Annotated in this window: 45 protein-coding genes (1 of these 45 running past the window's edge); 26 read left to right on the top strand and 19 right to left on the bottom strand. The window is 69.1% G+C overall.

The window, feature by feature from the left end; all coding sequences use genetic code 11:
• The 9 genes in view from ACFC3F_RS07985 to ACFC3F_RS07945 are tightly spaced (at most 49 nt apart) and all read left to right on the top strand, a layout consistent with a single transcriptional unit that may run on beyond the window.
• Positions 1-1,560: the final stretch of an Ig-like domain-containing protein gene (locus ACFC3F_RS07985; RefSeq protein ID WP_376128301.1), read on the top strand. The gene continues 4,515 nt to the left of window position 1, outside the view; 1,560 of the gene's 6,075 nt are visible here — the last part of the coding sequence; its start codon lies off the left edge, out of view; the stop codon is at positions 1,558-1,560.
• A gap of 49 nt (positions 1,561-1,609) precedes the next feature.
• Complete coding sequence (locus ACFC3F_RS07980) at positions 1,610-2,581, top strand: AAA family ATPase (protein ID WP_376128299.1); 972 nt, start codon at positions 1,610-1,612, stop codon at positions 2,579-2,581.
• On the top strand, positions 2,581-3,828 hold the full coding sequence (locus tag ACFC3F_RS07975; RefSeq protein WP_376128314.1) for a DUF58 domain-containing protein: 1,248 nt from the start codon (positions 2,581-2,583) through the stop codon (positions 3,826-3,828). The genes ACFC3F_RS07980 and ACFC3F_RS07975 overlap by 1 nt, the downstream gene beginning before the upstream one ends.
• Positions 3,825-6,194 (top strand): transglutaminase family protein, encoded by a 2,370-nt coding sequence (locus ACFC3F_RS07970; protein ID WP_376128297.1) that lies wholly within the window; start codon positions 3,825-3,827, stop codon positions 6,192-6,194. Before ACFC3F_RS07975 ends, ACFC3F_RS07970 begins: the two co-directional genes overlap by 4 nt.
• The gene (locus tag ACFC3F_RS07965) at positions 6,191-7,513 is read left to right on the top strand and encodes an RDD family protein (RefSeq protein ID WP_376128295.1); all 1,323 of its coding nucleotides are present in this window, start codon (positions 6,191-6,193) and stop codon (positions 7,511-7,513) included. Before ACFC3F_RS07970 ends, ACFC3F_RS07965 begins: the two co-directional genes overlap by 4 nt.
• The gene (locus tag ACFC3F_RS07960) at positions 7,510-8,322 is read left to right on the top strand and encodes a PP2C family protein-serine/threonine phosphatase (RefSeq protein ID WP_376128293.1); all 813 of its coding nucleotides are present in this window, start codon (positions 7,510-7,512) and stop codon (positions 8,320-8,322) included. Before ACFC3F_RS07965 ends, ACFC3F_RS07960 begins: the two co-directional genes overlap by 4 nt.
• Positions 8,319-9,743 (top strand): FHA domain-containing protein, encoded by a 1,425-nt coding sequence (locus ACFC3F_RS07955; RefSeq protein ID WP_376128291.1) that lies wholly within the window; start codon positions 8,319-8,321, stop codon positions 9,741-9,743. Before ACFC3F_RS07960 ends, ACFC3F_RS07955 begins: the two co-directional genes overlap by 4 nt.
• A complete protein-coding gene (locus ACFC3F_RS07950; RefSeq protein ID WP_376128290.1) occupies positions 9,740-11,371 on the top strand; it encodes a serine/threonine-protein kinase in 1,632 nt (543 codons plus the stop codon). The genes ACFC3F_RS07955 and ACFC3F_RS07950 overlap by 4 nt, the downstream gene beginning before the upstream one ends.
• Positions 11,368-12,090, top strand: a complete 723-nt coding sequence (locus ACFC3F_RS07945; protein WP_376128288.1) for a hypothetical protein — start codon at positions 11,368-11,370, stop codon at positions 12,088-12,090. The genes ACFC3F_RS07950 and ACFC3F_RS07945 overlap by 4 nt, the downstream gene beginning before the upstream one ends.
• 5 nt (positions 12,091-12,095) lie before the next feature.
• On the opposite strand, the gene ACFC3F_RS07940 is transcribed toward ACFC3F_RS07945, so the two are convergent.
• The gene (locus ACFC3F_RS07940; RefSeq protein ID WP_376128286.1) at positions 12,096-12,578 is read right to left on the bottom strand and encodes a recombinase family protein; all 483 of its coding nucleotides are present in this window, start codon (positions 12,576-12,578) and stop codon (positions 12,096-12,098) included.
• A gap of 46 nt (positions 12,579-12,624) precedes the next feature.
• On the bottom strand, positions 12,625-14,352 hold the full coding sequence (locus ACFC3F_RS07935; protein ID WP_376128284.1) for a cation:proton antiporter: 1,728 nt from the start codon (positions 14,350-14,352) through the stop codon (positions 12,625-12,627).
• Between the two features lie 33 nt (positions 14,353-14,385).
• On the opposite strand from ACFC3F_RS07935, the gene pip reads away from it, so the two are divergent.
• Positions 14,386-15,354 carry a prolyl aminopeptidase gene (gene pip / locus ACFC3F_RS07930; RefSeq protein WP_376128282.1) on the top strand — a complete coding sequence of 323 codons (969 nt, stop codon included), beginning with the start codon at positions 14,386-14,388 and terminating at the stop codon, positions 15,352-15,354.
• 36 nt (positions 15,355-15,390) lie between these two features.
• Here pip and ACFC3F_RS07925 read toward each other — a convergent pair whose 3' ends face one another.
• The 4 genes from ACFC3F_RS07925 to kynA all read right to left on the bottom strand — a co-directional run bounded on the left by ACFC3F_RS07925 (position 15,391) and on the right by kynA (position 20,258).
• Positions 15,391-17,208, bottom strand: a complete 1,818-nt coding sequence (locus tag ACFC3F_RS07925; RefSeq protein WP_376128280.1) for an aldehyde dehydrogenase family protein — start codon at positions 17,206-17,208, stop codon at positions 15,391-15,393.
• A 68-nt stretch (positions 17,209-17,276) separates the two neighbouring features.
• Positions 17,277-18,512 (bottom strand): kynureninase, encoded by a 1,236-nt coding sequence (locus ACFC3F_RS07920; protein WP_376128278.1) that lies wholly within the window; start codon positions 18,510-18,512, stop codon positions 17,277-17,279.
• Positions 18,499-19,476 (bottom strand): hypothetical protein, encoded by a 978-nt coding sequence (locus tag ACFC3F_RS07915; protein ID WP_376128276.1) that lies wholly within the window; start codon positions 19,474-19,476, stop codon positions 18,499-18,501. Before ACFC3F_RS07915 ends, ACFC3F_RS07920 begins: the two co-directional genes overlap by 14 nt.
• Complete coding sequence (kynA, locus tag ACFC3F_RS07910) at positions 19,473-20,258, bottom strand: tryptophan 2,3-dioxygenase (protein ID WP_376128312.1); 786 nt, start codon at positions 20,256-20,258, stop codon at positions 19,473-19,475. The genes ACFC3F_RS07915 and kynA overlap by 4 nt, the downstream gene beginning before the upstream one ends.
• A gap of 143 nt (positions 20,259-20,401) precedes the next feature.
• Between kynA and ACFC3F_RS07905 the strand changes: the two genes are divergently transcribed.
• Positions 20,402-20,659 (top strand): glutaredoxin family protein, encoded by a 258-nt coding sequence (locus tag ACFC3F_RS07905; RefSeq protein WP_376128274.1) that lies wholly within the window; start codon positions 20,402-20,404, stop codon positions 20,657-20,659.
• Between the two features lie 108 nt (positions 20,660-20,767).
• Here the strand turns inward: ACFC3F_RS07905 and ACFC3F_RS07900 are convergent, their stop codons facing one another.
• Positions 20,768-22,078 (bottom strand): UDP-glucose dehydrogenase family protein, encoded by a 1,311-nt coding sequence (locus ACFC3F_RS07900; RefSeq protein ID WP_376128272.1) that lies wholly within the window; start codon positions 22,076-22,078, stop codon positions 20,768-20,770.
• 91 nt (positions 22,079-22,169) lie between these two features.
• Between ACFC3F_RS07900 and ACFC3F_RS07895 the strand changes: the two genes are divergently transcribed.
• The 5 genes from ACFC3F_RS07895 to ACFC3F_RS07875 all read left to right on the top strand — a co-directional run bounded on the left by ACFC3F_RS07895 (position 22,170) and on the right by ACFC3F_RS07875 (position 27,714).
• Complete coding sequence (locus ACFC3F_RS07895; protein ID WP_376128310.1) at positions 22,170-23,309, top strand: glycosyltransferase; 1,140 nt, start codon at positions 22,170-22,172, stop codon at positions 23,307-23,309.
• Positions 23,306-24,424, top strand: a complete 1,119-nt coding sequence (locus ACFC3F_RS07890) for a glycosyltransferase (protein WP_376128270.1) — start codon at positions 23,306-23,308, stop codon at positions 24,422-24,424. Before ACFC3F_RS07895 ends, ACFC3F_RS07890 begins: the two co-directional genes overlap by 4 nt.
• Before the next feature lie 58 nt (positions 24,425-24,482).
• The gene (locus ACFC3F_RS07885; RefSeq protein ID WP_376128269.1) at positions 24,483-25,229 is read left to right on the top strand and encodes a phosphatase PAP2 family protein; all 747 of its coding nucleotides are present in this window, start codon (positions 24,483-24,485) and stop codon (positions 25,227-25,229) included.
• A 137-nt stretch (positions 25,230-25,366) separates the two neighbouring features.
• The gene (locus ACFC3F_RS07880) at positions 25,367-27,103 is read left to right on the top strand and encodes a polysaccharide biosynthesis tyrosine autokinase (RefSeq protein ID WP_376128267.1); all 1,737 of its coding nucleotides are present in this window, start codon (positions 25,367-25,369) and stop codon (positions 27,101-27,103) included.
• A complete protein-coding gene (locus ACFC3F_RS07875) occupies positions 27,100-27,714 on the top strand; it encodes a low molecular weight phosphatase family protein (protein WP_376128265.1) in 615 nt (204 codons plus the stop codon). The genes ACFC3F_RS07880 and ACFC3F_RS07875 overlap by 4 nt, the downstream gene beginning before the upstream one ends.
• A 6-nt stretch (positions 27,715-27,720) precedes the next feature.
• Here the strand turns inward: ACFC3F_RS07875 and ACFC3F_RS07870 are convergent, their stop codons facing one another.
• A complete protein-coding gene (locus ACFC3F_RS07870) occupies positions 27,721-28,875 on the bottom strand; it encodes a glycosyltransferase family 4 protein (RefSeq protein WP_376128263.1) in 1,155 nt (384 codons plus the stop codon).
• Positions 28,872-30,161, bottom strand: coding sequence for an O-antigen ligase family protein (locus tag ACFC3F_RS07865; RefSeq protein WP_376128261.1), 1,290 nt, complete (start codon positions 30,159-30,161; stop codon positions 28,872-28,874). The genes ACFC3F_RS07870 and ACFC3F_RS07865 overlap by 4 nt, the downstream gene beginning before the upstream one ends.
• Before the next feature lie 119 nt (positions 30,162-30,280).
• Between ACFC3F_RS07865 and ACFC3F_RS07860 the strand changes: the two genes are divergently transcribed.
• From ACFC3F_RS07860 to ACFC3F_RS07845, 4 genes are all read left to right on the top strand, one after another.
• Positions 30,281-31,540 carry a glycosyltransferase gene (locus ACFC3F_RS07860; RefSeq protein WP_376128259.1) on the top strand — a complete coding sequence of 420 codons (1,260 nt, stop codon included), beginning with the start codon at positions 30,281-30,283 and terminating at the stop codon, positions 31,538-31,540.
• 194 nt (positions 31,541-31,734) lie between these two features.
• Complete coding sequence (locus ACFC3F_RS07855) at positions 31,735-35,778, top strand: LamG-like jellyroll fold domain-containing protein (RefSeq protein WP_376128258.1); 4,044 nt, start codon at positions 31,735-31,737, stop codon at positions 35,776-35,778.
• 71 nt (positions 35,779-35,849) lie between these two features.
• Entirely contained in the window at positions 35,850-36,794 is a 945-nt protein-coding gene (locus tag ACFC3F_RS07850) for a glycosyltransferase (RefSeq protein WP_376128256.1), read from the top strand.
• A gap of 560 nt (positions 36,795-37,354) precedes the next feature.
• On the top strand, positions 37,355-38,221 hold the full coding sequence (locus ACFC3F_RS07845) for a hypothetical protein (protein ID WP_376128255.1): 867 nt from the start codon (positions 37,355-37,357) through the stop codon (positions 38,219-38,221).
• A 3-nt stretch (positions 38,222-38,224) separates the two neighbouring features.
• On the opposite strand, the gene ACFC3F_RS07840 is transcribed toward ACFC3F_RS07845, so the two are convergent.
• Positions 38,225-39,256: a hypothetical protein gene (locus ACFC3F_RS07840; RefSeq protein ID WP_376128254.1), complete on the bottom strand. Its 1,032-nt coding sequence runs from the start codon at positions 39,254-39,256 to the stop codon at positions 38,225-38,227.
• A gap of 61 nt (positions 39,257-39,317) precedes the next feature.
• Positions 39,318-39,887 (bottom strand): hypothetical protein, encoded by a 570-nt coding sequence (locus ACFC3F_RS07835; RefSeq protein WP_376128252.1) that lies wholly within the window; start codon positions 39,885-39,887, stop codon positions 39,318-39,320.
• Between the two features lie 169 nt (positions 39,888-40,056).
• Here ACFC3F_RS07835 and ACFC3F_RS07830 point away from each other — a divergent pair, with 169 nt between their 5' ends.
• Positions 40,057-42,309 carry a hypothetical protein gene (locus tag ACFC3F_RS07830; RefSeq protein WP_376128250.1) on the top strand — a complete coding sequence of 751 codons (2,253 nt, stop codon included), beginning with the start codon at positions 40,057-40,059 and terminating at the stop codon, positions 42,307-42,309.
• A 19-nt stretch (positions 42,310-42,328) separates the two neighbouring features.
• Here the strand turns inward: ACFC3F_RS07830 and ACFC3F_RS07825 are convergent, their stop codons facing one another.
• The 6 genes from ACFC3F_RS07825 to ACFC3F_RS07800 all read right to left on the bottom strand — a co-directional run bounded on the left by ACFC3F_RS07825 (position 42,329) and on the right by ACFC3F_RS07800 (position 48,187).
• Complete coding sequence (locus ACFC3F_RS07825) at positions 42,329-43,234, bottom strand: glycosyltransferase (protein WP_376128249.1); 906 nt, start codon at positions 43,232-43,234, stop codon at positions 42,329-42,331.
• Between the two features lie 13 nt (positions 43,235-43,247).
• Positions 43,248-44,210 (bottom strand): glycosyltransferase family 2 protein, encoded by a 963-nt coding sequence (locus ACFC3F_RS07820; RefSeq protein ID WP_376128248.1) that lies wholly within the window; start codon positions 44,208-44,210, stop codon positions 43,248-43,250.
• A 22-nt stretch (positions 44,211-44,232) separates the two neighbouring features.
• Positions 44,233-45,066, bottom strand: coding sequence for a hypothetical protein (locus ACFC3F_RS07815; protein ID WP_376128246.1), 834 nt, complete (start codon positions 45,064-45,066; stop codon positions 44,233-44,235).
• 1 nt (position 45,067) lies between these two features.
• Positions 45,068-45,898, bottom strand: a complete 831-nt coding sequence (locus tag ACFC3F_RS07810; RefSeq protein WP_376128245.1) for an ABC transporter permease — start codon at positions 45,896-45,898, stop codon at positions 45,068-45,070.
• 1 nt (position 45,899) lies between these two features.
• On the bottom strand, positions 45,900-47,114 hold the full coding sequence (locus ACFC3F_RS07805) for an ABC transporter ATP-binding protein (protein ID WP_376128243.1): 1,215 nt from the start codon (positions 47,112-47,114) through the stop codon (positions 45,900-45,902).
• 65 nt (positions 47,115-47,179) lie between these two features.
• Positions 47,180-48,187 (bottom strand): glycosyltransferase family 4 protein, encoded by a 1,008-nt coding sequence (locus tag ACFC3F_RS07800; RefSeq protein WP_376128241.1) that lies wholly within the window; start codon positions 48,185-48,187, stop codon positions 47,180-47,182.
• Between the two features lie 111 nt (positions 48,188-48,298).
• Between ACFC3F_RS07800 and ACFC3F_RS07795 the strand changes: the two genes are divergently transcribed.
• From ACFC3F_RS07795 to ACFC3F_RS07785, 3 genes are read left to right on the top strand one after another with little or no spacing between them, the layout of a single operon-like run.
• Positions 48,299-49,447: a glycosyltransferase family 4 protein gene (locus ACFC3F_RS07795; RefSeq protein WP_376128239.1), complete on the top strand. Its 1,149-nt coding sequence runs from the start codon at positions 48,299-48,301 to the stop codon at positions 49,445-49,447.
• Positions 49,448-49,456: 9 nt separating this feature from the next.
• Positions 49,457-50,365: a glycosyltransferase family 2 protein gene (locus ACFC3F_RS07790; protein WP_376128237.1), complete on the top strand. Its 909-nt coding sequence runs from the start codon at positions 49,457-49,459 to the stop codon at positions 50,363-50,365.
• Between the two features lie 36 nt (positions 50,366-50,401).
• Positions 50,402-52,357 (top strand): glycosyltransferase, encoded by a 1,956-nt coding sequence (locus ACFC3F_RS07785; protein WP_376128236.1) that lies wholly within the window; start codon positions 50,402-50,404, stop codon positions 52,355-52,357.
• Here the strand turns inward: ACFC3F_RS07785 and ACFC3F_RS07780 are convergent.
• Positions 52,348-53,484, bottom strand: coding sequence for a glycosyltransferase family 4 protein (locus tag ACFC3F_RS07780; protein ID WP_376128308.1), 1,137 nt, complete (start codon positions 53,482-53,484; stop codon positions 52,348-52,350). The two genes, ACFC3F_RS07785 and ACFC3F_RS07780, sit on opposite strands and share 10 nt — an antisense overlap.
• 92 nt (positions 53,485-53,576) lie before the next feature.
• Here ACFC3F_RS07780 and ACFC3F_RS07775 point away from each other — a divergent pair, with 92 nt between their 5' ends.
• Both ACFC3F_RS07775 and ACFC3F_RS07770 read left to right on the top strand, forming a co-directional pair.
• Positions 53,577-54,599 (top strand): glycosyltransferase family 4 protein, encoded by a 1,023-nt coding sequence (locus ACFC3F_RS07775; protein ID WP_376128234.1) that lies wholly within the window; start codon positions 53,577-53,579, stop codon positions 54,597-54,599.
• Positions 54,596-55,714, top strand: a complete 1,119-nt coding sequence (locus ACFC3F_RS07770; RefSeq protein WP_376128232.1) for a glycosyltransferase — start codon at positions 54,596-54,598, stop codon at positions 55,712-55,714. The genes ACFC3F_RS07775 and ACFC3F_RS07770 overlap by 4 nt, the downstream gene beginning before the upstream one ends.
• A gap of 62 nt (positions 55,715-55,776) precedes the next feature.
• Here the strand turns inward: ACFC3F_RS07770 and ACFC3F_RS07765 are convergent, their stop codons facing one another.
• Entirely contained in the window at positions 55,777-57,324 is a 1,548-nt protein-coding gene (locus ACFC3F_RS07765) for a sugar transferase (protein WP_376128230.1), read from the bottom strand.
• Between the last annotated feature and the right edge of the window lie 347 nt (positions 57,325-57,671).

Here is a 57,671-nt window from a genome sequence, read left to right as displayed (position 1 = left end):
AACTACACCAAGGCGTGCGCCGCCACGACGTGCACCCTGGACGGCTTGACGAACAACGTCGAATACAACTTCACGGTCGTCGCGACCAACCGCGTGGGCGATTCGGACCCGTCGGCACCGTCAGAGACGGCCCGCCCCGACGCGCGGCCCGACACCCCGCAGCCCCCGACGCTGGTCTTCGGGGATCGGAGCCTGCAGGTGGCCTGGGTCACGCCGACGACCCCGGGATCCCCCGTCGAGTCGTTCACGCTCGAGATCTCGCCGGCCCCGCCGTCGGGCATCACGCAGAAGACGGGCGTGACCGGCACGTCGCTGACGTGGGACGGTCTCGAGAACGGCACGAACTATCAGGTGCGCGTGCGGGCGCACAACCGTGCGCCCGACCCGTCGAGCTGGAGTGTCTACTCGGCACCCATGGTGCCGGCGGCACCCCCGGCGGCTGCCGGAGCACCGACGACGGCGCGCCTGGCGCCGGTCGGCACCCAGGCGCAGATGCAGGTCGCCTGGCAGCCTCCCGCCAACAACGGCGACACGATCGACCAGTACCGCGTCAACGTCCTCCGTGGGGGTTCGGTCGTCAACACGGTCACGAACATCCCCGGCAGCGTGACGGCGCAGGCGATCGTCGTGGCGGCATCCGAGACCGACTACACCTTCACGGTCGAGGCGCACAACAAGGCCGGCTGGGGTGCGGCCAGCGCCGCGTCGGCGCCGCGCCGCGGGTTCACGCAGCTCGGTGCGCCGACGAACGTGCAGGCGACGACTCCCGCCGCGAACAGCCGCATCGTTGTGACGTACGGCGCCGCACCGGGCAACGGCGCGCGCGCCGGCGAGATCGCCTACGAGTACAACGTCGGAGGCGGCTGGCGCAGCGATTGGGACGGCCGCACGATCACGGCGGGGATCTCGAACAACTCCGCCTACACCGTGCAGGTGCGCGGCTACACGACGATCGACGGCGTCAGATACGACGGCCCGGCGGCGTCCTCCGCGAGCGCCGCACGCCCGTACGGCCCGGTCAACACTCCGGGCGCGGGGGCGACGGCCAGCGGCACGACGATCACCTACTCGTGGTCTGCTCCGGCAGACAACGGCCGCACGATCCAGGTCATGCAGATCAAGATCAACGGCGAAGCCTGGAAGAACGTCGGCCGCTCCGGAAGCGAATCGCGCGACCACGGTCACAGTTACACGGGCACGATCCAGGTACGGGCCTACGACACAGAGGGTCAGGTCTCGGCCGTCGCATCGAAGTCGGCGACGACCTCCGCGCCGCCGCAGGCGTCTGCGCAGACGTACAAGGGCATCCGGACCAACAGTCCGACCTGCACGTCTCAGTACTGCCACCAGATCGGCGTGACGGTGAAGAACTTCCCGGCCGGGAACTACGACATCGTCTGCAACCACACCAACGGCGGCACGGCGTTCGCGCGCTACCCCAACGTGTACCTCCCCGCGAACGGTTCGAAGGAGTTCACGTGCCACTTCGGTGGACTGTCCGGAACCCAGGCGTGGATCACGATCGTGGGCTGGGGCGACGCCGCACGCGCGAACTGGTGACCCCGATCGCTCCATACGCCCGCATCTTCGAGAGAAAGACACGACACACATGACTATGACCCCCGAACAGGCGGCCTGGTTCCAGGGCACCTTCGCCCGCCTCGTCGACAACGTCGACCGCGCCCTCATGGGCAAGCGCGAGGTCGTCGGACTCGTGCTGGCGGCGATGCTCGCCGAAGGGCACGTGCTGCTCGAGGACGCACCGGGAACGGGCAAGACGAGTCTCGCGAAGGCCCTCGCGGCGACGGTGCAGGGCACCAGCAGCCGCATCCAGTTCACGCCCGACCTCCTGCCCTCCGACGTCACGGGGGTGACGATCTACGACCAGGCGACCCGTCGGTTCGAGTTCCACAAGGGCCCCGTGTTCGCCTCGATCGTGCTCGCCGACGAGATCAACCGTGCGTCGCCCAAGACGCAGTCGGCGCTGCTGGAGGTCATGGAGGAGTCGCGGGTCACCGTCGACGGCGTCGCGCACGAAGTGGGGCGCCCGTTCCTCGTCATCGCGACGCAGAACCCGATCGAGCAGGCGGGCACGTACAAGCTGCCCGAAGCTCAGCTGGACCGCTTCCTCGTCAAGACCTCGATCGGCTACCCCGACCTCGAGATCGCCGAGCAGATCCTCGCCGGGTCCGCCGACCGCAACCCGTCGGCGCACCTGCCGGCGATCATCACGACGAGCGCCGTCGCCGACATGGCCGACCTCGCCGCGACGGTGCACGTCGAGCCGGCCGTGCTGCGCTACACGGCGCAGCTCGCCGAGGCGACGCGTGAGGATGCCGCGACGCGCCTGGGCGTCTCGGTGCGCGGCTCGATCTCGATGATCCGCGTCGCGAAGGTGTGGGCGGCCGCGCAAGGACGTCACTTCGTGACGCCCGACGACATCAAGCGACTCGCCGCACCGACGTGGACGCACCGTCTCGTGATGGACCCCGAGGCGGAGTTCTCGGGCACGACGCCCGAGACCGTCATCGCCCGTGTGCTCGAGACCGTCGACGCTCCGCAGGCGAGGTCGGCAGCTTGATGACGACGGACGCGCTCCGCCCGGCGGCTGCCGTGGGGCAGCGCCGTGAGCACGCGCAGGGCGTCGCCCTGCTCGTGTGGGCGCGTGTCCGCAGCATCCTGTCGGTGTTCCGCCCGCTCGCGTGGGTGCTCATCGCGGCGGCTGTCGTGCTCTGGATCGCGGGCCAGACGCTCGGCTGGTGGGAGCTGACGATCACGGCTGTCGTGCTCGCGACCGTCGTCGCGCTGTGCGCCCTGTTCCTCATCGGTCGCACGACCTACGACGCTTCGCTCGATCTGAACCGCACGCGCGTCGTCGTCGGCGAACGCGCCGTCGGGGCGCTGACGCTCGCCAACACCGGCACGCGCGCGATCCTGCCCTCGCGCGTCGTGCTTCCCGTCGGGGCCGGTCGCGGCGTGTTCGCCGTGCGCCGCCTGGCGGCGGGAGAGTCCGCCGAAGAGCTCTTCGCGATTCCGACGCAGCGCCGGGGCGTGCTCGCGGTCGGGCCGGTGAGCGTCGTGCGCGGTGACCCGCTCGGCGTCTTCGAGCGCGTGCACCGTCGCGACGAGCCGGTCGATCTCTTCGTGCACCCCCGCACCGTGGCGTTCTCGGGCCAGTCGCTCGGGTTCCTGCGCGACCTGGAGGGGCTCCCCGCGACCGACCTCTCGCGCGACGATGTGTCGTTCCACGCTCTGCGCGAATACCAGCCCGGCGACGATCTGCGACACGTGCACTGGAAGTCGACGGCGCGCATCGGCGACATGATGGTGCGCCAGTACGAGGAGACGCGCCGGTCGCACTTCGTCATCGCCCTGTCGCGCAGCGCGGCGGATTATCGCGATTCGGACGAGTTCGAGCTCGGCATCTCGATCGCCGGGTCGATCGGCCTGCGCGCGCTGCGCGACTCGCAGCGCGTCGAGATGCGCGTGCAGGGCCGTGAGCTGCCGGCATCCAACGGCAAGCGGTTCCTCGACTCGCTCTCGATCATCGACCATTCCCGGCCCCGCGAAGGCGGCATCGTCGAGCTCGCCGGAACGGTGGCCGCGACGCTGCCGCTCGCGAGCGTCGTCGTGCTCATCTGCGGCAGCAACGTCGACGCCGCGGCGCTGCGCCGCGCGTGCGCGCGCCTGCCGTTCGGCGCGCGGGTGCTCGCGCTCGTCGCCGAGCCGGGCGCCACCCCGTCGCTGCGCCGCATCGGCGACGCCGACGTGCTCACGGTCGGCGCCCTGGACAAGCTCCCCGGCGCGCTGCGGAAGGTGCTCGCATGACCACTCCGACCACGACGCCGCAGCGTCTGCCGCTGCGGCGATGGGTCCTCGACCTCGTCGCCGTCGCACTGCTGCTCGCCGTGCCCATCGCCGGCTTCTGGCCGACGTTCGCGGCGCCGTCCTATCTGGTCGCCGCGGTCGGCGCGGCCCTGCTCGGCATGACCATCGCGTCGCTGGGCGCCCTGTGGCGCTGGGGAGCGCTGCTGATCGCCGGCGCGACGGTCGTCGTCTACTTCGTCTTCGGCGGTGCGCTCGCGCTGCCGCACACGACCGTCGCCGGGGTCGTGCCGACCCTCGACACGCTCGGGGGCCTCGCCCTGGGCGCCGTGACGTCGTGGAAGGGACTGCTCACGACGGTCGCCCCCGTCGCGGCGAGCGACGGCCACCTCGTCGTTCCGTTCCTGCTCACCCTCGTCGCCGCGGTCCTCACGACGAGCCTCGCGCTGCGCGTCGCCCGTGCCGCGTGGGCGCTGATCCCCGTCGCGGCGTTCCTCGTCGTGCAGATCGCGATCGGCACGTCCGAGCCCGCCGCGCCCATCGTGCAGGGCATCGTGTTCGCCATCGTCGCGGTCGCGTGGCTGTCGCTGCGCGCCGCGTGGGCGCACAGCGGCGCGGCGATCTCGCTCGGCGGAGACGGCGAAGGGTCGTCGCGCACTGCCGCGACCCGTCGCATCCTGCTCGGCGGCGGGGTCGTCGCCGTCGCCGCCGTCATCGGCGTCGCGACGAGCGCTCTGGCGGCCCCCGAGGCTCCGCGCTACGTGCTGCGCGACGTCGTCATCCCGCCGTTCGACATCCGCGAGTACCCGAGCCCCCTGCAGGGGTTCCGCGCCCTCGTGCGCGACCAGGCGGACGATCCGCTCTTCCGGGTGTCGGGACTGCCCGAGGGCGCGCGCGTGCGCATCGCGACGATGGACGCCTACAGCGGCACGGTCTACAACGTGTCCGACGAGGGCGCCGGATCGTCGAGCGCCTTCCGCCCCGTGCGCGGCAAGATGTCGCCGGATGCCGCGGGCACGCCCGTCACGCTGCGCTTCGACATGGGCGAATGGGACAACGTGTGGATGCCGGGCGCCGGAGAGATCGCCGAGGTGCAGTTCGACGGTCCGCGCGCCGACGACCTGCGTCGCAGCGCCCACTACAACGAATCGACCCGGACCGGCGTCGTCACGGGACGACTCACGACCGGTGACGGCTACACGATCGACACGACTCTTCCCGCCCAGCCCAGCGACGAGCGGCTGTCGGGCGAAGCCTTCGCTCCGGTCAAGCTGCCCAAGCAGGAAGGCGTCCCGCAGGATCTCGCCGACATCGCCGCGAAGGCGGTCGCTGAAGCGAACACGCCGATCGAGCAGGCGCGCGCACTGGAGAGCTTCCTGGCCGACGGCGGCTTCTTCAGCCACGGGCTCGAGGGCGAAGTCCTCTCGCGAGCCGGCCACGGCGCCGAACGGATCCTGACCCTCGTCGATGCCGACCAGATGATCGGCGACGACGAGCAGTACGCGACCGCGATGGCCCTTCTCGCGCGCGAGATCGGGATCCCCGCTCGCGTCGTGATGGGCTTCTATCCCGAAGAGGATGCCGCGGGTCAGGCCGTCTTCACCGCGACGGGCGACACACTGCACGCGTGGGTCGAGATCGCCTTCGAAGACTCCGGCTGGGTGCGGTTCGACCCGACTCCGCCCGAGGACCAGGTGCCGAACGACCAGACCACGAAGCCGCGCGCCGATCCGAAGCCGCAGGTGCTGCAGCCGCCGCCCCCCGAGCAGGAGCCCGTCGACCTGCCGATCGCGATCCCCGACGACCGCGAGAGCGAAGACGAGGAGAAGAACGACCTCGGCCTGCTCGGCGCGATCCTGGCGATCGGCGGCGGTGTGCTCGGCGTGCTCGCCCTCCTGGCGGCGCCGTTCATCGTGATCGGTGTCTTCAAGGCGGCCAGGCGTCGTCGGCGCCGAGCCGCGGAGCGGCCGTCCGACCGGATCAGCGGAGGGTGGGATGAGCTCGTCGACCGCGCGGTCGACTACGGCACGCCCGTGAACTCCGGCGGCACGCGCCAGGAAGACGCGGTGACGGTCGCCGACGCGTTCGCCGAATCGCGCGTCGCGACGCTGGCGACCCGCGCCGATCTCGAGGTGTTCGGGCCGACCGATCCCACGCCGGCCGACATCGATGAGTTCTGGCGTCAGGTCGACGACATCGTCGGCGGGATGGCGGCGCACCGCTCGCTCTGGCAGCGGATGCGCGCCAGACTGAACCTGCGCTCGCTGCTGGCGGGCACACGGTTCGCGCTCCCCCCTCGCACAATCCGTGCCCGTCCGGACGGCGACGATCGACGAGCCGACACCTCCCCACCCCCGGAGTCCGAATGAGTCACCCCAGCTACGCCCCGCCGGTCGCACCCGCGCCGCGCGGCCCCGCCCTCGCATCGATCGGGCGTCGCGTGGCCGCGTACGCGATCGACGGCGCGATCGGCGCCGCCATCATGGTCGTGCTGGCCGTCGTGGGCGTCGCGATCGCGCTACCGCTGTCCGACGGAAGTCCCCAGAGCGTCCTGTTGGTGCTCGCACTCGTCTACGGCGTCATCGGACTCGCGAGCCTCGCGTGGGCTCTCGTCTACACGGCGCTGCAGGGCGGTCAGGGCTCGCCGGGGCAACGTCTGATGCGCGTGCAGGTGCGGGATGCCACCACCGGCGCCCCCCTCGGCTTCGGCCGCGCGCTGCTGCGCAACATCATCTGGGGGCTGGCAGGGTCCATCGTCGTCGGCTACTTCACGCCCCTCTTCGACCCGGTGCGGCGTCAGGGCTGGCACGACAAGGTCGTGAACGCCGTCGTCGTCGACGCCGTCGCCCGAGCCGACCGGTCTGACGGTCGCACGCCGTCGCGACCCGGGGCCACGCCGGCGCCCGCTCCGGGCGCCGCGGGCGCACCGATGCCCGCTCCGGGCCCCGCGGCGCCCGCCGTGCCGCCGCCACCGCCGCTGCCGCCGCGCGAGTTCACACCGCCGCCGGCGCCGGCGTACCCGTCGGCTGCTCCGAAGCCCGTCGCGCCCGCGTTCCGTTCGGCCGCGTCGGGCGACGGCATGATCTCGCTCGTGCCCGGAATCACGATCGACCCGACCGGTGGCGCGGCATCCCCGGCGCCCGCGGCACCGGCACCCGTGGCTCCGGCGCCCGTGGCTCCCGCGCCTGCGGCTCCGGCGCCCGTGACACCGCCGCCCGCAACGGCTCCGACTCCCGCCGCTGCCCCCGCTTCGGCGACGCCCCCCGTGCCGCCGCCCGCCTACCTCGCGCCGCCGCGCGTCTCGACGCCGGGGCCGGTTTCGGAAGAGATCGACATCGACGAAACGCGCGCCGCGACCCCGGCCCGCACGGTCGCCGTGCTCGTGTGGGACGACGGCACCCGCACCGCCGTGTACACACGCACGCTCTTCGGGCGCAATCCGGGCCGCGAAGAGGGGGCGGTCGTGGCGTCCGTCCGCGACGAGACGCTGTCGCTGTCGAAGACCCACTTCGAGATCGGATCGAATGCGGCGGGTCCGTACGTCGCCGATCGCCACTCGACCAACGGCACGACGCTCGTGCGCGACGGCGGGCGCCAGGTGCTCGCACCGGGCGTGCAGACGGCGCTGCGCCCCGGCGACGTGCTCGAGTTCGGTGATCGCCGCGCCACCGTCGGGGGCGACGCGTGAGTGTGCCCATCGTCGAGGTCGTCGCCGGTGCGGCGACGGATCCGGGCCTGCGCCGTCCGATCAACGAGGACTCGCACCTCGCGGCATCCCCGCTCTTCCTCGTCGCCGACGGCATGGGCGGACACCAGGCGGGCGAAGTCGCATCGGCCGCCGTCATCGCCGAGTTCTCGACTCTCGCGGGACGCGGAAGCCTGTCGATGCGCGAAGTGCGCACGGCACTGGACACCGCGCGGCGCCGCGTCGACGAACTTCCGGAAGCGGCCGCGGGCGCCGGCACGACGCTCACGGGAGTCGTCATCGCCGACGTCGACGGCGTCGGGTGCTGGCTCACGCTCAATCTGGGGGATTCGCGCACCTATCTGCTCAGCGACGGCGAGTTCGACCAGATCAGCGTCGACCACTCGGTCGTGCAGGAGCTCATCGACAGCGGACAGCTCGATGCCGCCACGGCGGCCGTCGACGCTCGCCGCAACGTCATCACGCGCGCGATCGGCGGCGGCAGCTCGGCAGAGGCCGACTACTGGGTCATCCCGGCACAGGTCGGCGACCGGGTGCTCGTGTGCTCCGACGGGCTGTCGGGGGAATTGAGCAGCGAGCGCATCGACACCGTCCTGCGGGCGGAATCGGATCCGCAGGCGGCAGCGACCCGCCTCGTGCACGAGGCGATGCTGCAGGGCGGTCGCGACAACATCACCGCGATCGTCGTCGACGCCGTCGCGGTGCACCGCGGTGTCGCCGCCGACGACGGCGATGACGACGTCGACGAGGACACCCGACCCCGTGTCGGGACAGGAGGGGGTCGGCGATGATCGTCGGACGATACGCGCCAGGACCGTGGCAGGCGGTGGTGACGGGCCGCGGGCTCGTCGTGCTGGGCGCCGACGTTCCCATCACGCTGCTCGAGAGCGTCTGGCGTCAGGCCGACGCGGGCCGCGGGCTCCCCGCCGTGATCGAGGCCCTGACGGGTGCGTTCGGCACATCGCTCGCGGCGATCCCGCCGTTCGCCGTCGTGCTCGCCGAAGAGGACAGCGTGCGTGCCGTCGTGCGGGGGGCGTTCGAGCTCACCGTCGAGACGGCGACCGGCGTCGAAGAGCTCTCGGGTGCGACGGTCACGACATGGACCGAGCGCACGATCCCCGGTGCGGTCCGCGCGAACATCGTGACGGCCGAGCACGATGCGCCCGTCGAGTACCCGATCCGCGACGGCATCGTGCTGGTGTCGGCCGTCACGGTCACCTTCGATGGGGCGGATGCTGCGCCGGTGGCCCCGCCCGAGCTCCACGCCGCGCGTGGCGCCACGCCCGAGCCCCAGGCCGCGCGTGTTGCCACGCCTCCCGCAGCCGGGTTTGGGGCGGGTTCGGGCACGGACACGCCGGAGGGCGCGGCGAGTCGCGACGCGAATCCGCCCCAAACCCCGGACGCGGGTGGGGTTGAACCCGGGGTCGAACCGGAACCCCAGGCCCAGGCCCAGCCCGAGCCCGCGGCCGGGGCCCAGGCCCAGGGCCAGCCCCAGGCCCAGCCCGCGGCCGCGGCCGGGGCCGAGGCCGGGGCGCTGGCGACTCCCGCGGCAGTGGAGGCGCCGGGGATCATCGACTCCGCCGCCGTCACGATGGCCGGAGCCGACACGCTCCTTCCCGCCGACTCGACCTTCGCGCGCGCGGCCGTCACGGGCGACAGCGCCTCCGCCGAAACCTCTGCCGACCCGGCCGAGGGCGACAGCGTCTGGGCGGCGACGGTCGTGCGCCCGACCGACGCGACCGGACCCGCCCCGGCACCCGCCGCGGGTGATCACGACGGTGAGACCATCTCGCTCGCGCAGGCGCGTGCACTGCGCGGCGCGGCGGATTCCGACTCGATGCCGCCGCCGCTCGCGCCACCGCGGCGCACCGCGCCCGGTCGCATCCGTCTGTCCACGGGGCAGGAGCTGCTGCTCGATCGCACCGTCGTGATCGGCCGCCGGCCGCGATCGACGCGCGTCGTCGGCACCGATCTGCCGCACCTCGTCGCGGTCGCGAGCCCGGAACAGGACATCTCGCGCAGCCACCTCGAACTGCGGGTCGAGGGCGACAGCATCGTGGCGACCGACCTGAACACGACCAACGGCACGATCCTGCACCGGGCCGGGGCCGACCCCGTGCGGCTGCACCCGGGCGAGGCGACCGTCGTCGTCAGCGGCGACCTGCTCGATCTCGGCGACGGGATCACCGTCACGGTCGAGGAGACCGCATGAGCGCGAAGCGCGCGCCCATGGCGCCGCCGGATCTGCCGGGATTCACGTATGTCGACGTGCTCGGATCCGGCGGCTTCGCCGATGTCTACCTCTACGAGCAGCAGCTGCCCCGCCGCCGCGTCGCGGTGAAGGTGCTGCTGCTGGATCGCATCTCGAGCGGCTCGGTGGCGGAGTTCACCGCCGAGGCGAATGTCATGGCGATGCTCTCGACGCATCCCGCGATCGTCACGATCTATCAGGCCGGGGTCGCCGACGACGGCCGCCCCTATCTCGTGATGGAGTACTGCCCCAAGCCCAACCTGCAGGTGCGGTACCGGCGCGAGCCGTTCTCGATCGCCGAATCGCTGCGGGTCGGCGTCCAGGTCGCGGCCGCCGTCGAGACCGCGCACCGCGCCGGGGTGCTGCACCGCGACATCAAACCCGCCAACATCCTCGTGACCGAGTACAACCGACCGGCGCTCACCGACTTCGGCATCGCGTCGACGACGGCCGCCGCGGCGGAGTCCGCGGGCCTGTCGATCCCGTGGTCGCCGCCGGAGTCGTTCGCCGATGCGCCGCAGTCGACGCCGCGCTCGGACGTCTACGCGCTCGGCGCGACGGTGTACACCCTGCTGGCGGGGCGGTCGCCCTTCGAACAGCCCGATCAGCGCAACACGGCCGCAGACCTCATCCAGCGGATCGAGACCGAGCCCCTCCCCGCGCTCATGAGGACGGATTCCCCCGCGTCGCTGCAGTGGGTGCTCGAACGCGCGATGGCCAAGAACCCGGCCGACCGCTACGAGTCCGCCCTCGGGTTCGCGCGCGCCCTGCAGAAGGTGCAGATCGAGCTGTCGCACGCCGTGACGGCGATCGACATCCTCGATGACGCGCTGCCCGAAGAGGACGTCGTCGAAGACGATGACGACGGCCTGACCCGTGTGCGCGGCGTCGTCAGCATCAACCCCGAGACCTCGCCCGCGGCGGGGCTCACCCGACCCTCGGCCGCGACCGCACCGGCACAGCCGCGGCATGATCCGGCCGTCGCGGCCTTCGCACCCGGCGTCGACGAGACGATGCTGCGCGCGCCGTCGGCCCCCGCCGAGCCCGCGACGGACGTGACCGCGACGATGCGCCGGCCGGTCGCCCAGCCCGCTCCGCCCGCCGAGCCGCCCGCGTCACCGCCGCTCGCCCCGCCTCCGCCCGCAGCATCCGAACCGCCGCGCGCGGCCCGGTCGCGCCGTGCCGTCCTCGGCTGGTCGATCGGCGGCGGTGTCCTGATCGTGCTCGCCGCCATCATCGTGGGGGTGTCGCTGCCGGGAATCCTCTCGGGGAACACGCCGACCCCGCCGCCGCCCGAGACCTCCGCCGACCCGCAGGACCCCGTCTCGGTCGTCGTGCCCGCACCCGCCGACGTCACGGCCGTCGCGAACGCCGACGACGTGACCTTCACCTGGACGAACCCCGACCCGAAGGACGGCGACCACTATCTGTGGTCGGTCGTGAGCATCGGCGCAGAGGCCTCGACCGAGAGCACGACCGAGACGAGCGTCACGGTGCCCGCCGATCCGTCGGGTCGCACGTGCATCGAACTGTTCACGGTGCGCGACAACGGTCGTTCGTCGCAGGCTGTCACCGAGTGCACGCCGTGAGCGCGCCCGCCCCGCTCACCGTCGAGTTCGCCGGCGAGGTCTTCCCCGTCTCGCCCGACGCCGAGTTCACGGTCGGCCGCGAGGGCGACCTCGCGATCGACGACAACCTGTTCCTGCACCGCAACTTCCTGACCATCTCGCGCGTCGAGGGACTGTGGCTGCTCTCGAACGTCGGCAGCCGGCTGTCGGCGACGGTGACCGACTCCGGCGGACGCGTGCAGGCCTGGCTCGCCCCCGGAGCGCGACTGCCTCTCGTCTTCGCGAAGACGTCGATCATCTTCAGCGCCGGACCCACGACCTACGAACTGACCGTCACCTCGAGCGAGCCGGCGTTCCGCGAGACGGTGCGCATCGACGACGACGAGGGCGACGGACTCAGCACGATCGGCGACGTGCCGCTGACGCTCAGCCAGCGGCTCATGATCCTCGCCCTCGCCGAGCCCGTCCTGCGCCGCGAGGGCACCGGCATGAGCGAGCTGCCGACCTCGGCGCAGGCGGCGGAGCGGCTGGGCTGGACGCTCACCCGCTTCAACCGCAAGCTCGACAACGTGTGCGACAAGCTCGACCGCATCGGCGTGCCGGGGATGCGCGGAGGCGTGCGGTCGTACGCGACGAACCGCCGGGTGCGACTCGTGGAGCACGCGATGGCGGCGCGGCTGGTCACCCGCGAGGATCTGGCGCTGCTCGACGAGGCGCGCGACGCCGACGACGAGAGCTGACCGGGTCAGCGTCCCGTGTCGTAGAGGTGCCGGCCGCCGAGGCCCAGCACCTTGACCATGATGCCGCGCCGACGCAGCTCGGCGACCGTGCGGGTCTCTTCGTCGATGCTGCGGCCGAGGGCGTGCACGTTCGCGACGACGAGCACGTCGCCCGACTCGAGGCGGCCGACGAGGCGGTGCAGACGCTCCTCCCACGTCTCCATCGTCTCGGGCGCGGGGTGGCGGAAACCCTCGATCGGCACGCCGAATCGCGTGAGCTCGTTTCGCTGCTCGACGACCGACGGCATGTCGTCGCGGGCGACGACGAGACCGACGAGGCGGGATCCCGACGGTCGGGCCTGCCACCAGTCGCGCTCGGCGCGCAGCTCGCTGAAGCACTTGGGGCACTCCGCCGCCGCGTGCGGCAGGGTGACCGGGCTCGTGTCCGGACCCGGCGTCGGCTCGGCCCGGGTCGTGATCGCGGCATCCGCATCGATGATGTCGCTCATGGTGCTCCCTTGGTCCCGTCCATTGTCGCCCACTTCCGGCGCGGGGTCACTCGTCGAGGCGCAACCGCACGCTCAGCTCGTCGGCGTCGAGCTCGGCGAGCGCGTGGCGCAGCGCAGGCGTGCTGAACTCGCCGCCCGAGGACAGCTCGATGAGCCTGCGCCGCATCGCCTCGATCATCGTCAGGCGCACATCGAGCAGGTCGCCGCTCATCGTCGACATGTCCTCGTCGGGCGGCTCAGTCAGCCGCGCGCGCATGCGCTCGAGCATCCCGGCGGGAAAGGCGCTGCCGTCGCGTCGTGTCAGGGCGTCGTGCGAGAGGGCGGCCGCCGCGGCGCTGCGCAGCTCGTCGTCGAGTCGCCGCCGATCGTGCGCTGAGGCGCCGTCGCCGGACGCGGGCTCGAGGCGCAGCAGCCGCACGAGCCACGGCAGCGTGAAGCCCTGCAGCATGAGGCTGCCGACCGCGACGAGGAAGGCGACGAAGATGAGCAGGGGGCGCTCGGGGGTGTCCCGGGGGAGCGTCTGCGCCGCGGCGAGCGTCACGACGCCGCGCATGCCGGCCCACACGATGATCGTGCCGTGCTTCCAGCCCAGCGGCGCCGCCTGATAGTAGGCGAGGTCGGCGAAGGCCCGCGTGATGCGCCGGCGGGCCGCGACGAGGCGCCGCGCGTGATGCGGTGGCGCGTCGGGGTGACGCGCCGCTTCGTGCTCGGCGACGGCGTGGTCGATGCGATCGCTCAGCCGCTGCAGCTTCTCCTTCCGCTTGCCGCGGGCCCGCCGGCTCTGCAGCCAGACGAGCACCGACACGTAGACGCCGCGCACGACGAGCACGATGCCCAGCGCCGTGAGGGCCAGGAGCGGTCCGTGCCCGACACCGTGGTCGCTGCGGATGTTGTGGGCGAGGATGTCCTTGAGCTCGAGCCCCATCACGAGGAAGACGGCGCCCTCGAGCATGAGTTCGACCGTGCGCCAGTTGAGGTCGTCCGATCGGCGCTGCTCGGGCGTGAACCACCGCACCGAGCCCTGTCCCGTCACGATGCCGGCGACGACCGCGGCGACGAGACCCGACCCGCCCAGGTGTTCGGTGGGCAGGTAGGCCGCGAACGGCACGACGAAGCCGATCGCGGTGTTGGCGGCGGAGTGGCGCACGAGCGCGCGCAGACGCAGGTTGAGGTAGCCGATGAGCCCGCCGACGATGAGGGCGACGATGACGCCCCACACGAACGCGCCGATGAAGCCGCCGGCCGGAACTCCGGCCAGCGCGACGCCCGCGATGGCGGTGCGCAGCAGCACGAGCGATGTCGCGTCGTTGAGCAGGCTCTCGCCCTCGAGCAGCGTCACGACGCGGCGCGAGAGTCCGAGACGCTTGACGATCGACGTCGCGACGGCGTCGGTCGGGCTGAGGATCGCCCCCAGTGCCAGGGCGAGCAGGAAGGGCAGCCCGGGAATGACGGCGACGAAGAAGAAGGCGAGCGCGATGGAGCTGACGATGACCAGCAGCACCGACAGGCCGGCGATGTGGCCGAGGTCGCGCCGGAACTCGATCGCCGGCAGCGAGACGGCGGCCGAATAGAGCAGCGGCGGCAGCACCCCGACGAGGATGATCTCGGGGTCGACGGCGACCGGGGGCACGAACGGCAGCAGACTCACCCCCAGCCCGACGAGCACGAGGATGAGGGGGCCGGCGATGTTGAGCTTGGGGGCGACCGCCGTGGCGCCGGCGATCACGACGACGCCGATGATGATGAGGACGAGGGGGCTCATCAGCTCTGCCATGCCGAGAGCCTACGGCGCGGTACGGTCGAGATCATGACGCTCGACGAGATCCTCTACCCGCCGATCGAGCCGTACGAGACGGGTGAGCTCATCGCGGGCGAGGGCAACCGGCTCTACTGGGAGCAGTCCGGCAACCCCGACGGCAAGCCCGTCGTGTTCCTGCACGGCGGACCCGGCGGGGGCACCGCACCGTGGCATCGCCGGTTCTTCGACCCCGAGCGCTACCGCATCGTGCTGTTCGACCAGCGCGGATGCGGCCGCTCGACGCCGCACGCGAGCGCGCCCGAGGCCGACCTGCGGCACAACACGACGTGGCACCTCGTCGCCGACATGGAGCTGCTGCGCCGCAATCTCGGCATCGAGCGCTGGCAGGTCTTCGGGGGATCGTGGGGCAGCGCCCTCGCGCTCGCCTACGCCCAGACCCACCCCACCGCGGTGTCCGAGCTCGTGCTGCGCGGGATCTTCACGCTGCGTCGTCACGAGCTGGAGTGGTTCTACGAGGGCGGCGCCGCGGCGCTCTTCCCCGACGAGTGGGAGAGGTTCCTGGCCCCGATCCCGGTTCTGCAGCGCGCGCGGCTCATCGAGGCATACCATCGGCGCTTGACCGATCCCGATCCGGCCGTGCATCGTCCGGCAGGGGTCGCGTGGTCCCGGTGGGAGGCCGCCTCGCTCACGCTCCGTCCTGATCACGAGCTCATCGAGACCATGACCGAGCCGGACTCGGCCGTCGCGTTCGCGCGCATCGAGAACCACTACTTCCTCCACGGCGGCTGGTTCGAAGAGGGTCAGCTGATCGCCGACGCGGGCCGGCTGCGCGGCATCCCGGGGGTCATCGTGCAGGGCCGTCACGACGTGTGCACGCCCGCGATGACGGCGTGGGATCTGCATCGCGCGTGGCCGGAGGCGGAGCTGGTGATGATCACGGATGCTGCGCACTCGGCGTCGGAGCCGGGGATCGCGGCCGCTCTCCTCGAGGCGACGGACCGCTTCGCGGCGGAGTGAGCGTCGTCGCGCCGGCGCGTGTCCGGGCGGTCGGCGTCAGGCGCCGAACGCGCGCACGAGGGTCGCGACGAGCCCCGATCGGCGGCCGTCCATGCGGAAGCGGGTCAGCCCTTCGCTCACGACATCGCCCGTGCGCGACGTGACGAACCAGGGCGGCTTGGGCAGCACCGAGAAGCTGCGCCCGCGGGAGCGGATGAGCCCGCGCGGATCGAGCGAACGCGGGAACGGACGGAACGGGCCGCGCACGACCGAGCGCTCGACGCGATCGAGCAGCAGCGCGTTGTGCACGATGCCGATGCCGCTCTCGACGTTTTCGCGCGTCGCCCCGGGGAACCCGCCCCACGTGAGGGTCGGGGTGAGAAAGCCCAGCGCCGTCCACGCGTTGACGGCGATCGAGCCGTAGCGCAGGTCGGCGATCGCGCGCTCGAGACCGGCGCCGAGCGCCGCCTCGGTGACGGGGTCGACCAGGAGGTTCGCGCCGAGCGTGCCGACGAGGCGATCGTTCGCGTGGGCGACGGCCGCGTCGACGAAGCGCTGACCCGTGCCGGGCAGAGCGATGACCCCGAGCACGGGAGCGAAGTACTCCGTCGTCTCGAGCGCTGTCGCATCGTCGTCGGGGCCGATCTCGACGAGCAGGCGCGTGCCGTCGGCGCACGCCTGGGCGCGCGGGTAGTCGGCGACGGCGTCGGCGAGCTTCTCGTCGCCGCGCGGGTACCAGACGGGCCGCGCCGGCGCTGCCGCGTACGCGCGGCGCAGCGCCGCGGTGAACGCGTCGCGCTGGGGCCAGTCGGCGCTCAGGATGACGACCTGTCCCGCGATGCAGTTGTGCCCGCTGTTCTGCAGCCGCATCGTCGTGATGTGCTCGGCGTGAAAGCGCAGATCCGCGTCCGACCATTCGCCGGGCACGACGATGATGGGCGAGACCCCGCCGAGCTCCGCGGTGATCGGCTTCTCCAGCCCCCCACCCCCCGACTGCGCCCCGGTCCCTGAGCTTGCCGCGGTCCCTGAGCTTGTCGAAGGGTCGCCCCCTGACTCCGCCCCGGTCCCTGAGCTCGTCGCGGTCCCTGAGCTTGTCGAAGGGTCGCCCCCCACGATCGCGTCGAACGTCGCGGCGGCGCCCGTGATGTGCACGTGCGCGATCTGCGGATGCCGCGTGAGATACGCTCCGACATCGCCCCCGCCGCGGACGATCCGCAGGAATCCGGGCTCGATGAGCGGCGCGAGCGCCCGTTCGTAGACAGGGACGAGGTCGTCCTGCGTCGGGTTCACCTTGAGCAGCGCGACGCGGTTGTGCGCGAGCAGCTCGTAGAGCACGTCGAGCACGGGGATCGATGTGACGTTGCCGGCCCCGAGCACGAGTCCGATGCCGCCGGGGGTCGTGGGGGACAACTGCGCGAGTCCGGCGTCGCGGCGAGCCGCGGCATCCGTCACTCCCGGCTCGAACCACACTTCGCCGGTGTATCCCGACAGCAGCAGCCCGTCGATGGGGTCGAGGGGGAAGACCTGCGCGCGCCGGCGGCCGCCGGGCGCGGGCGACGTCGCGATCCCGTGCAGGGGGCTCTCGCCCTTCGCGAGACGCTCGAGCGTGCGGCGGTAGGCGTCCAGCGCGACGATCGTGCCGTACGGGCCGGCGAGCCACTCCTCGCCCCGCAGCGGATGGTCGGCATCGAGACCCTTCGAGGCCGCGGCGATGTCGGCCCACTCCCCGGCGACGGCGGCGACCGTCGTGCGCACACTCTGCATGAGACGTGCGCGCTGGGTCAGCGTGAGGTGCGTCCACGTGGTGGCGCCGGTCGCGAGCTGCGCGATCGCGGCATCGAGCGGAGCGCGGGTGTTCTTGCTCACCTGGGGCACGGGCCCTCCTTCCGGCAGGGCGGTCCAGTCTACGGGCGGGGCGGATGCCGCGTGCGGCTCGCCGCCCGTCAGCTCGCGCGGACCGCCGCGGCGACGGCCCGCAGGCCCGTGAGCGTCTCGGCGAACGACGTCGACAGGGGCGACAGCCCGATGCGCAGGCCCTCGGGATCGCGGTAGTCGGGGATGACGTCCTCACTCCACAGCCGGGCCGTCACGGCGCGCATCGACGGGTGCGACAGCGTCACATGCCCGCCGCGCAGCTCGGGGTCGCGCGGCGACGCGAGCGTCACGCCGAGCGGAGCGAGCAGCGCGTCGGACACGTCCACGGCGAACGAGGTCAGTGCGACCGACTTCTCGCGCACGGCGTCGATGCCGGCGCTGTCGATCATGTCGACGGTGTCCTGCATCGCGAGCATCCCCACGATCGGGGGCGTGCCCGAGAGGAACCGACGCATCCCGGCCGCGGGCTCGTACGCCGGCCCCATCGCGAAGACGTCGGCCGTGCCCATCCATCCCTGGATCGGCTGCGCGAGCCGGTCCTGCAGCCCCGCCGCGACGTAGGCGAACGCGGGCGAGCCCGGACCGCCGTTGAGGTACTTGTAGGTGCATCCCACCGCGAGGTCGAAGCCCCACTCGTCGGCGTGCACGGGCACCGACCCGGCCGAGTGGCACAGGTCCCACACGATGAGCGCTCCGGCGTCGTGCGCGATGCGAGTGAGGGATGCGGCATCCGCGAGGTAGCCCGACCGGTAGGCGACGTGCGACAGCAGCACGACGGCGGTCTCGGGTCCGACCGCCGCCTGCAGCGCTTCGGCCGTCACACCCGCCGACAGGTCGACCTCGACCCAGCGCACGCGTCCGCCGCGCTCGCGGGCGATGCCCTCGACGAGATACCGGTCGGTCGGGAAGTTGTCGCGATCGACGACGATCTCCACGCGCGCGGGATCGGCCGCGTGCTGCGCATCGAACGCCGCGCGCACGAGCTTGTAGAGCAGCACGGTCGTCGAGTCGCCGACGACGGTCTGACCGGAGGCGGCGCCGATGACCGCCCGCCCGATGGCGTCGCCGACGGCGAAGGGAAGCTGCATCCACGACTCGTCCCATCCACGGATGAGCCGCCCGCCCCATTCCTCGGTCGCGAACCGCGCGAGGCGATCCACCGACGCACGCGGCGGGCGTCCGAGCGAGTTGCCGTCGAAGTACACGAGCGACGACTCGGCTCCGACGAACAGGTCGCGGAAGCGGCGCAGCGGGTCGGCGGCATCGAAATCGGATGCGGCGCGGTCGAAGTCAATCCTGGTCATGTACGAGCTCCTCGGTGAGAACGACGGTCGCGGTCGCGAGCCACGCGGGCAGCTCGTCGACCGTGTCGGGCGGCGTGCCCGGGATGAAAGTCGTGAAGGCGCCCGTGCCCGGCTCGAGCGGCCACGGGTCGGTGAGGGCGTCGATGAGAGCGGGACCGTCGAGACCCGCGTCGACGAGGGCCGCGAGCTCGCGCGCGTTGACGCCCGTGGGCAGGTCGCCGTTGCCGAGGTCGGTGCCGTAGAGCACCGTGCCTCCCGCCGCGGCGAAGGCGGCGAGGTTCGCGACGGCGGTCGAGCGCGCGTCGCCCTCGTGGATGTCGAGCGTCGAGATCCACCGCTGCCCGGCGGCGACGGCGCTCGCGATGAAGCGCGGGCCGAGATGCTCGGTGGGTGTGTGGGCGAGCGCGTCGACACCGCCGCGCAGCGCGAGGCGCGGCATCCCCTCGCCTTCCGCGTGCGCGACGACGGGCAACGCGCGATCATGCGCGGCCGACACGATCGCGGCCAGGGTTTCGCGGTCGAACACGGGGCCCGCCGTGCTGTTGAGGGCGACCTTGATGACGGATGCACCGAACGCGGCCTGCTCGGCGACGGCGGTCGCCGCCCCACCCGGCACGCCCTCGTGCGGGGAGTCGCTCGTCACTTCGCACACGACGGCGTCGGGGGCCCACGAGCGGCCGGACGGGTATCCGCCCGGCACCGTCAGGAATGCCCCCGCGAAGGCGCGGCGGGGCACGGCGCGTCGCGGCCGGCGCGTGAGCGCGGCGGGGTCTCCGCCGAGGTCGAGGATCCCGGCGATGCCGCCCGCCGTGAGGGCTCGGTCGTCGATGAGGTGCAGGTGCACGTGGTGATCGATGAACGGGGGCAGCGCGACGCCGGTTCCACCCGTGAGGCCTTCCCGGCACGCGGATGCCGCGGGGCCGAGCAGCCGCGCCAGTCGCAGCGGATCGACGGGGTCGTTCACAGCTCCGTCCGCACCGCGAGCAGCTCGGGGAAGAACGTCAGTTCGAGCGCTCGCCGCAGGAACGGCACGCCGCTCGAACCGCCCGTTCCGATCTTGTGGCCGATGATGCGCTCGACGGTCTTGAGGTGACGGAAGCGCCAGAGCTGGAAGTTGTCCTCGAGGTCGACGAGCTCTTCGCTCGTCTCGTACGCCGCCCAGTGCTCGGAGGGGTGCGCGTAGATCTCGGTGAAGACCGGCACGAGCTCGGGAGCGAAGGTCCACGCCTGCGTGACGTCGCGCTCGAGCACGCTCGCCGGGATCGTGTAGCCCCTCCGCGCGAGCAGGCGCAGGAATTCGTCGTACAGGCTCGGTGCGTTCAGCGCCGCCGAGACGAGGGCGTGGGCCGCGGGGTCGGATTCGAAGACGCGCAGCATCCCGGCGTTCTTGTTGCCGAGGGTGAATTCGACCGCGCGGTACTGCGCCGACTGGAACCCGCTCGAATTGCCGAGGACGCCGCGGAACTCGACGTACTCGGCCGGGGTGAGCGTCGCCAGCACCGACCACTGCTCGGTCAGTGTCTTCTGGATGTGCTTGACGCGGGCGATGCATTTGAGCGCGAGTCCGAGGTCGTCCTGGCGCAGGTGCCGGCATGCCGCGCCGAGCTCGTGCAGCACGAGTTTGAGCCAGAGCTCGGTCGTCTGGTGCTGGATGATGAAGAGCAGCTCGTCGTGGTGCTCGGGATCGCTGAGCGGATGCTGCGCGGCCAGCAGCGTGTCCAGTTCCAGGTAACCGCCGTAGCTCATGCGGTCCGAGAAGTCGGTCACGACTGTGCCCTCGATGATTCGGGTGTTTCCTTCGATGCCGTCGTTCACGCCCTTGAGCGTAGACGGTCGACGGTCTTCGTCGTCAGGCCCTGTCGCCGGATTCTCAGGCCAGAATGGATGGCATGACCTCTGACTCGACCATCACGATGTTCGGCGCCGAATGGTGCTCGGACTGCCGCCGCACGAAGAAGCAGCTCGACGACCTCGGTGTGACGTACACCTACGTCGACCTCGAGACCGACCCCAAGGCCGCCGACGTCGCGCGCGACATCTCGGGTCGCACGAACATCCCCGTCGTGGTCTACCCCGACACGTCGCACCACGTCGAGCCGTCCAACGCCGACGTCGAGGCGAAGCTGCGCGAGCTCTCCCTCATCTGACCCCCTGACCGCGAGACTGCAACGGCACGCCGAGACTGCGGGTGTTACCCGCTGTCTCGAGCTCCCGTTGCAGTCTCGCGGTCAAAAGGCGGCGGGTCACGGCGGGCGTCAGCGGCGGCCGAGACCGCGGTAGGTCCAGCCGGCGGCGCGCCAGCGCGCGGGGTCGTAGGCGTTGCGCGCGTCGACGATGTTCGGCGTCGCGACGAGCGGCCGCACCACCTCGGGGTCGAGGTAGCGGTACTCGTCCCACTCCGTCACGAGCACGACGACGTCCGCACCGCGCACGGTGTCCTCGAACGATGCGCGGTAGTCCAGCTGCGGATGGCGTGCCCGGGCGTTCTCGATGGCGGCCGGATCGGTCACCCGCACGTCGGCCCCGAGGCCCTTCAAGCGCACCGCGACGTCGAGCGCGGGTGAGTCCCGCACATCGTCGGAGTGGGGCTTGAACGCGAGACCGAGCACCGCGACGACCTTGCCGACCGGCTGACCGTCGAGCGCCTCGACGACGTGGTCGACGACCTTGCTGCGCCGGCGCAGGTTGATCGCATCGACCTCCTTGAGGAACGCGACCGAATCGGCGCGGCCGAGCTCTTCGGCCCGTGCGGTGAAGGCGCGGATGTCCTTCGGCAGGCAGCCGCCGCCGAAGCCCACACCCGCGCCGAGGAATCGGCGGCCGATCCGGTCGTCATGGCCGATCGCGTCGGCGAGCTGCACGACATCGGCGCCGGTCACCTCGGCGATCTCGGCCATCGCGTTGATGAACGAGATCTTCGTCGCGAGGAAGGCGTTGGCGGCGACCTTGACGAGCTCGGACGTCGCGAAGTCGGTCACGATGAGCGGGGTGTCGAGCGCGATCACGGGCGCATACGCTTCGCGCAACGCGGCCTCGGCCACGGCCGCCTGATCGGGCTCGGGCGGCAGACCGAACACGAGCCGGTCGGGGGTGAGCGAGTCCTTCACGGCCCAGCCTTCGCGCAGGAACTCGGGGTTCCACGCGAGTACGGCGCCCGACCCGGCGATCCGCTCGGCGAGGACGGCGGCGGTGCCCACGGGCACCGTCGACTTGCCGGCGATCACCTCACCCTCGCCGATGTGCGCGAGCACGCCGTCGATCGCGGCGTCGACGTAGGACATGTCGGCGGCCGTGCCGTCTTTACGCTGCGGTGTGCCGACAGCGATGAAATGGATGCCGCTGCCCGCGGCATCCGTCATGTCGGTCGAGAACCGCAGCCGGCCGGACGCGACGTGCGTCTGCAGCAGTTCGGGCAGGCCCGGTTCGAAGAACGGGGCCTCGCCGCGCGTGAGCGCCGCGATCTTGTCGGCGTCGACGTCGATGCCGACGACGTCGTGGCCGAGTTCGGCCATGGCCGCCGCGTGGACGGCTCCGAGATATCCGCATCCGATGACCGAGATCCGCATCGATGTCCCTTCGTTGTTGGCGCTCGTCCATCATGGCGTGCTCGCGTGCAACGATGGGTGGGCTCACCCCCGGAGCGCAAGGGAGATTCCCATCGAACTGTCGATCGTCGTACCGACCTACAACGAGGCGCCCAACGTGGCCGAGCTCGTGCGGCGAATCGCGGCCGCGACGGCGGGAATCGCGTGCGAGATCATCGTCGTCGACGACAGTACGGATGCCACCCCCGACGTCGTGCGGGAGGTCTCGGCGTCGTCGACGATCCCTGTGCGTCTGCTCCACCGTGAGCGGGCGGTGGGGGGTCTCGGCGGGGCGGTGCTCGAGGGATTCGCCGCGGCGATGTCGGACCTGTGCCTCGTGATGGACGCCGATCTGCAGCATCCGCCCGAGAAGATCCCCGAGATGCTCGCGCGCTTTCGCGAGGGCGACGTCGACGTGGTCGTCGCGTCGCGGTATGCCGGCGGCGGCACCGCGAACGGACTCGCCGACCGTACGCGGGTGTTCGTCTCGAAGCTGTCGACCGCGGTGACCAAGTCGATGTTCCCCGTGCGACTCAAAGACGTCACCGATCCCATGACGGGGTTCTTCCTCGTCGATCGCCGTTCTCTCGATCTCGACGGCCTCAAGCCGCGCGGGTTCAAGATCCTGCTCGAGATGCTCGCGCGCAAGACGCTGCGCGTCGCCGAGGTGCCGTTCGATTTCGCCGATCGGCACGCGGGGGAGTCGAAGGCGTCGCTGCGGCAGGGAGTCCACTTCATGACGCAGCTGACGGCACTGCGATTCGGCAAGATGTCGCTGTTCGCCGTGGTGGGCGCGCTCGGAGCGGTCGCGAACATCGCGATCGTGTGGGCGCTGACCGCGGTCGGGATGGACTACATCCTCGCCGCCATCATCGCCGCCGAGGTGACGATCATCGGCAACTTCCTGCTGATCGAACGGTTCGTGTTCCATGACATGCGGGGCGAGGCATCGGGCGGCTGGGTGCGGTTCGCGAAGTCGTTCGCGTTCAACAACGCCGAGGCGCTCGTGCGCATCCCCGTGCTCGCGCTCATGGTCGAGACGTGGCACATCTCGGCGGTGCTGGCCACGGCGATCACGCTCGCGGTCGCGTTCATCGTGCGCTTCGTCTTCCATTCGCTCGTCGTCTACGCCCCGCGCAAACCGGAGCCGTCGCGGGCGCGGGCGATTGTGGAGAGAATCGACGAACACGTCGTCCAACCGGGAGAGCTGTGACCACGATCGCGCTCGCACACGATTACGTCACACAGCGTGGCGGAGCGGAACGTGTCGCGCTCGCGATGGCGCGCGCGTTTCCCGGGGCCCCCCTGCACACGACGCTGTTCCACGCCGAGGGCACTTTTCCCGAGTTCGACCAGCTCGACATCCGCACGTCGCGCGTCGACCGCTGGCCGGCGCTGCGTCGGCACCACCGACTCGCCCTTCCGTTCCTCGCCGGTGCCGTCGACGCGCATCCGATCGACGCCGATGTCGTGCTCGCGAGCTCGAGCGGATGGGCGCACGGATTCCCGACGGCAGGTCGCAAGGTCGTGTACTGCCACGCGCCGGCGCGGTGGCTCTATCAGCTCGACCGGTATGCCGGTGGTGACGAGGCGCCGGGAGTGCGCGCCCGAGCGGTTCGCGCGGCGATCGGGATGCTGGGGCCGCGACTGCGGCGATGGGATCAGCGCGCCGCGGCGACCGCGGACCGCTATCTCGTCAATTCGACGGTCATCCAGCGGGCCGTGCAGGATGTCTACGGAATCGACGCGGAGGTGCTCGCGCCGCCCCCCGCCACGCTGCACCCCGATGACGCGCGCGAAGAGATCGCCGGCGTCAGGCGTCCGTTCCTGCTGTGCGTGGCGCGCCTCCTGCCCTATAAGAACGTCGACCTCGTGATCGAGGCCGTCGCGGCGGCCGGTGGGCTCGACCTCGTCGTGGTCGGCGACGGTCCCGAACGCAAGACGCTCGAGGCGCTCGCGGCGCGCGCGGGCGGCACGCACCTGGTCGGCAAGGTGTCCGACGCGCAGCTGCGCTGGCTGTATGCGCAGTGCGAAGGTCTGGTTGCGGCATCCTACGAAGACTTCGGGCTCTCGCCTCTCGAGGCGGCGACCTTCGGCAAGCCCACGGCCGCACTCCGAGACGGCGGATACCTCGACACGGTCGTCGAAGGGCGCACGGGTGTCTTCTTCGACTCCCCGACGGTCGACGCGGTCGCCGGCGCGATCGGGGCACTGGCCGAACGGTCGTGGAGAGCTCTCGAGATCACGGCGCACGCCGAGTCGTTCTCAGAGGAGCGGTTCGCCACTCGGCTGCGCGATGTCGTCAGCGAGGTGGTCTCCCATCGTTGATGCGCGAGGAACCCGTAGGACAGCAGCTCTCTGGACGGCCGGGTTCCTCAGCGCGTTCGTGCTGCTCTATGTCCTCGCGGTGCTGACCCCGCTGGGCCAGCGTCTCGACGCGTCGACACTCGGATCGTTCCCGGCGCTTCGAGACGAGCCGTGGATGCGGATCTACGGCGCCCGCAATGCCCTCATGCTCGGGCTCGTGGTGCTCGCCGCCCTCGCCGCCGTCGGCGCGCTGCTGGCCCGACGGTTTCTCGCCGTGGCCGCCGCGGCGATCTGTCTCGGCGGAACAGGGGTGCTGGCCGCGCTGTTCGACATCGCCGTTCCGCGCCCCGATTTCGGCGCCTTCGCGTACGCGCACAACACGTATCCGAGCGGTCACGTCGCGGTCTGCGCCGCCGGCGTGATCGCGATCGCCTGGCTGAACCCGCGCTGGGCACCGCGACCGGTCGTCGCCGTGCTCGCGGGGGTGGTGTGGATCGAGGCGGCGATGTCACTGCTGTCCTTCGCGCATCGGGGCAGCGACGTGCTGGGCGGCATCCTGCTGGCCGGCGCTGTCGCGTTCGCGGTGCAGGCCGCGGTCGGCGTCGTCGTGTCGCCTGCACGACGGCTTCGGGCCTGGACAGCGGTGGGGTCGGCGGTCTGCCTCACCGGGGCGGTGTGCGTGCTCATCGCGATGGCCGACGTTCCGCGGGCGCCCGACGTCGCCGGCGGCGGGATGCTGCTCGCCTGCGCCGGCGTGCTCGTCGTGCTCGTCGCGCGTCAGGGTGCGGTCGCGAGCGTCGAAGTGGGGTCTGAGAGCCGGCGGTAGGCTTGCTGTGACGCTGGGCGTGTCCTGCGAGTCTGGCCGATGCACACGTACATCGGGTTCTTCCACCTGGATACTCGAAGACGCGAAGCCGTCAGCGGCTGCACGAGCAGCATGAGTTCGACCGGGGGGCAGAACGCGTGACACTACGGCAAGTGCTCGACGTGCTGTGGAAGCGCATCTGGGTGATCCTCGCGATCACGGCTGTCGCGGGCATCGTCGCCGTGGGCTATCTGCAGGTGCGTGATGTCACGTATGAAACGAGCGGCACCGTTCGGCTGAACGCCGTCGTCACCGAGACGGCCGTGTCGGGGGAGATCGGCGGCATGACGGTCGATCTCGACCCCGAGACCATCACCGCGCCCGTCATCCTCGACGCCGCGGCGGCGATCACCGGCGACGCGCGCGGTGCTCTCGCGGGGCAGATCGAAGCCCGCCTCGATGACAGTTCGCGCACCGGCCGGTTGACCGTGACGGCGTCCGGTCCGAGCCCGGAGTCCGCTCAAGCGCGGGCGAACGCCGTGATCGAGGCGTACGTCGCATACGTCGACGAGCAGATGACCGAGGTGCAGACGACACTGCGTGAGCAGCACACCGAAGCCATCCAGCAGGCCACCGAACTGCAACGGGAGGTCTTCCGCAACCCCGAGAACGCGATCGCCCAATCGAACCTGGCGTCTGCGCTCAACCGGATGAGCATGCTGCAGACCCAGCTCGACGCGATCGCCGCATCGGGCCCGACCATGACGGTCTTGCGCGAACCGGCACCGGGAGAATCGACTGTCCCCGGCCAGCTCATCGTGTTCGGACTCGCCCTCTTGACCGGCGCCATCGTCGGGATCGGAGTCGTTCTGATCCGCGACCAGTTCGACAACCGTCTGCGGGGCTCCGACGAGGTCGAAGGCATCGCCGGCACCGTGTCGCTCGGTGAACTGCGCTGGGACCGGTCGGTCAAGCGACTTGATCCGCCCCTCCCTGTCGCGAGCTCGCAGCGAACCGATCTGAGCGAAGGCCTGCGGACGGTGCGGTCGACGGTGCAGGTTCTCATCCCGCCTCGCCACGCGGTCGTCGTGGTGACGAGCGTCGAGCCGGGCGACGGAAAATCCTTCATCTCATCCAACCTCGCCCTCGCCTGGGCGCGCGCGGGAAAGAGCGTCATCCTCGTCGGCGGCGATCTGCGCCGCCCGGATCTCGCACGCTACTTCGGCGACGCGGCCGACGGTGAGGGCGTGGCCGAGCTGCTGCAGAACCAGGAAGACGGCACTCCCGTGTCGTCGGAGGAGATCGAGGCCCGACTCAACGTCACGACCTATCGACGCCTCCGCATCCTTCCCGCCGGTGCGGAACCGAGGGACCCCGCCGACCTTTTGGCCGGCGCGGCGTACGAGTCGCTCGTCGACGAGCTCAGGCTGCTGGCCGATATCGTCATCATCGACTCGCCGCCGGCCATCGGACTCGCCGACGCCTCGTTGCTCTCGATGTACACCGACGGCGCGATCGTCGTCGCGTCGGTCATGCGCACCGATCGCACGCTGCTTGCCGACACCGTCGCCGGGCTGCGCGCGAACGGCGTCGAGATCCTCGGCGTCGTCGCGAACCGAGGACGGCGGAAGCTGCCGAAGACGTATGCCGCCTATTACATGCGCAGCGACAAGAGCGGCCGTCGCCGCACGGCTCAGGTCACGCCCGACTCGCAACCCCTCGATGCCGATGTCGAAGATGATGATCTCGATGTGTTCGACGGTCGCTCCGACCTGGCCGACCGTCCGCGCTACCGACGCGGGGTGACGACGAACCCCGTGCCGACGACCCGACCCAAGACCTCGGTGCTTCATCCGCAGCCGCCGGATGAGCAGGAAAGCGGTGCGCCTGCATGACTTTTGCGCCCCCCGGTGATGGACCGTTCGCCGCGCCGGTGCGATCTCCCGAAGCCATCGCCGGGCAGAGCGAGATCCTCTTCGTCTGCCACGGCAACCAGTGCCGTTCTCCCTACGCCGCGGCCATCGCCGAGCGGCTCGGGGGTGGGCGCAGCCTGCGTTTCCACTCTGCGGGCCTGATCGAGGGCGGCCGCTCGATGCCCACGGTCGGTCGCGCTCTCGCAGCCCGGATCGGGTACGACTTCACCCAGCACCGCAGCCGCGAACTCGATGCGCACGACATGGCGGGATTCGATCTCGTGCTCACCGCCGCGCGCGAACAGGCGCGCGAGGTGATCGCCGAGAATCCCGACGCCTGGCCGCGCGTGTTCACGATCAAGCAGTTCGCGCGGTGGATTCAGGAGAACCCCCGGCCTCCGCGAGCAGCGCTGGGGTCATGGCTCGATGCCGCCGCCGCCGACCGGCCGCGCACCGAGCTGGTGGGGGCCGACCCGGCCGACGATGTCGCCGATCCGCTCCTGCTGCCGGAGCGGGCATGGACGACGATGGTGGACGAGTTGACCCGGGATCTCACGACGATCATCGAGGGGCTCGCGCCCACTTCGAGGTGACGCAGCTCAGATGCTCTCGAGAATCGCCCTCAGTTGATTCCACGACCGACGCCAGGAGCGCGCGCGTGCGCGTCGGAGCGCTGACTCTCCGAGGGCTGCACGGGCGAGCGGGTCGTCCCTCAACGTCGTGATCTCGGTCGCCAACCGTTCGGCATCGTCAGCATCGATCAGCACGCCGGCGTCGCCGACGACTTCGGGGATGCCGCCGACCGCGCTCGCGATCACGGGAAGCCCCGTGGCCATCGCTTCACCGATCGTGAGGCCGCTGGGCTCGCGCCACCGCGAGGGTACGACGAAGATGTCCGCGGTGCGCAGCAGATCGGGAAGGCGACCCCGATCGACGAAGGGCTCGAAGGCGACCCTGCCGGACACCTTCCCGGCCAGGTCGCGTAGCGAGCGTTCGTACGGGGTGAGGGGAGCCGCGGCGTCGAACCCGGTGCTTCCCACGATGACGACCTCGATGTCGTCGTGGGGCAGAAGCGCGGCAGCCCGGAGCAGGACATCAGGCCCCTTGTCGGCGATCACGCGTCCGACGTACATGAGTCGCAGCGGGTGAGCGTCGCTCCGCGGCTCGTCGCGCGGTGCGAAGGCCTCGGTGTCGATGCCGTTGTCGACGATGTGCACCCGGCGGGCGAGGGAGCGCGGCAGCCGTGATGCGGTGTGGCGCGCGAGATCTTCACTCACGCAGACGATGGCGGCGACACCGCCGAGCGTGCGCTCGGCCTCGCGCCGACCGACGGTGCGGAACAGGTCGTTGTGCGCATACAGCACGGTCGTGTGCGGCTGATCGCCGAGAAGGCGCGGCAACGCCGGTGCGTTGTGGGCGATGACGATCGAAGGCGACTGATCCCGCAGTGCATCCGATACGGGCTGCCAGGCGCGAACCGCCGATCGGCGGGCGACGCCGAGACGCGCGAGAGCGGCATCCGCTATCCGCTCCGCGCGTCGGGTGGGCATCGCGCCGGTGTATTCGAGCACTTCGGCCGACTCGTAGCGGGGGCGGAAGGTGGTCGAATCGACGAGCACGGCGTGACGCGCATCGTCGCCTTCTGACGCGAGGGCCGCACGCGCCAGACCGTGGACGACCGTCGGAATCGCCGATCCGGTGCGCGGCGAGAAGTGATCGCCCGGTGTGATGGCGTGAATGATGCGCCGGGTCATATCCGCACGACCGGAGTCCTGCGAAGAACGGTCTGAACCGGATGCGGGATGCGTTCGATGCCCAGGGCTTTGTCTCGCGCTTGGACTCCGTAGCAGATGCCCGCGATGATCCACAGGATCGAGGAGTGGCCGGCGACCCAGTAGAGGTCGAACTGCACCTGCGCGAAACGCCCGACCACGACGGCGAGGGCGAGCGTGCCGTACACCGGGTTCATCTTCGCGAGCAGCCAGAAAGCCCCGCCGAACATCGCGAGGAAGCCGATGAGGCCGAGGACGCCCACTGTCGTGAGGACCTCGAGCTCCGCGTTGGGGGGCTGGAAACCCGAGTAACCGGTGTGCCCGGTCACCCACCAGCGATGGCCGACGCCGAAGAGCGGCGACATCTGCCAGACCTTGATCGAATCGCCGTACCAATCGAGCCGCTGGTTGGACGAGTTGAACTGATCGTCCGAGCCGAGCTGCTCTTGCACCGCCGTCACGACGAAGTACGCGACGGGAACGAGCACGACCCACATCCACCGTGATCGCTTGCCGTTGTGGAAGCGTGGCCGCAGGCCCACGATGAGAACCCCGACGAGCGCGCCGATGAGAGCCTGGCGAGACTGGGCGGCGAGCGCCCCGACGCCGCAGACGGCGAACGTCGCATACCCGAACCACGGTCGCCACTCGAGCCACGGCGGGTTGGCGAATGCGATGATCGCCCCGATCATGAGGATCGCTCCGATGGCGTTCTTGTGCAGCATCCCCAAATACACGGGACCGAAGCCGTTCGAGACGGCCGTCACCATCGCGGCGATCCCGATGAACCAGCACAGCGCGATGTACATGCCCAGCGCGAGTTTGGCGTGACCTTCGCGCCCCACCACGAATCCGACGATCATGCTGCCGAGCACGAGAGCGATCTCGTGCGCCCACTCGATGTAGTTCGCGACGTAGCGGTTGAGCAACAGCTGTGGCGCCGTCAGCGCGATGTAACAGGCGCCTGCCCACAGGAGCGGCTGCAGGGTCTGCGCACCCTTGCCACGCAGCATGAGGAGGGCGACGATCGCGGCGAAGCCGAGCACGAAGTCCGCCAGGCTCATCGGACCGACCCGCACCACCGCCATCGTCGCCGGAACGGCCAGCACCGGAATGAGCGAGAGGTCGATGGCCGCGATGCCGACCACGAGCACGGCGAGGGCGGCGGGGATGGCGAGGTCGGGTTCGGTCACCGCGATGAAGCCGGCGGCGAGCCCGACCAGGACGACGGCGAAGCATCCGAGTATGAGCGAGCGCAATCTGCGCATCGACCCGGGGCTGCGGCCCGCGCGCGTTCGCGCCACACCGAAACGTGTGGGATGCCGCGGGCTGGTCACGCGTCAATCGTACGGACCGAGTCCCGAGTGCGCGCCGGTAGTGTGTCGACGTGGCACCGACGATGCAACGGACGGATCACGCGACAGAGGCCCATCCTCCCCGCCGAGTCCTCGTCCTCACGCACACCGGCGAGCTCGGCGGTGCCGAAGCGGCCCTCATCAGGCTGGCTTCAGCCATCGACCGGCGAGCTTTCTCGGTAGAAGCGGTACTTCTCAGCGCCGGCCCCCTTGCTGCGCGACTTGAGGACATCGAGGTTCCGGTAGTCGTGCTGCCATCCGGCGAGGTAACTCGCGTGACGCGGGAGCAGACGGTCGGGTCATTGAGCCGGCTGTGGAGGAATTTTCGGCAGACGGTCGCCGCATCGGTGCGCATCCGACGGTTGTTGCGGGAGCGGTCCCCGGACCTCGTCGTGGCGAACTCGCTCAAGGCGGCAGTTCTGCTGTCGCTCGCGACGCCGGGTTCTGGAACACGGTGGGTCTGGCATCTGCACGACCGGATTTCGGACGATTACCTCCCGGCGGCTGTCGTCATCGCGCTCCGATGGGTCGCACGATTCGGGCCTCATCGCGTCGTGGCGAACTCGCACGCGACGGCACGAACCCTCGGGCAACGGGTAGGCCGGTCGAAACATGTGGTGGTCGCATACCCCGGACTGGAACCGCACGCGTTCGACGAACCACGAAGGCGCGGCGGAGGCCGCACCATCGGCTTGATCGGACGCGTCAGCGCGACCAAAGGTCAGCGTGAGTTCCTCTCGGCCGCTGAGCTGATCCATTCGAGCGCACCTCACCTGCGATTCAGAATCATCGGCGCTGCACTTTTCGATGACGCCGTCGAGGAGTCGCGGTTGCGCGCGCTCTCGACGGCATCGCGAGCCGCGGGTCGGATCGAATGGCGCGGTTGGGTGGCTGATCCGAGCCGCGAGCTGCGCAGATTGCGGATTCTCGTGCACGCATCGCCCGTCCCCGAGCCGTTCGGTCAGGTGATCGTGGAGGCCATGGCGGCGGGTGTGCCGGTCGTGGCGACCAACGCGGGAGGCGTGCCTGAAATCCTCGACCCGGGCGGCGTAGCAGTCCTGGTGGCGCCGGGGGTTCATGCGGCGCCCGCAGGCGTGCTCGTTCGGCCGGGGGATCCTGAAGCCCTGGCCCGCGGCATACTCTGGCTGCTGGAGCATCCCGCGCGCGCAGCTGATGTCGCCACGTTCGCACGAGGCGAAGCTCGCAAGAGGTTCACGATCGACCGCACCAAGGATGTCGTCGAGCGCGCGTGGTTCGACAGTGCGCGGCCTCGGCCCCTCCGGCGAGCGTGAATGCCCGCGCGTCGACTGCTTGATGACGTGCGCGCGCATATGCGGTACTATTCTCCCGCCTGCAGCTGGGGTTCGCAGGTCAAAGCGTTTCGTGATCGAGCTGGGGGAAATCGATGAGTCGTGCGCGCACACTGAGCGAAGAGCCGGGGGCGGAGCCCGCGGCGAAGTCACCTCGTCCCAGGCGGTCGACATGGGTGGCCGCCTCCATCGCCGGCCTGCTCGCGTCCGCCGTCGTCGTCGCCGGCATGTTCGCGCCACCTCAGCAGACGACACCGCCCGCAGCGGCCGACGTCACCGAGGAATTCCGCGATCCCGACGTGGTCATCGGCGCAGAGCCCAGCAACGCGCGCGCTATCGGCGGCGTGGTTGGTCAGGATATCGGCGCTACGTTCCCTGAATCGCAGACCGGTCCCGGCGAGGCGGTCACGGTCGCGGGCTCCCTCTGGTGGTCATGGATCGCACCGGAGACGGGTGCTTTCCGGTTCTCCACGGTCGGCAGTGAGATGAACACCGACATCGTGATCCGAGAGGCAGATTCCGCCGGAACCGTGGTCGGCAGCGGAACCGAGGCAGGGGATCTCGATACCGGCGAAGTCACGGTCGATGTCGTAGAAGACACGAAGTACTTCGTCCAGGTGAGTACGGGAGGATCGGATCCCGATCCAGGGCTGATTGTCCTCTCGTGGCAGCGTGCCGCTGCCGCCGTCGAACAGCCCGAGCCGGTGCCGCCCGCGGCAGTGTTCAGTGCTCCAGAGATCCCCCTCCTCGGCACGACGGGTGAAAAGCCCCAGTCGAAACTGTGGCATGCGAACGGAATCTGGTGGGCGGTCATCGGCACCGCCGCCACGACCCCCGTCGGTACGTGGATCTGGCGCTACGACGGCGATTCGTGGTCCGCCGTCACCCGCGTGTCCGACCGCACCGACGTGCGCGCGGACGTGCTTGCCGACGGTGAAGTCGTGCATCTGCTGTTGCACGGCCCCGTCACATCGCTCGTCTCGGTGCGTTACGACAGTGCGACGGCCGCGTACGTGCCGTGGGAAGCTCGGCCGGTCGGCACCGCCGTTTCACTCCCGGGCAGTGAAACGGCCACGATCGATGTGGACGGCACCGGTCGGATGTGGCTCGCCACCGAAACTGCGACACAGATCCAGATGCGGTGGGCCGACGCCCCCTATTCCACGTTCTCCGCTCCGATCACTGTGGCTTCGGGAATCAGCGGCGACGACATCGCCGTCGTGACTGCTCTCCCTGGCCGTATCGGCGTGCTCTGGTCGAATCAGACGACGAAGAGGTTCGGCTTCCGGACGCACGTCGACGGCACGTCCCCGACGACGTGGACTGCCGATGAGGTACCGGGCGCGTCGGCCGCGCTCAATATCGACGGTGGGATGGCCGATGATCATCTGAATGTCGCAGTCGCAGCGGATGGCACTCTCTACGCCGCCGTCAAGACGTCATACAACTCCTCGAACCGGCCCGTGATCGGGCTCCTCGTGCGAGCAGCGAGCGGCGGATGGACGTTCCACGAAGTCGACAAACGAGGTACCCGCCCCATCGTCCTCGCAGACGAAGCCACAGGCAGCCTGCGCATCACCTACACCGCAAACGACGGAATGGGGGCGATCCTCGAAAAAACAACGACGCGCTCTGCACTCGACTTCTCTCGCCCCGCCGACGTCATCGTGCCAGGCTCGTACAACAACGTCACGAGCACGAAAGCCAACGTCCCCGGGGCTGCACTCGTGATGGTGAGCAACGCGACTTCGACGAAGACGAAGTCCCTCCAATGGGTGCATCCGGGCGCCCCGGTGGCCGACGATGTCACCGTCTCCACCACGCAGGGCACTGGGGTGACAGCCTCATTCGCCATCGACTCGGACCTCCCGATCGACGAGGTGGCGATCATCCGCTCGGCGACATCCGGTGGGGTGTCCGTTGACGGGAAGACATTCACCTACGAGCCGGAGGGCTCGTTCGTCGGTCGGGACTCGTTCACGTATCGCGCCCGTGCGGGAGAACTGTGGTCGGCGGAAGCGACCGTCACGATCGCCGTTTCCGACGAGACGGCGCTGCTGGGGTCGTGGGACTTCGACGAAGCGACCGGAACGACCACCGAAGACGCGTCTGTCTGGGCCAACCATGCGGCAGTTCAGGGTGGGGCGTCCTGGGTGGACGGCGTGTCAGGGAGCGCCCTTCGCGTAGACGGCAACTCCGGGCAGGCGACAGTTCCGCACTCCGCCGCATTCGGTGAGGACTTCGAGGGCTTGACTGTTTCAGCCTGGATCCGCCCAGAGAAGCTCACGAAGCAGTACATCGTGACCAAAGCCGACCCGAACTTCGTGGACGGCTTCGAATTGAGCATCGCATCGAACGGCGTGCCGTACTTCAGGGTGAACCACGCCACTGCCGACAACGACTACCGGCTTCTCGGTCCCGCTGCGCCGATCGCCGACGCGGCGACGTGGACACACCTCGCCGGAACATATGACGGCACGACGATGCGTCTCTATGTGAATGGTGTCGACGTCGCATCGATGCCGGCACCGACGTCGGTGGGCGCGAACAGTCTGCCTCTCATCATCGGTGGCCAGCCCGACGGCACGAACAGGTTCCAAGGCGGCGTCGACGGCGTGCGCGTTTATGCGCGCGGGCTTTCCGCAGCCGACGTTCGTGGGCTCTTCGAAGGTGAGCACGGGGAGAGCCCCGAGCCCGAACCGTCGCCGGCTGATCCGACACCGACGCCCGCGCCGAGCGTCACGGCGAACCCCGAACCGGGGAGCGTGGGGGACTGGAAGTTCGAGGAGACGGCGGGAGCGATCGTCATCGACGCATCCGCGGCGGCGAACAACGGCACGATTTCGGGCGGCGTGCAGCGCGTCGCTGGGGTCACAGGCCGCGCACTCGCCTTCGACGGAGCGAATGGACGCGTCACTGTCGCCCACCACGCTTCACTCGATCTGACGACGAGCATGACGCTGTCCGCCTGGGTTCGACCTGATCGCGTCGGCACACAGAACATCATCAAGAAATCCACCAACGGTGGCACGAACGGCTATGAGCTCTCGATCGCCTCGTCTGGGAAGCCCTTCTTCCGGGTCAATCAGGCGTCTGCGGGCGACCAGTACCGGGTCAACGCCGCCACGGCTCTCGTATCGAACGGCACGAAGTGGACCCACCTTGTCGGCACATTCGACGGCGACCGGATGCGTATGTTCGTGGATGGCGTGGAAGTCGGCAGCACTGCCGGGCCGGCTGCAGTGGGAACGAACAGCCTTGCGCTGACGATCGGCGATCAGCCCGGTGGCGGGTATGCTTTCGACGGCTCGGTCGATGAGGCGCGTGTGCTCGACCGTGCCGTGACCGCCGCGGAGGCGTTGGCTCTCTACAACGGCGAGGGGCTCGGCGCGCCGACGCCGACACCGGCCGTGACGCCGACGCCGACGCCGACTCCCACGCCGACGCCGACGCCGACGCCGACGCCGACCGTGACGCCGACGCCGACGCCGACTCCCACGCCGACACCGACCGCGACGCCGACGCCGACGCCGACGCCGACTCCCACGCCGACTCCCACGCCGACGCCGACGCCGACGCCGACCGCTCCGACCCCGAGCGCAGCGTGGTCTTTCGAGGAGGCCTCCGGGGCAACGGTGCTGGGTGATGGCGGGTCCGGTATCAATGGTCGGTTCGAAGGCGGCGTGAGCCGGGTGCAAGGCATTTCGGGGAGAGCCGTTCGGTTCGACGGTGTGGACGGCAGCCGGGTAGCGGTCGCTGATCATGCGGCACTCGATGTGACCGGGCCGTTCAGCGTCTCCGCGTGGGTCAAGCCGGAACAGGCCGCGACGCAAGGGGTCGTCAAGAAGTCCATCAACGGCTCCGTCGCGGGGTACGAGATCTCCCTCGCGAACAACGGCAGACCGTTCTTCCGAGTCAACCAGAGCGTCTCAGGCGACACCTTCCGAGTGAACGGGACGTCGACCTACCCGACGAATGGCAGCACCTGGACTCACCTCGTGGGGGTCTACGATGGGGCGACCCTGCGACTCTACGTCGATGGCACCTTGCAGGGGCAGGTCGCAGGGCCCGCTTCGGTGATCGCGAACGATCTGGCGTTGACGATCGGCGGTCAGCCCGGGGGTGGCCACCCGTTGAAGGGCGCAGTGGACGACGTGCGGCTCTACGACCGGGCGCTCAGCGCCACCGAGGTCGTGATGGTCAGGTCTGCAGCAGGGTAGCCTCACTCTTTACCGGCCATATCGTCGCGCGCGCACGATGTGGCTCGTAACTGGAACGGGGAGTCCAATCGGTGACGCACAGTGAGGAAGTCGCGGAGTCCGCGCCGACAGTGACGGTCGTCGTTCCCGTCTACGAGGACCTCGCGCGATTGAAGATGTGCCTCGCGCTCATCGCCGCGCAGGACTATCCTGCCGAACTCATCAACGTGATCGTCGTCGATAATGCGTCTCGAACGGATCTGACACCCGCTCTGCCGCCAGGGGACCCACGCTTCACGCTGATTCGCGAGATGCAGCGCGGCTCCTACGCAGCCCGCAACGCTGGCCTGAAGATCGCAGAGGGCGAGATGCTCGCCTTCACGGATGCCGACTGCTTGCCGCACCCCACATGGATCAGCACAGCGGTGGCGATCCTGACCGAAGAAGGTCATCCGCAGGCTGTCGGCGGTGACATCCATTTGGTGTTTCGAAACGGCATGCACCCGCGCAGCGGACCGGAGCTGTACGAATCAGCCCACGAGTTCCCCCAACGTCGGTTCGTCGAAGTGGACGGATTCGCCGCGACCGCGAACCTCGTCGTATCCCGTTCGGTCATGTCACGCGTGGGGCCCTTCAACGCCGCTCTGAAATCCGGAGGCGACCAGGAGTGGGGCAAGCGACTGCATGCTAGCGGCGCACGGATGGTGTTCAGTGCACGCGCGGTGGTCGATCACCCGGCGCGATCTTCGTGGTTCGGGCTGGCCAAGAAGACCGTACGAGTCGAACGGGGGATCAGTGCATTGACCGTCGGGCAGCAGAGTTCGGAAGACCGCCGGTACATCGGCCAGCAATTGCGGATCGGGCTCGGAATCTGGAGGGCGGTGTGGCGTCAGGACTGGCCCGCTTCCCGCGGTGAAAAAGCGAAGTACGCTGCAGCGCAGAGCTGGGTGAACGCGTTTCGGATCGCAGAGCGAATACGCGCGAGATCCTCGCAACGCATACGAAGCCGTGGTCTTTCCCGATCGATCACACCGTGACAGACACACGGTTCGCGGCGCTTGCACTGCTTCCTCTCATCAGGCCCGGCGACCAGGTCTTGTGCGTCGCTTCGGATTGGGGCGCGCTTGCGGATGCACTGACCCATCTCGGGGCGTCTGTCACCACCGTCGGACCGGACGAGAGCCGTCTCCTGCAGGGCAGACGATTCGCGGTGGCGTTCGTCGATGTGCGCCAGTTCGGACCAGCGGGGGTCGAACGGTCGAACACGCGACGACTACTGTCACACGTGCGGGAGAACCTCACACCCGACGGAGTCGTGGTTGTGGCGGCTTCCAACCCCCTCCGTGCGCGGATGCGCGGTCGGCGCTCGCTCCCGGGTGCGGGAGTGTCGTTGTTCTCAGATCCCGTGCGACCGTGGGGCGCGACGCTCCGCGGCACGGGCCTGTCCGTGTCCCGACTGCTCATCCCGCTGCCGTCGCTCGATCACCTCGAGGTGATCGTGCACGCCGAATCGCTGCGTCGTGGGCGGGACACCGCGACGAACAGCACTCGACAACGGCTCGGTAGATTTCTCGCCCGGGCAGGTCTGGGAAAGTGGATGGCGCCCGACTACCTGGTCATCGCGCGAGCCCATCGCGCGGCGACCACGTCGGTGACGCGCGCGGAGGAGCTGTCATCCAACCGCGCGACGATCATGGCGCGCACACATCCACGCGTGGTCATCGACGCGGAGAGTGTCTTCCTCAAGGTGCCGCTCTCCGCCGTTGAAGAGCGCAGAGCCGAGCAAGAAGTCCAACGCACCCGCGCAGCATTCGCCGGGCCGTGGGGGCACTATGCCCCGGAGAACGTAGAACTGGTGGAGCAGGGCAGGCTCACGGTGTGCCGGTATGCGCGGTACGACGCCGTGCCGACGAGCTTGGGGGAGTACGAGCGAGACGTGCTCACGGTCCTGGACGCCCTTGAGTCCGGCGAGACCGGTCAGATGTCATCGACCGACCTCTACCGGCGCCTGCAATCACCCCGCGAGCCCGCGAACTTCGAAGACGACGACCTCGAGAACCTTCGGTCCCGCTTACTCGGACAGGGGACGCTGCCGGTGCTGATCGGGCCATCCCACGGCGATCTGCACCGTGAGAACGTGCTCCGGTTGCGCGGGGGAGGGATCAAGCTCATCGATTGGCCACGCGGCGAAGACCGTAACCCGCGTTTCCTCGACGCTGTGTACGCCACGTTGGACCTTCACCGTCGGCGTGCGGGTGCCAGCCTCAGCGAAGCGGCCATCGCGTTCATGAAGAACGACATCGAGGGGCCGCTCGCCGAGAGGGCCGGCGAACTGCTCGGCTCGATGAGTCGGGAGGATGTCATCCTCTGGCGAATGCTCCACGCGATGAGTTTCTACGCGCACGATGCGCGTCGAGACCCGGGCAATCAGACGTTGCAGACACTGCGGCGACTCTGGGGCTGACCGTCACCCCGAGGAGATCGACCCGACGCTCTTCACACTTGCTTCTCGGGGGGAGGGTCGCCGGATTTCCCGGAAGACATCGCGTGCACCGAGTGCGACAACGGCGCTGCCGACGACGATGCAGACGATGAGGTCGTAATCTCCCGTGTACGCCAACGAACCGCCGAAGATGAAGAAGGACCCGCCGCCGGCGATTCGCGTCACGCCATGCCACACGGTGGCGAACACGGCGATCGCGACGGCAGTGATGCGCGCGGCAGAGTAGGCTCTTTCGCCCCTCGCGGGCCATGGCAGCGTGGCCAAACTGAAGAACGCCGCGTAAGCCACGATCTGCGTTGAGAACGTGATGTTGAGCACCAGCGCATTGACAAGATGGAAGCTCGCCGCGGCAAGCAGCCATAGACGCCAGGGAACACGCCCCCACAGCAACCAGATGAAGCCGCTGACCTCGAACAGCACCGCGATCACATCCGCTGCTTTGAACGCCAGCAGCAGAACGCCCGGAACGAGGCCGGCGAGCAATTGGGGTTCCTGCAAGTCCATTCGCGGGTAGTACCAGCTCAGGAAGCCGCTCACGCCCAGATCAGGTGTGAGCCAATATCGGCTCTTCTCGACCCCTGCGACCAGGAACCCGAAGCACAGGGCAACACCGAGGAGCGAGAGGCCCTGTGCTATCCGTCGCGGAGCCGCCTTGCCCCAGTCTGCGATCAGCATGCACACGAGCACGAGTGCAATCGCGATTTGGTGAGAGATCTTGCCTTGCGAATAGGCGAACGTCGTACTCACGATGTAGGTCACGAGCGCGACGGACGTCGAGATACGGGTGGCCCACCCGCATGTCATGGCGCAGATTGCCGCGAGCCCGACGAGATCGACGATCGTGAAGAACGGGGACGGCGGGAACCCGCCGGCCATGCTGGACAGGCTCAGAAGCGGAGGCGTAAAGAACGCATCCGGAGTCTGGTCCAGCCACGAGAACCAGCGGGCGTCGAAGAGCAAGAGGTAGAGCCCGAAGACCCAACGGAAGACCCCCAACGATCCTGGGGCAACCCGGGTCGAAGCCGCGATTCGGCCCCACGCCCATAGCAGCGCGCGATCAACCAATGAGGTTCACCTCCTCGAGGACCTCTCGATCCAGTTCTCGTCCGGTTCTGTGATCGATCGTCACCCGCTCCTTGCGAACGATGAGGGTTTCCTCGCTCAGGCCCATTGAGCGCAACTGACCCGCCAGCCACTCGCGGGCGCGTGTTGTCTCTTCGAGCGTGGGCACCGCGCGCGGAACCTCGAAGACGAGGTCGATTCCGCGGACGACGACGGATCGCGTCGAAGACCGATCTTGACCGAACCTCGACGCGATGAGACCGCTGAGTTGAGACGGTGGGATCGGATCGAGAAGCAGGGCTCGGTCGACGACGCGTTCGACTCCTGCCGGAGTGTAGGCGACGAGAGTGTCTGACTGGAAAGCAGCTACCCCGTCCACGACATGCGTTTGGATCTGTCCTCCGCCGGGGAAGATGACCGCCGGATACGGCTCTTCTCCAGTGAGGGTCAGGATGGCGAACGGCGCCGCGAGCACAACGGCGATCCCCAACGTGGCCCCCAGCCCGAACAGTGGTCTGGCTCTGCCGTCGTCGTCGTCTCGCGTTGCCCGCTCTTTCGGTGACATCGCGCAGTCCTTCCTCACGGAGAGGAGACCAGCAGGTCATCGACGGCCCCAGGACGTCGATGGTGCACACCATATACCCGCCGGCCAGGCTGTGCCAGGCTGCGAGCGCGAGCAGGCCGGTAATGTCAGTTGCGTGATTATGGCGTCCGGGGTTCCGCACGGTGCCCGGGTGCTCGATGTCGGCGCACGTGATGCGTATCTCGGGGTGTTGCTCACCGAGAGCATCGGGGCGAAGTATCTCGGTCTCGTGTCCGCTGAAGCGCTGGACGGCGTCCGCAGCCACGCGGGACCGCTCGCGGAGAGATTCCACAAGCTCGACCCTTTGTTCAGGGTCTCCCAGAGTTCGGCGGACGTGCTCGTGGTGCGCGCTGATCGGCCGCTTTCCGTCGCGGGGTTCAGTGAACTGGCGCCCTTCCGCTGGATTGCGGTCGAGCGCGGTAAAGGCCGGCGCAGTGCGGCGACCCGCCTCGCCCTCGGGATCGCCCGCAGGCGGGGCCGGATCTCTGCGGTCGACAGCTGGACAGATTCCGCACACGCGTTCGATGTCTTTCGGCTGCACCACGAACCACCGTTGCGACCACGCGTCTATTTCTCACCAGTGTGGGGCGTTACGGGGCTCGCGCGACGGCTCGAAGACGCGGGTTTGGAGTATGTCGTGCTGCGCTGGTTCACGCAGCTGCCGCAGATGGCCCCCGGCGAGGACCTCGACATCTTGGTGCGCGACGAACACGCCGAGACCTTTCGTGAAATCGTCGGCGCCGAGCCGGGCACGATCCCGATCGACCTTTACAGCGAAACCGGTCTTGACGGCTATGACTTCCGCGGCGCTGCCTACTATGTTCCTTCGCTCGCGAAGACGATTCTGGATCGCTCTGTGATTCATGCGAGCGGTATGCGCGTGCCGGCTCCCGCCGATCACCTGCACTCGCTCGCGTACCACGTGCTCTACCACAAGGGGTTTTCTGCCGGCCTCGCATCGTCTCTGCCACATAGCCCCCTCGAGGAGCCGGCCGAGCATGACTACGCGGCCGCACTCACGGAGGCTGCGGAGAGTGCTGGGTCACACATTCCTCTCGATATGGAGGGCCTCGACGACTACCTCGGGCAGCAGAAGTGGCGGCCGCCGCTTGATGCCCTTCGCCGGCTGTCGAGCTCGAACGATTGGGCTGCTCGCCGCATTGACGTCCGGAAGGACGCGTCTGGCGTGGAGGGGGAGCTTGCGGTCTTCGTCATTCGTGAGCGCCTGGAAGAAGTCGTCTCGCTTGATGACGTACGCGGGATCCTGGAGCATCTGGGTTTTCAGATTGTTTTCACGCATCGCCTGGATGCTGCTGCCCGCGGCCGTGCCGCAGCTCACATCCGCGGAGGTAACTGGGGGCGTGGGCCGTATCCGGCCAGCGGAGGGGGTCCCTCCCTGGTCATCGCAGCGCTCCACTTCGCTCCTGAATCGGTGGATCCCGCGCTGAAATCACGCTATCCGCATCTCACCAACGCCGACATCCTCGCGGCGAAGGTGACCGTCCGTGACCTCGTCGATGCGACGCTCGGAGAGTCCCGCGCATTCAACGGGATGCACTCTGCGGACGACGAGACCGAAGCCTGGCACTATCTCGAACTCGCTGCTCCGGAATCCGTCGCGCGGGTCCGAGAGATCGTCGCAGCCGGCCGCGCGGCGCAGGGCGTTCCGCACGGAACGACGAGAACGCTCAGCCGCGGGCGACGCGCTCGTGTCGACGTGCGAGCTACCGATGCAGGAATTGTCGTGCGGAAAACGTTCGTGCCGGGCGCCCGACGGCATCTCGAGCGAGAACTCGCTGCCCTCGACGCGCTGGCCACCAGTGATATCGCTCCGGAGGTGCTCGACCGCGGCGAAGACTGGTTCGAGATGCCGTACTACCGCAACGTGCTGACCCGTCGACGCCGTCTGCTCCCTCTGCCGATCCTCCGACGCATGGTGGCGGTACTCGATCAGCTGCACGCCGCCGGCTTCGATCTGGTCGACGCGAAGCCCGATAACTTCATCATCGATGAGGATGGTCGCCTACTCCTGGTCGATTTGGAGTTCGCCTACGCCACGACCGGGGAAGCCGAAGCCCGGCGGACGCTGGTCGACGGCCCGGAGTTCTCGTCTCCGGACCCTCGACGCTATCCCGACGTCCCTGTCGGCGACTCGTCCTACGGCGTGCGCTGGCTTCCGCACTCCGGAATGCCCCCCGCGGTGCTGATCAGTGGCGGTGCCTTCGCACAGCACCGCCATCGGTCCGTCTACCGGATTCGCCAGAGCCTCTGGGCACCAGGGGCCCCACCGCGAGCACTGCTCAGGTATGCGCGCGATGCGCTCCGGGGATGGCGCCGGGGGATGCGGCAGTCCGCGCTGAGCTTGCTCAACGCTCGATCAGCCCGCGGTCAGGGGAAGACGTGAGGGCTGTCACACCGGCCGGCTATGCGCCGGGGGTGCCGTCGCCAACCTGATGCAGGTCCTCCACCGTGGCGCGTCGCCATCCAGACGACCAACCGATGCGCCAAACCAGATTCGCCCACCTTGCCGGACTCCCGGCTGCGCGGACGAGACGCCCGAGCTTGGCTGACCCGGGGGATTCTTCAGGCGGGGCTCCGTCCTCGAACGGGTGCTGGTCGAGGCCGGTCGTCGAGGCTGCCAGCAATGCGTACTTGTGTGTCATCCTGCGGGCGCCTCGCCCGTAGGTGCGAGCCTGTCTGTAGACGGCGCGGAGCCCGACACGCTGCTGGACGTATAGCAGCATGTCCGGAGCAAACGTCAAGTGATATCCGGCCAGCTGCGCACGGATGCAGAAGTCGTCGTCTTCTGCGGTGAACTCGGACTCATCGAATCCGCCGATGGAGTCGAAGACGGCGCGGTGCATGGCCATGTTGTTGCTGCCCGCGGATACGAAGCCGGGAAGGTAGGACAACGCTGAAAGGCCGTCAAGCTGCGGTGACCACGAGACTGAGAACGCGCCTTTGCCTCGGAGGTGCTCGATGTCGAGCCGTCCAGCCGCGAACGAGTGCTGTGACAGCGCGTGTCGTGCTGCCCGGCACCATCCGTCCGCGACGATATCGTCTGCGTCACAGAAAGCGATCCACTCCCCTCCGCTCTCTGAAACCCCGATGTTGCGCGCGGCGCCAGGCCCGCGCCTCGAGGAAGCATCCACGAGACGGATCTCGGGGTACCGTTCCGCCATCGTCCTGACGACGTCGACGGTCCTGTCGGTCGAGCCGTTGTCGCAGACGAGGATCTCACGTGGCGCGCTTGCTTGACGGGCGAGTGCCTCGAGCTGACGCCCCAGCGTCTCGGCCGCGTTGTACGCGGGGATGATGATGCTCATCATCGGGCGATCCGGCTCACCTGCCATGATGAGCCCGTCGGTCATCTCGACGGGCGCCAAGAGCGGCGAATACCCCGCTGATCAGCCCTCGTGCCTCAGTGAGGATCAGAGTCGGCCCAGCGAAGACACGCAGTCGTTGCAGCGGCGACAGTCGTGTGTCTTGGCGGGTGCGTGCGCGCAGCTCACTCCTCAGCCGGGAGAAGTGGCGGGGCTGATCGCGCAGCGCTGACCAGATGTATCGCGTCAGGAGCGGATCGCGCCATCCGAACAGGCGCACGAGCAGTACGACGTGGTTGCGTCGCGCATAGTAGATGTGACGCCGATCGAGCCGCTTCCTCCTGAGCATGTCGCGCGTAGCAGTCTGCGTCACGATGGCTGTGGGTTGCAGCACGAGCTTGCCGCCTGTCAGGCCCAGCCGCAGCGAGATGTCGGATTCCGCGGCGTGGCCCGTTCCGGGGTATCCTCCGCGGATGCCGCCGATAGCATCCAGCGCAGTGCGGCGGAAAGACATGTTCGCCGCGCCCTGGTGATCGACGTCGATCTGTCTTCCGGGATCTGCGGCGAAGTTGTCGGTGAGTCGACCGTCGGGTAGAAGTCGGCCGATTTCGCCGCGACCCTTGATCGCCTCGCCTTCGATGCCATGTAGGACGCGGCCGCACACCGCGACGACTCGTGGATCGGCGTACGGCACGGTCAACTCGCCGAGCCACCGTTCGTCGACGTGGGCGTCATCGCCGATGAAGGCGACGATGTCGCCCGACGTCGCGGCGTAGCCGGTGTGGCGAGGTTCCGGGGTGGGGCCGGAGTCTGACTTGTGCCGCACGAACCGTACGTCCGGAAACTCATCCGATAAAGATCTGCTCATCCGATCATCTGATGAATCGTCGACCACAACGACCTCGAGCGGCGCGGGCACGAGCTTTTCGATGTGCTGAAGACAGGTTCGAAGGTGTTCGGGTCTGTCCGCCGTGACGATCACAACACTCACTGAAGCTGTCACGTCACGACTCCGGCGGACCGACACGGACGACACGGAACCAGTCTCGCCGCCGCAGGGGCGAACTGAGCGATGTCCGCCACGGGTGACGCTGTCGCTTCGCCCAGCGGGCGTATACGGCCGGTTTGGTGTAGTCGGCGGCGTGCCCCGACCAGCCGAACTTGCGGCGGATGGTGTCGTGGTCCCGCACCCACGAGTAGTGCAGCACCGCGGACTGCGGTGAGACGACCTCGTGCACGATCGTCTCGTGGTGGTGCGCGGGATCCGTGTTCCACGCACGCAGGTCGACTCGGTGAAGGGCGACGTCCGCTTGGCGGGCGTGCACGAGCGTGGTTCCCGCCCGCACCGCGAGGGGGCCGGGATACGACGCGGCAGGACGCAGGAAGCGCGTGCTGGCTTCCAGGTAGCGGTTACCGCCGACGTGTGCATACAGCCAACGCGACGGGTAGTACAGCGCGGATGCTCCCCTCGCCTCAGCGCGCAGGAGGGAGCCGAAGAATCGCGGTGCGTCGAGCATCACTTCGTCGGTGTCGAGTTGCAGCACCCAGTCCGCCCCGTCGGATGCGACGTCCAATGCCGTCTGACGCTGGAAGGTGTCGTTATCGAGGGGATGCTCATCGAGCCTTGCGAAGCTGCCCGGTGCGCGGACGCATTTGCCCTCGACGTCGAGCGCGTCGACGATGGCGAGACATTCTTCGACGGGCAGGTTGGTGCCGGTCCACGACTTCGCGTCCTGGTCGTAGGACAGCACGATGCGGTCCACGTGCGCGTAGTACGCCTTCAGGCTCTCGGCGAGGAACGCCGGGTCGGCCATGAGGGCGTACGCGGTGACGCGCATGTCAGATGTAGTCCGCGAACTCGCGCTCGTTCTTCTGGAAGACGAGCGTGCCGAGGAAGAACACGAGGGGCGCTCCGATGACGATTGCGAGGATCTGCCAGAGGGGAGGCGCGGGGGTGCCCAGTGCCGACCAGCGAAATGCCTCCAGGAACCACGTGACCGGGTTGATCTGGAACAGCCATCGGATGCTGTCCGGCACGGCCGACAGCGAGTAGGCGAGCGGACTGGCGTACATGAGCACCTGCAGGAACCACGGCAGCACGTACCCCACGTCGCGGTACTTGACGAGATACGCCGCAGCCGCGAGACCGAACCCGAGCCCGAGCAGCAGGATCAGCATGACCCATACCGGCAGCAAGAGGATCGCCCAACCGGGGTTGATGCCGAAGATGAACAGCAGCACGACCAGCAGAACGAAACCGACGAGGAAGTCGACGACGATCGACGCCAGGCTCGAGATCGGCACGAGCATGCGCGGAAAGAAGACCTTCTGCACGAGTGATTGGTTGGCGACCATCGACGATGAGGCGCGACCCAGCACACCGTTGAAGAGATTCCACGCGAGCATTGCGGCGAGGGTGAAGACGAAGGTCGGGATGCCGTCGGTCGAGAGTCCTGCGATGACGCCGAACACGATCGTGAAGATGCCGGCGGTGACGAGCGGCTGGAGGATCACCCACGTGACACCGAAGATCGTCTGGCGGTAGCGGACGATGATGTCTCGCTGCGCGAGCCGGACCGCTACTTCGCGTGCGCGCCAGATCTCGCGCCACGGCGGAAGATTCAGTCGCCCGGGAGGTGTGATGACGGTGCGCTGCACATCAGGTTCCATGTCAGACCCCCTCGTACTCGAAGTTCACGAACACGAGCCCCTTCTCGGTGCTGGAGGATTCGGTGAACTCGGGGTACGGCAGGTCGGGCAGCACTTCGAAGCGCCACGCGCCCTCCCAGGCATCGAGAATGCCGGCTTGGCAGGCGTAGAGATCGACCGTGTACTGTCCGGGCTTGAGCCAGAGGTCGCGAATGATGAGCCGGCCGGACTGGGGCTCTGCGGGATCGAACCAGGCGCCGACGAGCCGGGAGTCGCACTGGGCGATGACGGACCCCTGGTCGTTGTTGATGTGAGCCGACACGAAGTACGACCCGATGAGCTTCTTGCCTGGCGGAGCAGTGAAGTCGATGACGATGTCCTCGCCGGACTTGACGAACTCATCTTCCATCGAGACGCGTTCCAGGCGGAGTCGCCCATTGCCCGGCCGCTTGGTCGCATCGCTCTGCGCGAGCGCGAAGCTCTCGAAGCTGTCGCGATACGCCTGCAGTGTGCCCTCAACGCTGCCCGAGTACGCGAGCTTGCCGCGGTCCAGCAGCATCGCCGAACTGCACAGTGCTTGGACGGTCTGCAGCTGGTGGCTCACGTAGAGAACGGTTCGGCCGCCCGACGCCGCCTCGCGCATCTTCTGGATCGACCGCCGCTGGAACTCCGCGTCACCCACGGCGAGCACTTCATCGATCACAAGGATCTCGGTGTCGAGGTGCGCCGCGACCGAGAACGCCAGGCGCACGTACATGCCGGAGGAGTATCGCTTCACCGGCGTCGCGAGGAACTTCTCGATGCCCGAGAACTCGACGATCTCGTCATAGCGCTTCTGGATCTCTTTGCGGGTCATGCCGAGAATGGCGCCGTTGAGGTAGATGTTCTCCTTGCCGGTCAGCTCGGGGTGGAACCCGGTGCCGACCTCGAGGAGCGACCCGACGCGACCGTTCAACTCGATGCGCCCGCGAGAGGGTGCCGTCACCCGGGTGAGCAGCTTCAGCAGTGTCGACTTTCCCGCACCATTTCGTCCGACGATGCCGAGCGCCTCGCCTTGCGGCACGTCGAATGACACGTCGTCGAGCGCATCGAAAAGCGTGAACTTCGCGCGTCCGGTCGAGCGCACCCACTGGATCGCCGCTTGCGCGGCCGTCGTCGGTCTCTCGCCGAAGGCGCCCAGACGGTACGTCTTACCCAGCCGGTCGACCTTGATCGCGGCATCCCCCACAGTCTGCACAGGGAGAATCTACATGGTTAGAGGGCTCTCATCGTGTCGCGTCGGCGACATCGGCTCGTCGGATCCTATAATTTCGCGACCCGCCGCCATACCTCGGCATGGTGTGCGGCGCTGCGCTCCCAGGTGAATCCCTGCGCGCGCAGCCGTCCCCGCTCGGCGAGCGCACCCACCGATGATTCGTCGGACGCCGCGTACACGAGGCCTTCCGCGATCGCCGCGCCAGACGGCTCGACGAGCACACCCGCATCGCCCACGACCTCGACGAGCGAGCTCGTGCGAGCCGCGACCACCGGGACGCCGACGGCCATCGCTTCGAGCGCGGGGAGTCCGAAGCCCTCGTAGAGCGAGGGCACGACGACGGCGGATGCTCCGGCGAGGAGTCCTGGGATGAGATCACCGCGCACGCGGCCCAGGAGGCGTGTGCGCGGCAGCTGTGCGAACAGTCGCGTGCGTCGTGGATGCTCCGGCCCGGACAGCACGAGAGTCAGATCGGGGCGTGCGGAAGCGACGTCAGCCCAAGCCTCCGCGAGCGCGTCGAGGTTCTTCCGTTTCGACGCGCCACCGGCGTGAAGAACATAAGAGCCGGTGATCCCCAGGTTCGACAGCGCACGCGAATCGAGAGCCTCAGCATCGAAGAAGCGCTGATCGACACCGTTGTGAATCGCTTCCACGCGATCGATGCCCAGGTACTCGGCAACGTCGTCGGCCGCGAACTGCGACGGGGCGATGACCGCGGCCGCGCGGCGCAATTCGTCGGCCGCGAACGGTTCGGGTGAGGACTCGTCGTCGAAGCGCCAGGCGACGGTGTCGTGGATCGTGATGATCTCGGGTACGCGGGCGGGGGGCATTCCGAACCCCATCCGGTGAACGATGTCGGCGCCGCGGTACATGGTGGCGCCGATGGCGCGTCGCACCGGTCGGGGCGCCCGCGAGAGCACCCACGTCGGCAGGCGCGTGGTTCCCGGCAGTTCGGAGCGCATCGAACGGACGATCTCGCGGCTCACCGACGAACCCGCCCCGAGCGCGCGTGGTGCACGACGGATGATCTCCTCTTCGTACACCTGCTGACCCATCGGGGCAGCGGTGGCTATCGTGGCGAATGTGACGCGAATGGCGCGTGACCTCCGAATCGGTGCGGCGCAGGGCGCCAGGGTATCGAAGCGAGCGTAGTGGGAGAAGGTGCCGTGGCCGAGGTCGTGCTGGTGGCGAGTTCCTTCCTGCCCCGTGTGGGGGGCGTGGAGGAACACGTTCTGCACGTCGCCCGAGAGCTGCGCCGTCAGGGCATCGACGTCGCGATTTGGACGGTCGATCAGCGGGATGACGTGCCCGCCGATGTCGACGGCATCCCGATTCGCGTGCTGCCGTGCCCGCTGCCCGCGCGCTCGCTTCGCGTGCTCGCGTCTTTCGCATGGCGTGCGCCCCGTGCGCTGGGCAGATGGTTCGCCGCTGTGCGGCACGACCGCCCCGCGGTCCTGCACGTGCACTGCTTCGGGCCGAACGGAGTCTGGGCATCGGCGATCGCCCGGATGACCCGCCGGCGTCTGGTCGTGACGAGTCATGGCGAGACTCTCGGTGACGCCGACGACGTGTTCGGCGGTTCGGCACTGCTGCGTCGCGCACTGCGCGAAGCGCTCTCCCGCGCAGCAGTCGTGACCGCGCCCTCGCGCTCGACGCTCACCGACCTCGAATCCCGGTTCGGCTTGCGCGCCGGCGGCGGCGTCATCGTCGCCAACGGTGTGAACCTCGACGAACCGGCGGCCGATCCGCCCGCTGGCCTGCCCGAGCGCTACGTGCTCGCCTATGGACGACTGGTCAGGACGAAGGGTTTCGACCTGCTCCTCGACGCCTTCGCGGCGGCCGAGCTTCCGCCGGACGTGCACCTTGTGATCGGCGGCGACGGACCGGCGCGAACGGAACTCGAATCACTCGCCGAGCGTCTGGGAGTCCGCGAGCGGACCCATTTCTGCGGGCGGCTCTCCCGCGGCCAAGTCGTGACGGTGACCCGCGGGGCGCTCGCGCTCGGCGTGCCGAGTCGCGCGGAGTCTTTCGGCATCGTCGTGCTCGAAGGATGGCGGGCCGGCATCCCCGTGATAGCGACATCCCATGGCGGGCCGCCCGAGTTCGTCCGAGACGGGCGGGACGGATGGATCGTGGACCCATTCGACACGCCTGCGCTCGCCGCCGCGCTTCGACGAATCGTGGATGACCCCGAGAACGCGGCGACGGTGGCCTCCGCCGGCCGAGCGCGGGCGAAGGAGTACAGCTGGCGACGCATCGCACTCCAGTACGCGCAGCTTTACGCCCACGTCGGTGGCGTGCGCGCTCGCCGATAGCATCGCGGAATGACCCCGCGTGCCGACCTGGTGAGCGTCATCATCGCCACCAACCGCACCAGCCCGTTCCTCGCGCAAGCGCTGGACTCCGTGCGTGCCCAGACGCACCCGCACGTCGAGGTCATCGTCGTCGACGACGGATCACCGGACCCGAAAGAGGTCGCCGCCGCCGTATCCGTGCTGCCAGAGGTGGAACTCATGCGGCAGGAGTCGTCCGGCGTCAGCACCGCTCGCAACAGCGGCGCGCAGGTATCGACAGGCACGTACTTGGCCTTCCTCGACGACGACGACAGATGGCACCCTGATCGGCTCGCGGCGCACGTCGCGTTGCTCGAGGAACACGGTGATGCCGTGGCGGCATACTGCGGGATGCGCACGATCGGGGAAGACGGCGAGGTGCTGCTCGACGCGGATCAGGTGCCTGTCGACGGTCCGTCCGACATCGCGCGACGTCGCACCGGCATCATTCTGCCGAATCTCGTCATCCGGCGTTCGGCCTTCGACGCGGTGGGTGGTTTCGACCTCGGCCTGCAGTTCGCCGAGGACCTGGATCTGCTCATCCGGCTGTCTGCGCTCGGGCCTGTCGTGTTCGAGCCTCGGACGCTCGTCGACTACCGCGCTCACGAGCACAACACGACGCGTCGGCACCGCGACCTCGTGCGCGGCATCGCGACGGTGCTGAGTCGTCACCGCGAGCGCGCCGCCGGTGATGGTGACGCCGAGCTCATCGCGGCATTCGATGAGAGCATCCGCAAGAATGCGCGATTCGCGTGGTGGTCGGCGTCGCGCGCCGCGAAGGCGGCGCTGCGTGAACGCAAGCCGGCGAGGGCGATCGGTGAGCTGGCCTGGGCTCTGCGCGTCGCACCGGGCGGCCTCGTGGACGGCGCCTGGCGTCGAGTCCGCGGGATCCGTGGCTGACCTCGTCGCTAGGCTCGTGCCGGGAAGGAACGGCCAGTGAGAGTTCTGCGAGTCGCACATCATGCGGTGGTCACGGCCTGGCGTGAACGCGAGCGCCGGCTGCGGGCCCGCGGGGTCGACCTGCTCCTGATCTCCGCGAAGCGGTGGAACGAAGGCGGGCGCCGCGTATCGCTCCAGCCCGGCGCCGACCGATTCGTGCGGGGCGCAGCCACGGTCGGCACCCATCCGAACGCGTTCCTGTACGACCCGCGGCCGATCTGGCGTGCCCTGAAGCGCCGGCCCGACGTCATCGACCTGCACGAAGAGCCGTTCTCACTTGCGACCGCCGAGCTGCTTCTGCTGCGTCGCCTGCGTCGCAGCCGCGCGCCGTACGTGCTCTACTCCGCGCAGAACATCGACAAGACCTACCCGATCCCGTTCCGTTGGCTCGAGCGCTACGCGCTGCGCCACGCCGCGGGCGCCTACGTCTGCAACCGCGAGGCGGGCGAGATCCTCGCACGAAAGGGTCTGCGCGGCCCCGCCGCGCTCATTCCGCTGGGCGTGGACACCGCGGTGTTCGCGGCCGCGGACAAGACGGCTGCCGCGCCGACGCCGGTGATCGGATACGTGGGCCGACTCGAGCCGCACAAGGGCGTCGCGACGCTGCTGCGCGCGGCAGCATCCAGGCCCGACTGGCGCATCGAGATCACGGGCGAGGGGCCGCAGGAGCAGGAACTCGCCGCACTCGCCGCCGAACTGGGCGTGTCCGACCGGGTCGCCTTCCTCGGCTTCGCGCAGGGCGCCGAGCTCGCCGAACGCTATCGCCGCCTGGATGTGGTCGCCGTGCCGTCGGTGCCCTGGCCCGGTTGGCTGGAGCAGTTCTGCAGGGTGGCCGTCGAGGCGATGGCATCCGGTGTCCCGGTCGTGGCGAGCCGCTCGGGTGCCATCCCCGACGTCGTCGGCGAGGCCGGCATCCTCGTCGAACCGGGCGATCCCCACGCGCTGCGCGACGGCATCGACCAGGCGCTCGAGCCCGGCACGTGGCGCGGCCTGCGTGCGCGCGGTCTCGAGCACGCTCAGAACTTCACCTGGGAGCGCGTCGCCGAGCAGCAGCTCGCTCTGTATCGCGAGGTCGCGCCGGCCAACGACACCGGTCGCGATCGTCCCGTCGAGGTCGTCGCGATCGCGTACGGGGATCCCGAGCTGCTCGACGGGGCGCTCGCGCACCTGGGTGACGGTTTTCCCGTGACGATCGTCGACAACTCCTCGTCTGCTGAGACCCGCGCGATGGCAGAGCGGCGCGGCGCGCACTACATCGACCCGGGCCGCAATCTCGGCTTCGGCGCCGGCGTCAACGTGGCGCTTCGCTCGCTCGCCGATCGCGGCGCCGAGGGGGCTGACGTGCTCCTTCTCAACCCCGACGCGCGCATCGCGCCGGACGCCGTCGGCGAGCTGCACCGCGTGCTGCACGGTTCGGGACGCATCGCGACCGTCGGTGCCACCCAGACCGAGCCCGGCTCAGGCTCACCCGTGCGGGTGTGGTGGCCGTTCCCGCGTCCTCTCCGTGCCTGGCTCGACGCCGTGGGGCTCGGGCGGCTCGACAGGGCGAAAGGGTTCGCGATCGGGTCGGTGCTGCTGCTGCGCGCCGAAGCGATCGCAGAGATCGGCCACTTCGACGAGCGGTTCTTCCTCTATGCAGAAGAGGTCGACTGGCAGAAGCGGGCGACGGATGCCGGTTGGCGCATCGCCGTGGCATCCGTCGAGGCCACCCACATCGGGGCAGGCACCGGAGGTGACGGCAGCGTGCGCGAGGCGCTGTTCTTCGCCAGCACCGAGGAGTACCAGCGCAAGCACTTCGGCGCCTTCGGGTGGCAGTCGTTCCGTGTCGCGATGATCGTCGGTGCGACCATCCGCGGGGTGGTGCTGCGCGGCGCACGCGGTGACGACGCACGGCGCCGCCGCCGCATCTTCGCGCGCGGGCCGGTGCGGTACCGCACCGAGCTTCAGCGCTGATCCGGCAGGGGACTCGCGCGCTTCTCGTCGAGCACCTGCCGATAGACATCGAGCGTGCTCTTCGCCACGGCATCCCAGGTGTACGCGGACACGTCGCGCTGCGCGCGCGCGCCCATCGAACGACGCACGGCGGCATCCGTCACGAGGGGCTCGAGCGCACGCGCGATCTGCCGGCCGTCGCGCTCGATGAAGACGCCGTTCTCGCCGTCGACGACGAACTCCTCGGTGCCGTTGACCCGGGTCGTCGCCAGCGGCAGGCCGGCGCTGGCGGCTTCGAGCGTGACCAGCGCGAACGCTTCGTAGAGGGTCGGCAGCACGAAGACATCGGCGGCCTGGAAGTAGTCCTCCACTGTGCTCGAATGGCCGGCGAAGACGATCCGGTCGCCGACGCCGAGCGCCGCCGCTCGCGCTCGGTACGAGGTCTCGTCATCTCCTCCGACGACGAGCGCGCGGGCGGTCGGCGGCAGATGCGGCAGCGCGTCGATGAGAGGGGCGAGTCCTTTTCGTCGGAATTCCTTGCCCACCCAGAGCAACACGACATCGTCGTCGGCGAAACCGTGACGGTTGCGGACTGCCTGGCGTCGCTCCGCGGCGTCCTGAGGTTGGAATCTGGCGGTGTCCACGGCATTGGGGATCACGGCGATGAGCTCAGGAGGAACGCCGTAGTGCTCGGTCACCTCACGGCCCACGCCATGAGAGACCGCGATGACGCGCCGGAATGCACCGGGGCGGTAGTTCGCCTTCTCGACATGCAGCACGGCGTGATGCAGAGGGTTCGCGATCGCGCGGACCGCCTCGCCGTTGCGGAACTTCATCTCCCACCACGCCCGATGACAGCTGTGCGCAGTGATGACGTCCTGAGTGCGCAGCGCGCACCCGCCCTGGTTGTGGAGCAGATCGAAGTGCTTGTGCTCGAGGTGCCGTGTCGCAGCCGAGGAGTATGTCAGGGGAACGAGGAAACCGGGCCCCCGCGGTTCCGGGACCCGCTCCCAGGCGAGTTCGGGACCGGGAACCGGGTCGACCCCGGTAGCCACCAGCGTCATGTCGATCGACGATGAGAGTCGACGGGCCACCTCGTATGACGCGCGCTCGATGCCCCCTTCGTTGTTGAAGCGGTATGACGACATCGCGACACGCACACGGCCATGCTAGCCAGCGGCTCCGCCGGGGCATCTCTCATAGACTGCAACCGGCCGAAGCGGAGGGCGAACGTATGCGAGTGACGCATCTGGTCTGCTCCGATGGGTTCGCCGGTGTGGAGCGCTACCTCGCAAACGTCGCGACCGGTTTGACCCGTGACGGCGTCGAGGTCACGGTCATCGGGGGCGACCGGCGGCAGATGACGTCCGCCCTCGCGAGCACGGGGGTCCGATGGATGCCCGGCGACGATATGCGCGAGGCGATGCGCACGCTCCGCGCCACCGCCGCGCCCGACGTGCTGCACACGCACATGTCCCAGGCCGACCTCGTGGGCTGGCTCTATCGACGCGCGCCACGTGCTCGTCGCGTGCGCCAGGTGAGCACGCGACATTTCGCGGGGCCGCGCGGACGCAGCCCGCTCTCTCGGGCCGCGTTCCGGCCCGTCGGCAGGTCGCTCGCCGCGCAGATCGCCATCTCGCAGTTCGTCGCCGAGAACGTCGAACCGCCCGCCGAGGTCGTGTACTCCGGCGTCGACTCGACGGATGCCGCACGCCCCCGCGAACCGTTCGTGCTGGCCGCGCAGCGCCTCGAACCCGAGAAGCACACGGCCGACGTCATCGATGCCTGGGCGCAGTCGCGCGGACCGCTCGACGGGTGGACGCTCAAGATCGCGGGCGACGGCGCCGAGCGGGCTGACCTGGAGAAACGCGCGAAGGAGCGCGGCGTGGGCGACAGCGTCGAGTTCCTGGGCCATCGCCCTGACGTTCCCGACCTGCTCGCGCGCGCGAGCATGGTCATCGCTCCCACCCGGCGCGAAGGGCTCGGAATACTCGTGCTCGAAGCGATGGCGCACGGTACTCCGGTCGTCGCCTCCGCGGGCGGCGGACACCTCGAGACCGTCGGAGTCGCGACCCCAGAGCTTCTCTTCCCGAGTGGCGACACGGCATATGCCGCACGAGTCATGGACTCGTTGATCGCCGATGACGGCCTGCGTGCTCGCGCGGGGGAGGCGGCCCGCGCGGCACAGCGCGGGCGCTTCACTCTCGATGCGCAGGTGCGTGGCATCCGTGCCGTTTATGACCGTCTCGGAGTCGGCGAATGAGCCGCGATCTCGTCGTTCTGTCGCTCGAGCCCTGGGACGACGTGTGGCGCCGGAACCAGTACCTCATCGACGGTCTTCTCCGCGGTGACGAGGATCTGCGCGTGCTGTTCGTCGAGCCCTCCAACGACCTGCTGCATTCCGCGGTCAGTGGACGCCGGATCCACCGCGGACGAGGCCTTCGTACGGAGCCGGGATATGAGGGGCGGCTGCACCTTCTGCAGCCGGACAAGCTCTTGCCGCGCCTCGCGGGACCGGCCGCCGACGCACTGTTGCGACGTCGCGTGCGAGGGGTGGCGGCATCGTTGGGGATGCACGCACCCGTGCTGTGGGTGAATGATCCCGGGTGGGCTGGCCTCGTCGCTCGGACGGACTGGCCGAGCCTTTACGACATGACCGACGATTGGCTCGCCGCGGATCGTCCGTCGCGCGAACTTCGACGGATCGCGGCCAACGAAGAGATCCTCATGCAGCGCACGGACGCCGTCGTCGTGTGCTCGACGGGGCTGCGCGACACTCGCGCGCCGCGCCGCGACGTCGTGCTCATTCCCAACGCCGTCGACGTGGAGCGGTACCGGTGGCTCCGTGAACGTCCCGCCGATCTGCCGGAGCGCAGTGCGCTGTATCTCGGCACGCTCCATGAGGACAGGCTGGACGTCGGACTCGCCCTGCGCGCCGCCGATGAAGCGGCATCCGTAGGGGGGCGGATCGTCTTCGTCGGACCTGTCGCGCTCGCCGCCGAGAGCGCCGATCGGCTGGTGGATCACCCCGCGATCACGCTGCTCGGGCCTCGCGCGTGGACCGACGTTCCCGGCTATCTGCAACACGCGACGGCGCTTATCGTGCCGCACGTCGTGAACGACTTCACCGACAGCCTCGATCCCATAAAGCTGTACGAGTACCTGGCGGTCGGGCGCCCTGTCGTGAGCACCCCCGTCGCCGGCTTCCGTGATCTCGACACGGCTGCTGTGACGGTCGCCGGCGGCAGCGATTTCGTCGAGGCGGTCTCGGAGGTTCTCGTGAGCGAACCGGCACGGGCTGCGATGCCCGACGTGCCTGACTGGGCGGAGCGGGTCACGGCATACCAGCAGGTGCTGGAACCGCTACTCGAGCGCTGACGGCGTGGTACGGCCACGTGACGAGGAGTCGGGTCACCTCGTCACGTGGCCGAGTCGATGGGTCAGTACGCCCCTCGGGGGGCGATCATGACCTTGGCCGTACGCCACATGATCATCAGGTCGCTCATGACCGACCAGTTCTCGACATAGCGCAGGTCGAGGCGCACGCTCTCTTCCCACGAGAGGTCGCTGCGACCGCTGATCTGCCAGAGACCGGTGATACCGGGCTTGATGAACAGACGGCGATAGACCTTGCCGGCGTACTTGCGCACTTCGCTGGGAAGCGGTGGGCGGGGGCCGACGACGCTCATATCGCCGCGCAGGACATTCCAGAACTGAGGCAGCTCATCGATGGAGTACTTCCTCAGGAAGGCGCCGATGCGCGTCACCCGCGGATCGTTCTTGATCTTGAACAGCACGCCACTGCCCTCGTTCTGTGACTCGAGCTGGGCCCGCTGCTGTTCGGCGTCATTGCCCATCGTGCGGAATTTGAGGATGCCGAACTCCTGGCCGTCGCGGCCGATCCGCGTCTGGCGGAAGAAGACGGGTCCGCCGTCGTCGAGCTTGATGAGCATCGCCACGACAGGCATGACCAGCAGAGAGATCGGGATCATCACGAGGAGCGAGAACACGATGTCACCGACGCGCTTCAGCGCGTGATGACCGCCTTCGAACTCGGGGATCTTCACGTGGATGAGGGGGAGTCCATCGACCGGTGCGAGCGAGATGCGGGGCCCCGCGACATCCGCGATCCGACTCGACAGGACGAGCTCGGATGCCGTGCCCTCGAGCTCCCAGCTCAGCCGCTTGATGAAATCGGGGTCATCATCGGGGCGATTCGCCACGATGATCGTGTCGGCGCCGTGCGTGCGCGCGTGAGAGGCGACGGAGTTCATCGTGCCGACGACATCGTAGCTGCGGTCATGGGCGATGATCCGGTCGCGGGGGCCGTCGGAAGGCGCGACTCCGATGATCGTGTAGCCGCCGGACCCTGCCTCATCGAGCGTGCGCAGGACGTACTCGATGTCGTCACTCGATCCCGCGACGATCGCGCGCTTCGTGAAGGCGCCCGACGCCCGCTGGTTGTGGAGCCATTTGCGCAACATCCAGCGGCCGGCGATCAGGGCGACCGTGCCGGCCGGCAGCGCGAACAGGAGATCCGGCCGCAGCTGTTGCCACTGGAAGATCAGGAACAGCGCCGCAAGCAGGCCGAACGTGTGAGCGGAGGCATGCGCGACCCGCTTGTACTCGGTCGACCCCGACCCCATGACAGAGGTGGCGCGCGACTGCACGACCGTCAGCATGAGCATCCAGGTCGCGACGGTGAGGACGGCGATCAGCCCGCCCGTTGCGGACGCGCCGTCGACGAAGAAGGTGACACCGGTGGTGGCTGCGACCGAACCGATGATCACGAGCCCGTCCGTCACCTGCAGCCGCAAGGCGTACTGCCGTTCCCAGGCGCGGCGGCGTTCGAGCGCCTGCTCGACGCGCGGCACGAGCGTGAGTGTCGGTGCGGTGTCCACCGCGCGAGGTGCGGCGACAGGCGTGCCGAAACCGGCGAGCGTGTCGAGTCCTCGAAGAGTTCCTGCGCCCAGTTCGATCGCGCTCACGAGCCACCACCGCTACGGCGGGGGTCGCTGCGCAGGGCATCCCCAAATGCCATTGCCGAAAATTCCCCAGTGTTGCGCGGCGCCTATGCCATCGGGCTCCGCTGCCCCAGTGCACTCACGACAAGGCCCCAAACCTTATCTCGGGAGTGCATCCCACTGCGCCCCCCGGTGCGCCTATCACACTAGCGTGCAAGGTCGCTGGGGGGAAGGGTGAATTGTGCGTGACGTCTGGGACAACGAGAAGCGGGGGTGACGCACGTGGTGTGCGTCACCCCCGCGAGGGGTACTGCGGTTTACTCGAACAGTGACAGGGTCATCACCGAGGTGTAGCTGCCGGATGCGGCGGC

The sequence above is a fragment of the Microbacterium sp. NPDC055910 genome (assembly GCF_042271185.1).
Taxonomy (GTDB): Bacteria; Actinomycetota; Actinomycetes; order Actinomycetales; family Microbacteriaceae; genus Microbacterium.
Note: the sequence above shows the minus strand (reverse complement) of the source record. Positions and strands in the feature narration are given on the sequence as shown.

Excerpts from the sequence above, each read along its gene's own strand:
- ACFC3F_RS07770 (WP_376128232.1), top strand. The coding sequence starts at position 54,596 with ATGAGCCGCGATCTCGTCGTTCTGTCGCTCGAGCCCTGGGACGACGTG.
- ACFC3F_RS07865 (WP_376128261.1), bottom strand. The coding sequence starts at position 30,161 with ATGCGCAGATTGCGCTCGCTCATACTCGGATGCTTCGCCGTCGTCCTG.
- ACFC3F_RS07940 (WP_376128286.1), bottom strand. The coding sequence starts at position 12,578 with ATGAGCGACATCATCGATGCGGATGCCGCGATCACGACCCGGGCCGAG.
- ACFC3F_RS07955 (WP_376128291.1), top strand. The coding sequence starts at position 8,319 with ATGATCGTCGGACGATACGCGCCAGGACCGTGGCAGGCGGTGGTGACG.
- ACFC3F_RS07780 (WP_376128308.1), bottom strand. The coding sequence starts at position 53,484 with ATGTCGTCATACCGCTTCAACAACGAAGGGGGCATCGAGCGCGCGTCA.
- ACFC3F_RS07935 (WP_376128284.1), bottom strand. The coding sequence starts at position 14,352 with ATGGCAGAGCTGATGAGCCCCCTCGTCCTCATCATCATCGGCGTCGTC.
- ACFC3F_RS07900 (WP_376128272.1), bottom strand. The coding sequence starts at position 22,078 with ATGCGGATCTCGGTCATCGGATGCGGATATCTCGGAGCCGTCCACGCG.
- kynA (WP_376128312.1), bottom strand. The coding sequence starts at position 20,258 with ATGAGCTACGGCGGTTACCTGGAACTGGACACGCTGCTGGCCGCGCAG.
- ACFC3F_RS07790 (WP_376128237.1), top strand. The coding sequence starts at position 49,457 with ATGACCCCGCGTGCCGACCTGGTGAGCGTCATCATCGCCACCAACCGC.
- ACFC3F_RS07920 (WP_376128278.1), bottom strand. The coding sequence starts at position 18,512 with ATGACCAGGATTGACTTCGACCGCGCCGCATCCGATTTCGATGCCGCC.
- ACFC3F_RS07875 (WP_376128265.1), top strand. The coding sequence starts at position 27,100 with ATGACTTTTGCGCCCCCCGGTGATGGACCGTTCGCCGCGCCGGTGCGA.
- ACFC3F_RS07970 (WP_376128297.1), top strand. The coding sequence starts at position 3,825 with ATGACCACTCCGACCACGACGCCGCAGCGTCTGCCGCTGCGGCGATGG.
- ACFC3F_RS07815 (WP_376128246.1), bottom strand. The coding sequence starts at position 45,066 with ATGCGCGTCACCGCGTACGCCCTCATGGCCGACCCGGCGTTCCTCGCC.
- ACFC3F_RS07980 (WP_376128299.1), top strand. The coding sequence starts at position 1,610 with ATGACTATGACCCCCGAACAGGCGGCCTGGTTCCAGGGCACCTTCGCC.
- ACFC3F_RS07845 (WP_376128255.1), top strand. The coding sequence starts at position 37,355 with ATGGCGCCCGACTACCTGGTCATCGCGCGAGCCCATCGCGCGGCGACC.
- ACFC3F_RS07800 (WP_376128241.1), bottom strand. The coding sequence starts at position 48,187 with ATGGGTCAGCAGGTGTACGAAGAGGAGATCATCCGTCGTGCACCACGC.
- pip (WP_376128282.1), top strand. The coding sequence starts at position 14,386 with ATGACGCTCGACGAGATCCTCTACCCGCCGATCGAGCCGTACGAGACG.
- ACFC3F_RS07950 (WP_376128290.1), top strand. The coding sequence starts at position 9,740 with ATGAGCGCGAAGCGCGCGCCCATGGCGCCGCCGGATCTGCCGGGATTC.
- ACFC3F_RS07905 (WP_376128274.1), top strand. The coding sequence starts at position 20,402 with ATGACCTCTGACTCGACCATCACGATGTTCGGCGCCGAATGGTGCTCG.
- ACFC3F_RS07810 (WP_376128245.1), bottom strand. The coding sequence starts at position 45,898 with ATGGAACCTGATGTGCAGCGCACCGTCATCACACCTCCCGGGCGACTG.
- ACFC3F_RS07965 (WP_376128295.1), top strand. The coding sequence starts at position 6,191 with ATGAGTCACCCCAGCTACGCCCCGCCGGTCGCACCCGCGCCGCGCGGC.
- ACFC3F_RS07975 (WP_376128314.1), top strand. The coding sequence starts at position 2,581 with ATGACGACGGACGCGCTCCGCCCGGCGGCTGCCGTGGGGCAGCGCCGT.
- ACFC3F_RS07870 (WP_376128263.1), bottom strand. The coding sequence starts at position 28,875 with ATGACCCGGCGCATCATTCACGCCATCACACCGGGCGATCACTTCTCG.
- ACFC3F_RS07825 (WP_376128249.1), bottom strand. The coding sequence starts at position 43,234 with ATGATGAGCATCATCATCCCCGCGTACAACGCGGCCGAGACGCTGGGG.
- ACFC3F_RS07835 (WP_376128252.1), bottom strand. The coding sequence starts at position 39,887 with ATGTCACCGAAAGAGCGGGCAACGCGAGACGACGACGACGGCAGAGCC.